The sequence below is a fragment of the Campylobacter sp. CH246 genome (assembly GCF_004378835.1).
GTDB classification, from domain to species: domain Bacteria; phylum Campylobacterota; class Campylobacteria; order Campylobacterales; family Campylobacteraceae; genus Campylobacter_D; species Campylobacter_D jejuni.
Genome location: NZ_RYYA01000004.1, coordinates 57,672 through 114,428, shown reverse-complemented (window position 1 = coordinate 114,428; position 56,757 = coordinate 57,672). Strand labels below are relative to the sequence as shown.

63 protein-coding genes (2 of these 63 running past the window's edge) are annotated in these 56,757 nt (G+C 30.3%); 31 read left to right on the top strand and 32 right to left on the bottom strand.

Annotated elements, in window-relative coordinates; all coding sequences use genetic code 11:
• Positions 1-172: the beginning of a ribosome biogenesis GTPase Der gene (gene der / locus ELQ06_RS04555; protein ID WP_052782155.1), read on the bottom strand. 1,211 nt of this gene lie to the left of the window's left edge; only the first 172 of its 1,383 coding nucleotides appear in the window; the start codon lies at positions 170-172; the stop codon falls past the left edge of the window.
• A gap of 100 nt (positions 173-272) precedes the next feature.
• Here der and ELQ06_RS04550 point away from each other — a divergent pair, with 100 nt between their 5' ends.
• From ELQ06_RS04550 to ELQ06_RS04515, 8 genes are read left to right on the top strand one after another with little or no spacing between them, the layout of a single operon-like run.
• Positions 273-1,205: a DMT family transporter gene (locus ELQ06_RS04550; protein ID WP_052776596.1), complete on the top strand. Its 933-nt coding sequence runs from the start codon at positions 273-275 to the stop codon at positions 1,203-1,205.
• Complete coding sequence (kdsA, locus tag ELQ06_RS04545; protein WP_052793934.1) at positions 1,202-2,017, top strand: 3-deoxy-8-phosphooctulonate synthase; 816 nt, start codon at positions 1,202-1,204, stop codon at positions 2,015-2,017. The genes ELQ06_RS04550 and kdsA overlap by 4 nt, the downstream gene beginning before the upstream one ends.
• Positions 2,014-2,478, top strand: a complete 465-nt coding sequence (gene ribE, locus ELQ06_RS04540; RefSeq protein ID WP_002854278.1) for a 6,7-dimethyl-8-ribityllumazine synthase — start codon at positions 2,014-2,016, stop codon at positions 2,476-2,478. The genes kdsA and ribE overlap by 4 nt, the downstream gene beginning before the upstream one ends.
• Complete coding sequence (gene nusB / locus ELQ06_RS04535) at positions 2,478-2,876, top strand: transcription antitermination factor NusB (protein WP_044261028.1); 399 nt, start codon at positions 2,478-2,480, stop codon at positions 2,874-2,876. The genes ribE and nusB overlap by 1 nt, the downstream gene beginning before the upstream one ends.
• Positions 2,873-3,712, top strand: coding sequence for an orotidine-5'-phosphate decarboxylase (gene pyrF, locus ELQ06_RS04530; protein ID WP_044261030.1), 840 nt, complete (start codon positions 2,873-2,875; stop codon positions 3,710-3,712). The genes nusB and pyrF overlap by 4 nt, the downstream gene beginning before the upstream one ends.
• Positions 3,709-4,494: a hypothetical protein gene (locus tag ELQ06_RS04525; protein ID WP_052797834.1), complete on the top strand. Its 786-nt coding sequence runs from the start codon at positions 3,709-3,711 to the stop codon at positions 4,492-4,494. The genes pyrF and ELQ06_RS04525 overlap by 4 nt, the downstream gene beginning before the upstream one ends.
• 55 nt (positions 4,495-4,549) lie before the next feature.
• On the top strand, positions 4,550-5,443 hold the full coding sequence (gene msrP, locus ELQ06_RS04520; RefSeq protein ID WP_052797835.1) for a protein-methionine-sulfoxide reductase catalytic subunit MsrP: 894 nt from the start codon (positions 4,550-4,552) through the stop codon (positions 5,441-5,443).
• The gene (locus ELQ06_RS04515) at positions 5,443-5,982 is read left to right on the top strand and encodes a sulfite oxidase heme-binding subunit YedZ (RefSeq protein WP_052797836.1); all 540 of its coding nucleotides are present in this window, start codon (positions 5,443-5,445) and stop codon (positions 5,980-5,982) included. The genes msrP and ELQ06_RS04515 overlap by 1 nt, the downstream gene beginning before the upstream one ends.
• On the opposite strand, the gene ELQ06_RS04510 is transcribed toward ELQ06_RS04515, so the two are convergent.
• From ELQ06_RS04510 to rpsU, 8 genes are all read right to left on the bottom strand, one after another.
• The gene (locus tag ELQ06_RS04510) at positions 5,979-7,691 is read right to left on the bottom strand and encodes an ATP-binding protein (protein WP_052797884.1); all 1,713 of its coding nucleotides are present in this window, start codon (positions 7,689-7,691) and stop codon (positions 5,979-5,981) included. The two genes, ELQ06_RS04515 and ELQ06_RS04510, sit on opposite strands and share 4 nt — an antisense overlap.
• Positions 7,691-8,515, bottom strand: coding sequence for a hypothetical protein (locus ELQ06_RS04505; protein ID WP_052797837.1), 825 nt, complete (start codon positions 8,513-8,515; stop codon positions 7,691-7,693). Before ELQ06_RS04505 ends, ELQ06_RS04510 begins: the two co-directional genes overlap by 1 nt.
• 10 nt (positions 8,516-8,525) lie before the next feature.
• Positions 8,526-9,002, bottom strand: coding sequence for a hypothetical protein (locus tag ELQ06_RS04500; protein WP_052793938.1), 477 nt, complete (start codon positions 9,000-9,002; stop codon positions 8,526-8,528).
• A gap of 8 nt (positions 9,003-9,010) precedes the next feature.
• Positions 9,011-9,502, bottom strand: coding sequence for a YajQ family cyclic di-GMP-binding protein (locus tag ELQ06_RS04495; protein WP_002854188.1), 492 nt, complete (start codon positions 9,500-9,502; stop codon positions 9,011-9,013).
• Positions 9,492-10,427, bottom strand: coding sequence for a D-2-hydroxyacid dehydrogenase (locus tag ELQ06_RS04490; protein ID WP_052793939.1), 936 nt, complete (start codon positions 10,425-10,427; stop codon positions 9,492-9,494). The genes ELQ06_RS04495 and ELQ06_RS04490 overlap by 11 nt, the downstream gene beginning before the upstream one ends.
• 2 nt (positions 10,428-10,429) lie before the next feature.
• On the bottom strand, positions 10,430-11,599 hold the full coding sequence (locus ELQ06_RS04485) for a glutathionylspermidine synthase family protein (RefSeq protein ID WP_052805816.1): 1,170 nt from the start codon (positions 11,597-11,599) through the stop codon (positions 10,430-10,432).
• A 9-nt stretch (positions 11,600-11,608) separates the two neighbouring features.
• Positions 11,609-12,214 (bottom strand): UPF0323 family lipoprotein, encoded by a 606-nt coding sequence (locus ELQ06_RS04480; RefSeq protein ID WP_052805817.1) that lies wholly within the window; start codon positions 12,212-12,214, stop codon positions 11,609-11,611.
• 120 nt (positions 12,215-12,334) lie between these two features.
• Entirely contained in the window at positions 12,335-12,547 is a 213-nt protein-coding gene (gene rpsU, locus ELQ06_RS04470) for a 30S ribosomal protein S21 (RefSeq protein WP_002780697.1), read from the bottom strand.
• A gap of 158 nt (positions 12,548-12,705) precedes the next feature.
• On the opposite strand from rpsU, the gene ccoG reads away from it, so the two are divergent.
• The 5 genes from ccoG (at position 12,706) to cmeC (ending at position 20,492) form a co-directional block, all read left to right on the top strand.
• The gene (gene ccoG / locus ELQ06_RS04465) at positions 12,706-14,082 is read left to right on the top strand and encodes a cytochrome c oxidase accessory protein CcoG (protein ID WP_002858753.1); all 1,377 of its coding nucleotides are present in this window, start codon (positions 12,706-12,708) and stop codon (positions 14,080-14,082) included.
• Positions 14,069-14,701: a multidrug efflux system transcriptional regulator CmeR gene (gene cmeR, locus ELQ06_RS04460; RefSeq protein WP_002843095.1), complete on the top strand. Its 633-nt coding sequence runs from the start codon at positions 14,069-14,071 to the stop codon at positions 14,699-14,701. Before ccoG ends, cmeR begins: the two co-directional genes overlap by 14 nt.
• Positions 14,702-14,795: 94 nt before the next feature.
• Positions 14,796-15,899, top strand: a complete 1,104-nt coding sequence (gene cmeA / locus ELQ06_RS04455; protein ID WP_002859458.1) for a multidrug efflux RND transporter periplasmic adaptor subunit CmeA — start codon at positions 14,796-14,798, stop codon at positions 15,897-15,899.
• Entirely contained in the window at positions 15,899-19,021 is a 3,123-nt protein-coding gene (gene cmeB, locus ELQ06_RS04450) for a multidrug efflux RND transporter permease subunit CmeB (protein ID WP_052821003.1), read from the top strand. The genes cmeA and cmeB overlap by 1 nt, the downstream gene beginning before the upstream one ends.
• On the top strand, positions 19,014-20,492 hold the full coding sequence (gene cmeC / locus ELQ06_RS04445; RefSeq protein WP_052821000.1) for a multidrug efflux transporter outer membrane subunit CmeC: 1,479 nt from the start codon (positions 19,014-19,016) through the stop codon (positions 20,490-20,492). The genes cmeB and cmeC overlap by 8 nt, the downstream gene beginning before the upstream one ends.
• Positions 20,493-20,514: 22 nt before the next feature.
• Here cmeC and cmeU read toward each other — a convergent pair whose 3' ends face one another.
• Positions 20,515-20,766 (bottom strand): CmeU family protein, encoded by a 252-nt coding sequence (gene cmeU / locus ELQ06_RS04440; RefSeq protein ID WP_002857293.1) that lies wholly within the window; start codon positions 20,764-20,766, stop codon positions 20,515-20,517.
• A gap of 127 nt (positions 20,767-20,893) precedes the next feature.
• On the opposite strand from cmeU, the gene ELQ06_RS04435 reads away from it, so the two are divergent.
• Positions 20,894-22,240 carry a coproporphyrinogen III oxidase family protein gene (locus ELQ06_RS04435; RefSeq protein WP_052820999.1) on the top strand — a complete coding sequence of 449 codons (1,347 nt, stop codon included), beginning with the start codon at positions 20,894-20,896 and terminating at the stop codon, positions 22,238-22,240.
• Here the strand turns inward: ELQ06_RS04435 and hemJ are convergent.
• The 4 genes from hemJ to ELQ06_RS04415 form a co-directional block, all read right to left on the bottom strand.
• A complete protein-coding gene (gene hemJ / locus ELQ06_RS04430) occupies positions 22,237-22,689 on the bottom strand; it encodes a protoporphyrinogen oxidase HemJ (RefSeq protein ID WP_052793943.1) in 453 nt (150 codons plus the stop codon). The genes ELQ06_RS04435 and hemJ overlap by 4 nt on opposite strands.
• Positions 22,673-23,143 carry a signal peptidase II gene (gene lspA, locus ELQ06_RS04425; RefSeq protein WP_052782139.1) on the bottom strand — a complete coding sequence of 157 codons (471 nt, stop codon included), beginning with the start codon at positions 23,141-23,143 and terminating at the stop codon, positions 22,673-22,675. The genes hemJ and lspA overlap by 17 nt, the downstream gene beginning before the upstream one ends.
• On the bottom strand, positions 23,136-24,473 hold the full coding sequence (gene glmM, locus ELQ06_RS04420; protein ID WP_052797843.1) for a phosphoglucosamine mutase: 1,338 nt from the start codon (positions 24,471-24,473) through the stop codon (positions 23,136-23,138). Before glmM ends, lspA begins: the two co-directional genes overlap by 8 nt.
• Positions 24,474-24,566: 93 nt before the next feature.
• Entirely contained in the window at positions 24,567-25,592 is a 1,026-nt protein-coding gene (locus ELQ06_RS04415) for a cytochrome-c peroxidase (protein WP_002854298.1), read from the bottom strand.
• Between the two features lie 200 nt (positions 25,593-25,792).
• Here ELQ06_RS04415 and plsY point away from each other — a divergent pair, with 200 nt between their 5' ends.
• The 5 genes from plsY to ELQ06_RS04390 all read left to right on the top strand — a co-directional run bounded on the left by plsY (position 25,793) and on the right by ELQ06_RS04390 (position 29,272).
• A complete protein-coding gene (gene plsY, locus ELQ06_RS04410) occupies positions 25,793-26,401 on the top strand; it encodes a glycerol-3-phosphate 1-O-acyltransferase PlsY (protein ID WP_052782137.1) in 609 nt (202 codons plus the stop codon).
• Positions 26,386-26,703: a dihydroneopterin aldolase gene (locus ELQ06_RS04405; protein WP_052797844.1), complete on the top strand. Its 318-nt coding sequence runs from the start codon at positions 26,386-26,388 to the stop codon at positions 26,701-26,703. The genes plsY and ELQ06_RS04405 overlap by 16 nt, the downstream gene beginning before the upstream one ends.
• A gap of 79 nt (positions 26,704-26,782) precedes the next feature.
• Entirely contained in the window at positions 26,783-27,454 is a 672-nt protein-coding gene (gene hsrA, locus ELQ06_RS04400; RefSeq protein ID WP_002872433.1) for a homeostatic response regulator transcription factor HsrA, read from the top strand.
• Between the two features lie 112 nt (positions 27,455-27,566).
• Positions 27,567-27,812, top strand: coding sequence for a YfhL family 4Fe-4S dicluster ferredoxin (locus ELQ06_RS04395; RefSeq protein ID WP_002854647.1), 246 nt, complete (start codon positions 27,567-27,569; stop codon positions 27,810-27,812).
• Complete coding sequence (locus ELQ06_RS04390) at positions 27,812-29,272, top strand: Ppx/GppA phosphatase family protein (RefSeq protein ID WP_052793945.1); 1,461 nt, start codon at positions 27,812-27,814, stop codon at positions 29,270-29,272. Before ELQ06_RS04395 ends, ELQ06_RS04390 begins: the two co-directional genes overlap by 1 nt.
• Here the strand turns inward: ELQ06_RS04390 and ELQ06_RS04385 are convergent.
• The 9 genes from ELQ06_RS04385 to ELQ06_RS04345 form a co-directional block, all read right to left on the bottom strand.
• A complete protein-coding gene (locus tag ELQ06_RS04385) occupies positions 29,269-30,072 on the bottom strand; it encodes a hypothetical protein (RefSeq protein ID WP_052797845.1) in 804 nt (267 codons plus the stop codon). The two genes, ELQ06_RS04390 and ELQ06_RS04385, sit on opposite strands and share 4 nt — an antisense overlap.
• Positions 30,073-30,381 (bottom strand): flagellar motor switch protein FliN, encoded by a 309-nt coding sequence (gene fliN / locus ELQ06_RS04380; protein ID WP_002824739.1) that lies wholly within the window; start codon positions 30,379-30,381, stop codon positions 30,073-30,075.
• Positions 30,381-30,803, bottom strand: coding sequence for a chemotaxis protein CheX (locus ELQ06_RS04375; protein WP_052797846.1), 423 nt, complete (start codon positions 30,801-30,803; stop codon positions 30,381-30,383). The genes fliN and ELQ06_RS04375 overlap by 1 nt, the downstream gene beginning before the upstream one ends.
• 70 nt (positions 30,804-30,873) lie before the next feature.
• Complete coding sequence (gene trpA, locus ELQ06_RS04370) at positions 30,874-31,623, bottom strand: tryptophan synthase subunit alpha (RefSeq protein ID WP_052797847.1); 750 nt, start codon at positions 31,621-31,623, stop codon at positions 30,874-30,876.
• Positions 31,616-32,794 (bottom strand): tryptophan synthase subunit beta, encoded by a 1,179-nt coding sequence (trpB, locus tag ELQ06_RS04365; protein ID WP_002854204.1) that lies wholly within the window; start codon positions 32,792-32,794, stop codon positions 31,616-31,618. Before trpB ends, trpA begins: the two co-directional genes overlap by 8 nt.
• Positions 32,791-33,390, bottom strand: a complete 600-nt coding sequence (locus ELQ06_RS04360; RefSeq protein WP_002873373.1) for an N-(5'-phosphoribosyl)anthranilate isomerase — start codon at positions 33,388-33,390, stop codon at positions 32,791-32,793. The genes trpB and ELQ06_RS04360 overlap by 4 nt, the downstream gene beginning before the upstream one ends.
• Positions 33,377-34,978 (bottom strand): anthranilate phosphoribosyltransferase, encoded by a 1,602-nt coding sequence (gene trpD / locus ELQ06_RS04355; protein WP_052797848.1) that lies wholly within the window; start codon positions 34,976-34,978, stop codon positions 33,377-33,379. Before trpD ends, ELQ06_RS04360 begins: the two co-directional genes overlap by 14 nt.
• Positions 34,978-36,225: an anthranilate synthase component I family protein gene (locus tag ELQ06_RS04350; RefSeq protein WP_052793948.1), complete on the bottom strand. Its 1,248-nt coding sequence runs from the start codon at positions 36,223-36,225 to the stop codon at positions 34,978-34,980. The genes trpD and ELQ06_RS04350 overlap by 1 nt, the downstream gene beginning before the upstream one ends.
• 201 nt (positions 36,226-36,426) lie before the next feature.
• Positions 36,427-36,516: a hypothetical protein gene (locus ELQ06_RS04345; protein WP_042635777.1), complete on the bottom strand. Its 90-nt coding sequence runs from the start codon at positions 36,514-36,516 to the stop codon at positions 36,427-36,429.
• Positions 36,517-36,638: 122 nt separating this feature from the next.
• Here ELQ06_RS04345 and ELQ06_RS04340 point away from each other — a divergent pair, with 122 nt between their 5' ends.
• The 3 genes from ELQ06_RS04340 (at position 36,639) to ELQ06_RS04330 (ending at position 40,770) form a co-directional block, all read left to right on the top strand.
• Positions 36,639-37,424, top strand: a complete 786-nt coding sequence (locus ELQ06_RS04340) for a sulfite exporter TauE/SafE family protein (RefSeq protein WP_002854334.1) — start codon at positions 36,639-36,641, stop codon at positions 37,422-37,424.
• A gap of 72 nt (positions 37,425-37,496) precedes the next feature.
• Entirely contained in the window at positions 37,497-40,322 is a 2,826-nt protein-coding gene (gene uvrA / locus ELQ06_RS04335) for an excinuclease ABC subunit UvrA (RefSeq protein ID WP_052797849.1), read from the top strand.
• Between the two features lie 4 nt (positions 40,323-40,326).
• Positions 40,327-40,770, top strand: coding sequence for a YqaA family protein (locus ELQ06_RS04330; protein ID WP_052797850.1), 444 nt, complete (start codon positions 40,327-40,329; stop codon positions 40,768-40,770).
• Here the strand turns inward: ELQ06_RS04330 and ELQ06_RS04325 are convergent.
• Together ELQ06_RS04325 and ELQ06_RS04320 are read right to left on the bottom strand one after the other, a co-directional pair.
• Positions 40,726-41,733 carry a nucleoside hydrolase gene (locus tag ELQ06_RS04325; RefSeq protein WP_052797851.1) on the bottom strand — a complete coding sequence of 336 codons (1,008 nt, stop codon included), beginning with the start codon at positions 41,731-41,733 and terminating at the stop codon, positions 40,726-40,728. The two genes, ELQ06_RS04330 and ELQ06_RS04325, sit on opposite strands and share 45 nt — an antisense overlap.
• Positions 41,730-43,091: an MFS transporter gene (locus ELQ06_RS04320; RefSeq protein ID WP_052797852.1), complete on the bottom strand. Its 1,362-nt coding sequence runs from the start codon at positions 43,089-43,091 to the stop codon at positions 41,730-41,732. The genes ELQ06_RS04325 and ELQ06_RS04320 overlap by 4 nt, the downstream gene beginning before the upstream one ends.
• Positions 43,092-43,254: 163 nt before the next feature.
• Between ELQ06_RS04320 and polA the strand changes: the two genes are divergently transcribed.
• From polA to motB, 3 genes are read left to right on the top strand one after another with little or no spacing between them, the layout of a single operon-like run.
• Positions 43,255-45,894, top strand: coding sequence for a DNA polymerase I (gene polA, locus ELQ06_RS04315; RefSeq protein WP_052797853.1), 2,640 nt, complete (start codon positions 43,255-43,257; stop codon positions 45,892-45,894).
• 16 nt (positions 45,895-45,910) lie between these two features.
• A complete protein-coding gene (motA, locus tag ELQ06_RS04310; protein WP_002936959.1) occupies positions 45,911-46,687 on the top strand; it encodes a flagellar motor stator protein MotA in 777 nt (258 codons plus the stop codon).
• Positions 46,688-46,689: 2 nt separating this feature from the next.
• The gene (motB, locus tag ELQ06_RS04305; protein ID WP_002861111.1) at positions 46,690-47,433 is read left to right on the top strand and encodes a flagellar motor protein MotB; all 744 of its coding nucleotides are present in this window, start codon (positions 46,690-46,692) and stop codon (positions 47,431-47,433) included.
• 5 nt (positions 47,434-47,438) lie between these two features.
• Here the strand turns inward: motB and flhB are convergent, their stop codons facing one another.
• Together flhB and ELQ06_RS04295 are read right to left on the bottom strand one after the other, a co-directional pair.
• Positions 47,439-48,527: a flagellar biosynthesis protein FlhB gene (gene flhB, locus ELQ06_RS04300; protein WP_014516692.1), complete on the bottom strand. Its 1,089-nt coding sequence runs from the start codon at positions 48,525-48,527 to the stop codon at positions 47,439-47,441.
• A 118-nt stretch (positions 48,528-48,645) separates the two neighbouring features.
• Positions 48,646-49,242: a peroxiredoxin gene (locus tag ELQ06_RS04295; RefSeq protein WP_002854219.1), complete on the bottom strand. Its 597-nt coding sequence runs from the start codon at positions 49,240-49,242 to the stop codon at positions 48,646-48,648.
• A gap of 204 nt (positions 49,243-49,446) precedes the next feature.
• On the opposite strand from ELQ06_RS04295, the gene ELQ06_RS04290 reads away from it, so the two are divergent.
• From ELQ06_RS04290 to ELQ06_RS04265, 6 genes are all read left to right on the top strand, one after another.
• Positions 49,447-49,731, top strand: a complete 285-nt coding sequence (locus ELQ06_RS04290) for a 4Fe-4S dicluster domain-containing protein (RefSeq protein ID WP_002854354.1) — start codon at positions 49,447-49,449, stop codon at positions 49,729-49,731.
• A gap of 112 nt (positions 49,732-49,843) precedes the next feature.
• A complete protein-coding gene (gene ndk, locus ELQ06_RS04285; RefSeq protein WP_002858685.1) occupies positions 49,844-50,257 on the top strand; it encodes a nucleoside-diphosphate kinase in 414 nt (137 codons plus the stop codon).
• A complete protein-coding gene (locus tag ELQ06_RS04280; RefSeq protein WP_052782122.1) occupies positions 50,258-50,608 on the top strand; it encodes a hypothetical protein in 351 nt (116 codons plus the stop codon). It abuts the gene before it with no gap.
• A 27-nt stretch (positions 50,609-50,635) separates the two neighbouring features.
• Positions 50,636-50,782: a 50S ribosomal protein L32 gene (gene rpmF, locus ELQ06_RS04275; RefSeq protein ID WP_002858674.1), complete on the top strand. Its 147-nt coding sequence runs from the start codon at positions 50,636-50,638 to the stop codon at positions 50,780-50,782.
• 5 nt (positions 50,783-50,787) lie between these two features.
• Entirely contained in the window at positions 50,788-51,774 is a 987-nt protein-coding gene (gene plsX / locus ELQ06_RS04270; protein ID WP_052797854.1) for a phosphate acyltransferase PlsX, read from the top strand.
• Positions 51,767-52,741 (top strand): beta-ketoacyl-ACP synthase III, encoded by a 975-nt coding sequence (locus ELQ06_RS04265; protein ID WP_052797855.1) that lies wholly within the window; start codon positions 51,767-51,769, stop codon positions 52,739-52,741. The genes plsX and ELQ06_RS04265 overlap by 8 nt, the downstream gene beginning before the upstream one ends.
• Here the strand turns inward: ELQ06_RS04265 and ELQ06_RS04260 are convergent.
• The 5 genes in view from ELQ06_RS04260 to ELQ06_RS04240 are tightly spaced (at most 9 nt apart) and all read right to left on the bottom strand, a layout consistent with a single transcriptional unit that may run on beyond the window.
• Entirely contained in the window at positions 52,738-53,088 is a 351-nt protein-coding gene (locus ELQ06_RS04260; protein ID WP_002868753.1) for a RidA family protein, read from the bottom strand. The genes ELQ06_RS04265 and ELQ06_RS04260 overlap by 4 nt on opposite strands.
• Positions 53,085-54,161 carry a phosphoserine transaminase gene (gene serC, locus ELQ06_RS04255; RefSeq protein ID WP_052793955.1) on the bottom strand — a complete coding sequence of 359 codons (1,077 nt, stop codon included), beginning with the start codon at positions 54,159-54,161 and terminating at the stop codon, positions 53,085-53,087. Before serC ends, ELQ06_RS04260 begins: the two co-directional genes overlap by 4 nt.
• 9 nt (positions 54,162-54,170) lie before the next feature.
• On the bottom strand, positions 54,171-55,334 hold the full coding sequence (gene xseA / locus ELQ06_RS04250; RefSeq protein WP_052793956.1) for an exodeoxyribonuclease VII large subunit: 1,164 nt from the start codon (positions 55,332-55,334) through the stop codon (positions 54,171-54,173).
• Positions 55,331-56,038, bottom strand: coding sequence for a bifunctional demethylmenaquinone methyltransferase/2-methoxy-6-polyprenyl-1,4-benzoquinol methylase UbiE (gene ubiE / locus ELQ06_RS04245; protein ID WP_002872421.1), 708 nt, complete (start codon positions 56,036-56,038; stop codon positions 55,331-55,333). The genes xseA and ubiE overlap by 4 nt, the downstream gene beginning before the upstream one ends.
• A gap of 2 nt (positions 56,039-56,040) precedes the next feature.
• Positions 56,041-56,757 carry the 3' portion of a hypothetical protein gene (locus ELQ06_RS04240; protein WP_052793957.1) on the bottom strand. 480 nt of this gene lie beyond the right edge of the window, so the window shows 717 of its 1,197 coding nt (coding positions 481-1,197); the start codon falls outside the window, past its right edge; its stop codon occupies positions 56,041-56,043.

Below are 56,757 nucleotides of genomic sequence, written 5' to 3'. Positions count from 1 at the left end.
CTCCACTATCAATAAGCATGGCTTTTTTTGAATGAATATGAATTTCTATTTTATTTGTATCTCTAGTTGTACCTGAAATATCACTTGTAATAGCTATTCTTTGTCTTGCCATTCTATTAAAAAGACTTGATTTTCCAACATTTGGCTTACCTATAAGTATAATGCTTTGCATTTTTTTCCTAGAAAATTATATTTTTAAAATTATATAAAATTTGGCTTAATATTAAGCAAAAAAAGACTAGAATTAGCTCAGATTTTAGTCAAGGAAAAAAATGCTAAAAGTAATCAAACATAATTTAGGAATTTATTTCATGATTTTAGCATGTTTGGATTTTGCACTTATGGGAGCTTGTGCAAAAATTCTTAGCAAGGAAATGAGTTCTATAGAAATTATGTTTTTTAGAAATATCATAGGAATTTTTTTCATAGTCTATCTTTTAAAACGATCTAAGGCACATAAAGAAGGGGGACATTTTTGGCTCTTGGTATTTCGTGGAATAGTAGGCACGCTTTCACTATATATGTTTTTCTATAATGTTTCAAATATTACACTAGGTGGAGCTTTTGCTTTTCAAAAAACCGCTCCAATTTTTATTACTTTAATAGCTTTTGTTGTTTTTAAAGAAAATATTGGCATCAAAGGCTGGATAGGAATTTTAATAGCATTTGGTGGAGTACTTTTAATCGCTCAGCCTTGGGCTCATAATTTAAATCATTCAGGCTTTGATTTAAAAAATTCAGTTATAGGTATCACGAGTGGATTTTTAGCCGCTTTAGCTCTTACAAGTGTAAGAGAACTTAGAAAATCTTACACTACAGAACAAATTGCCTTTTCTTTTATCCTTTTAGGAACCTTAATGCCTTTAATTTCTATGATCAGTGCTGAATTTTTTGAACCACAGCATCTTGATTCTTTACATTTAGATTTCATTCTAGCGCCTTTTGTGATGCCAAGTCTTACAGCTTGGCTTATCATTGCCATTATGGGAACTTTAGGTACCATTTATCAAATTCATGTTACCAAAGCTTATGGTATCGCTAAACAAGCAGGAGTGGTTGCCGGAGTTAGTTATCTTGATGTAATATTTAGTATGGTAGTTGGAATAATTTTAGGAGATAATTTACCAAGTACTATGGTTTTTTTAGGTATAATAGGCATTATTTTTGGTGGATTAATTTTAGTTAAGAACAAAGGAAAAAAATGAAAAAAATGATACTCATTGCTGGTCCTTGTGTGATAGAAAGCAAAGATTTGATTTTTAAAGTTGCTGAACAGTTAAAAAATTTTAATGAAAATCCAAATATAGAATTTTATTTCAAATCAAGTTTTGATAAGGCCAATCGCACAAGTATTAATTCTTTTAGAGGTCCTGGTCTTGAAGAAGGATTAAAAATTTTACAAAGCGTAAAAGATGAATTTAGTATGAAAATCTTAACCGATATACACGAAAGCAATCAAGCAGCAGCCGTAAGCGAAGTAGCTGATGTCTTGCAAATTCCTGCTTTTTTATGTCGTCAAACCGATTTACTTGTAGCTGCAGCAAAAACTAAGGCAAAAGTTAATATCAAAAAAGGACAATTTTTAAACCCAAGCGATATCAAATACAGCGTTAAAAAAGTTCTACAAACCCGTGGCATAGAAGATGAAGGCTATGAAGCTGCTCAAAAAAATGGTGTTTTTGTAGCTGAAAGAGGAGCTAGCTTTGGCTATGGAAATTTAGTAGTAGATATGCGTTCTTTAGTTATCATGCGTGAATTTGCTCCAGTTATTTTTGATGCTACCCATAGTGTACAAATGCCAGGAGCTGCAGGCGGAAGTAGTGGAGGAAAAAGTGAATTTGTAGAACCTTTAGCAAGAGCGGCAGCAGCCGTAGGCATAGATGGCTTTTTCTTTGAAACACATATTAATCCTTGCGAGGCTTTATGCGATGGACCCAATATGCTTAATCTTACACGCCTTAAAAATTGCGTTAATACATTACTAAAAATACAAAATATCATAAAGGAGAACAAATGAATATTATTGAAGGAAAATTAAATTTAGACTCAAATACAAAAATCGCTATCATTAATGCAAGATTTAATCATATCATCACAGATCGCCTTGTAGAAGGAGCAAAAGATGCTTTTTTAAGACACGGAGGCAAAGAGGAAAATCTAAGCCTTATACTTGTTCCTGGTGCTTTTGAACTTCCGTATGCATTAAAAAAAGCTATAGAAAGCAAAAAATTTGATGCAATTTGTTGCGTAGGTGCAGTAATTCGTGGCTCAACTCCGCATTTTGACTATGTTTCAGCAGAAACCACCAAAGGCATAGCCAATGTGAGTTTAAATCATAATATCCCTGTAAGCTTTGGTGTTTTAACTACAGATACAATAGAACAAGCCATAGAAAGAGCTGGAAGCAAGGCAGGCAATAAAGGCTTTGAAGCTATGACAACTGTAATCGAGATGTTAAATTTGAGCAAGGAGCTTTAATGGCAACGCGTCATCAAGTTCGCCAAAGCGTCATCTCCTTACTTTATGCTCTTGAATTAAATTCTCAAAACAACGTTTTTGTAGATGAAATTTTAGATGAAAAAAAAATACGCAATGAACAAAAAAATTTTACTTTAAATTTGTATCATGGAATTTTAGATAATTTAAACAATATTGATGAAACCTTAAATTCATTTCTAAATGATAATCAAATTACAGCTTTAGGACATGTAGAAAGAGCTATACTAAGACTTGGAGCTTATGAGTTACTTTTTACCGATACTCCTAGTGCCATTGTCATCAATGAGGCTATAGAACTTGCTAAAGAACTTGCTAATGACAATTCTCCAAAATTTATAAATGGAGTTTTAGATGCCTTGATAAAGGCTAAAAAATGAAGCTTTGTGTCGCACTTGATCTTTCTACAAAAGAAGAATGCTTACAACTTGCCAAAGAATTAAAAAATTTAGACATATGGTTAAAAGTAGGTTTAAGGGCATATTTAAGAGATGGTTTTAAATTCATAGAAGAACTTAAAAAAGTTGATGATTTTAAAATATTTCTTGATCTTAAAATTCATGATATTCCCAACACTATGGCAGATGCTTGCGAAGAAATATCAAAACTTGGTGTTGATATGATCAATATCCACGCAAGTGCTGGAAAAATAGCCATACAAGAAGTTATGACACGGCTTAGCAAATTTTCAAAAAGACCTTTAGTTTTAGCAGTTTCTGCTCTTACGAGTTTTGATGAAGAAAATTTCTTTAGTATTTATAGACAAAAAATTGAAGAAGCTGTAATTAATTTTTCAAAAATATCCTATGAAAATGGACTTGATGGTATGGTATGCTCTGTTTTTGAAAGCAAAAAAATTAAAGAGCATACAAGTTCAAATTTCTTAACCCTTACTCCTGGAATTCGTCCTTTTGGAGAAACAAGTGATGATCAAAAACGTGTTGCTAATCTTGCAATGGCTAGAGAAAATTTGAGTGATTATATCGTTGTAGGAAGGCCTATATATAAAAATGAAAATCCTAGGGCTGTATGTGAAAAAATTTTAAACAAAATACACAGAAAAAATATAAGTGAAAACGATATAGAGCAAAATTATGAAGCAATTCAGCAAAAAGAATGGGATATGTGTAATCACTTTGAAGAATGGATTAAAACTCAGCCTGATAAAGAACATGCTTTAAAAGAATTTTATGCTAAGTGCGGGATAAAATATTGAATTATCAACAATTAGAATGCGATTACTTTAATCTTTACAATCAGTTTCTTAGCGTGGATTTTCAAATTTCATTATTTGAAAAAGATCATAAAGGTTTAATTAAAGATTTTATATTTTTTTATTATCAAATTTTAAAACAAAAAGACTTGAGCTACTTGCTTGAGGTAAGAAATAAAATTTCCCTGAAAGTTTATAATTATATGCAAGAGCACTCCACTTCTCCAAAAGATTTAAGTCTTATTTGCCTAAGAGAAAATAAACATATTGAATTTTTTCAAATATTTTACAAGGCTCTCGCTTATTTTGTAGCCTTTAGAAAAAAACTTAATGAAGAACAAAAAATTAAAAATTTGATTTCAAATATCAATGACTGTTTTGGCTATCATTTCTTGAATTCTGACTTTAACAATCTTCAAAATTTTCAAAAAAGCGATTTGTTCACCTTACCTGAAAAACATCTTAAATATTTTCACTTCGCCATGATTCATCTTTGTTTCATGGTTTTAAATCCTTTAAATTTTAAAGTCTCTAATCGGCATCTTGATAAAGCGATTAATTATCTTGTCGATGGAACTTTTGAAATTTATGAGCTCATCTTTAAAGAATATTTTTTATTGTTTTCAAAAGATAAAGAGCTTAAAGATGAACTTAGAAAATTAAAAAAATTAGAATTTAAAATTCTAATGCAAGAAACTTCAAAAATTAAACTACTTAATCATTATAAGGAATTTTGCGAAGAAATATTCTACAATATACAACTTGAAAAAATCACACAAAATTAATCCTGTATTAACATTGTTATAGTTTAATAATAAAAATTTTTAATAAGGAAAAATTATGCTTATAACACCTGAAAAACTTTATAAACAAAGGAGAAATTTTTTAAAACTTGGAGCGGGTGCTTTAATAAGTTCAAGCATGCTTGCTTCTAAACTATCTGCTTTAAATTTCACAAGCGATACTAATCCAAACAAACTTGAAATCAGCGATGAAGAACTGGCTACAAATTATGTCAATTTTTATGAATTTTCAACAGATAAAAAAAAGGCTGTATCATTGGCACAAAATTTCAATACTCAAAATTGGAAAATCGATATCAGTGGAGAAATAGAAAAACCTTTAACTTTAAGCATGGAAGATATTTTAAATTTCCCACTAGAAGAAAGAATTTATCGTTTTCGCTGTGTTGAAACTTGGTCTATGGTGGTACCTTGGGTAGGCTTTGAATTGCGTCGTTTGATTGAAATGGCAAAACCTACAAGCGAGGCAAAATTTGTTAAATTCACCACTCTTTTAGATAAGAGTCAATTTCCCGATCAAGACGCTTTATTTCCAACTATAGACTATCCTTATGTAGAAGGACTTCGCATGGATGAAGCTATGCATCCTCTTACCTTGCTTGCAGTAGGAATGTATAAAAAAGCCTTAAAGCCTCAAAATGGCGCTCCAATACGTCTTGTTGTTCCTTGGAAATATGGCTTTAAAAGTATTAAATCTATAGTTAAAATAGAATTTACTAAAGAACAGCCTAAATCCACTTGGGAAAGTTACGCTCCAAGTGAATATGGTTTTTATGCCAATGTCAATCCTAATGTTTCTCATCCTAGATGGTCTCAAGCTAACGAAAGGGCTTTAGGAGACTTCTTTACCAAGCCTACTTTAATGTTTAATGGTTATGAAAAAGAAGTGGCAAGTTTATATAAAAACATGGACTTGAAAGTGAATTTTTAATGCAGACAAAATACTTTAAATTTCTTGCTTATTTTAGCTTTATCATAAGTTTAATCTATGGCTTTTATCATATCATAAAAGCCTTTGATTTTGTAAAAGAAGCCTATATTTACACCGGAATATTTGCTTTAATCTTTTTAAATTTAAGTCTTTTATTTTCTTTACTTAAATTTAAAAAAACAAAAAATTATCCTAAAATTTTAGGTATTTTTGCAGCTTTTTGGGCGATTTTGCACTTTTTAAATTATTTTATTTTTGATAGAAATGCTCAAATTTTAAGGCTTTTTGATGATATTTCACATCGTTTATTAGAAGCAAGTGGATTTATCGCATTTTTAATCATATTTTTAATGCTTTTAAGTTCTTTTAAAATCTTTAAAAAACTTAGTAAAATCAGAAAACTGGGATATTTATGCTTAGTTTTGGCAAGTTATCATTATTTTTTAACCCCAAAAATTCCTATGTTTTGGGAATGGAGTGCTTTAATTATAGCTTTGTTTTATTTTATAGTTCGCTATACAAAAACATTAAAAAGTTAAAATCCAACAATCTTACTTTTATCAAAACTTGAATTTAATTCTTTTTGTATACTTTCTATAAAATCTTGCATTTTAAAAACCCCATCTTGTGATACAGCTACTTTCAAAGCTGTATTCTTCACCACCATTAAAATTTGTGCTCCGCTTAATTCATAATTTGATAAAATATTTATATTAAAATCTTTTTCAAATAATGCTTTTTTAGGTAGAAATTTTTCCCAAATTTTAAGCCTATCTTTAAAATCAGGTTTTTTAAATTCTATCTTATAATCAAATCTTCTTGAAAATGCACTATCTAAGCTTTCTAAAAAATTTGTCGTAGCGATAATCACACCGCTAAAACGCTCAATTTGCTCTAAGAATATATTTTGCATTTGATTATGCATTTTATCACTACCACTACTTCCATCTACACGCGTACTTAAAAACTGATCGGCTTCATTGAGAAGTAAAATAGGACTTTGTTTGCAAGTTTGCACGATATTTTTATAAGTATCAAAAATTTTTCTTACATTTTGCTCACTCTCTCCAACCCATTTGCTCAAAATTTTAGAACAGTCAAAACTAAGAACAGATTTTTTCATTGATTTAGCCATAGCTAAAGCTGACATAGTTTTTCCAGTACCAGCAGGACCATAAAAAATAATTTTAGCTTCTATATTTTTATTACTCTTTATACCCCAAGAATGAAGTCTTTCTAGGACTTTTTTATCTTGTTGTTTTAAAATATTTTCTAAAAGCTCTTTTGTATTTTCAGGCATAATAATATCATTGATGTCAGTGCTTGGTTCTATAAGCTCGAAAATATCTTGATCTTTTAAAACACTTTCAATTTTGATTTTTTTACTTTGTTTTGGTTCAAAATTTATAATTCTTTGTAAGATTTCATCAATAATAAAAAAACTTTTAGAAATATCTCCAAAAGCATTTAAATATTCATCATACTCGATTAAGTTTAAAAGGGGAGCATTTTCTTGTAATAGTTTTTTGTTTTTATGTCTTTCTAAATCATTTTCACTGATTAAAGAAAGTAAAGAATTCATTTCTCTAGAAATCGAACTTTCATTACTTAAGGCATATTCTTCTTTTAAAAGTGCTAGAAAAATAATTTGTTCTTTATGTTCAAGATTATATTCTTTAAAAATATCAGCCAATACATTATAAAATTTACTTTTTTTTAGTCTTTCTTTGATATGTTTTTCATAAAGTTTAATTTGGTTTTTTATTTCGCTATTATAAGCACTTTTTTGTATAAAACTTAATCTTTCGTATAATTGAATACGCACAAATTCATCTTTTAAATATTCTAAATAATCTGTATAAGCCTCTTGTTTCTCAAAGTTTAAACGAGGTTTTGCTTCTAAAAATTCTAAAAAATATTCACTTAGACTAAGCTCACTTTGCAATAAAGCAAGAGTTAATGTTTGAGTTTTATTATTTTCTAAACTTTTAAAAAAACTCGAATTTTGATTTACAAAACCTCTTTCGATAAGTTTTTTTAAATCCTCCAAAGCATCAAGATAAAGATACTTATCATTTTCAAAAATTGTCGATAATAAAGTAAAGGCATTGATAGAAGAAATAGAAACGACATAATTTCTACAAAGCTCTCTAAGAATCAAAGCCTCATTTTTAGCACACTTAAGCTCTTTATAAATTTGAGTATCTTCTATATTTTTCAAACTTAAAAAATTTTTTAATTTTTCCATCATTTTTTAAATTCCTTGAGCTCATCTTCGTTAAATTCTACGCAAATATTTTCATCTAAAAAATGACCTTCAAAAGGTAGATAACAAATTTTTAATTTTCCATTATTAAGCAAAAAATTATTATTAAATTGTAAATTTTGCAGATCTTCAAAACACTCATCACATGTATTTTTAAGCTTCTCATGTAAAAGATTTTGAAATTTTTGATTTTCAGTATTATACAAATCATTTAGTTTTACAAACGCGTGAGCATTAATATCATAAACAAAATTATTCAACTCTAAAATAGCACGACTCATACCATCTTCATAAAAATAATACCATTCTTCAAAACTAATTTTTCCATCTTGTAAAAAAATAGGTTTTTGGCGAATTTGTTCAAAACTAAATACACCCTTATGAACAGGATGAAATTCTTTAAAATCATCATTAAAACCTATAAAATCAAGACTACGCTTTATACGAATGCCATCTTGCGTTTCGACAAGTTCTAAAGTAGTTGTTCCTAAATTTTCTCCTTGAAAATTTTTATTATCATATGTAAGCATTTTAGAAGAATTGATTTTATATTTTTTACGCTCATCCTGCCAAAAATCATTTATCTTAACGAGCGGAATTTCTAAATTTCCATTTATATCATCAACAATTAAAAAACTAGAACTTGTTTGATTTTTATCCCTGTCAAAAAGTGGAGTCATAGGTGCATAATCATAAACTATGGCAAAAATTTCTTTATCCTGTAAATGATAAAAATGCAATTCACCTTTATAAACTTTCGCTAAAGCTAGATTTACAAAGCAAAATACCAGTAAAAAAAATTTCAAACTCTATCCTTCAATTTTGAATATGCGTTAAGATAATTTTAGTATGTGAAATTTTATCAAAAAAACTTACTTTATTATCACAAACTTGATAAAAAATTTCATAATTTTTTGCTTTTAAATTTTGTTCAAAACCACAATCAGTTTTTTCTAAATTTTTACCCTGCCATAAAGCATTTGCCTTTAAAATATCACTTAAAATATCATCATAATATACATTTTTAAAAAATTTTTGATTAAACACTTTTTTATCATAACACACTGCATTGATACAAATTTTATCTTTGATTTTGAGTTCAAAAAAAGCTTGCCCTAGTTTATAAACTTCTAAATTTAAAGCATTATTTTCTTTTTTTAAAAAAGCTGCGTCATTGATTTTTATCATAGGAGAAGCAATCAAAACCATCAAGCTTTGACTCGAAAAATTTTGATTTTTCACACTACAAGAACAAAGAAAAAAAATAAAACACAGAGCTAAACAATGCTTCAAATTTGACCTTATTTAAGATTTTTAAAACTGATATTTAACTCTAAATCAAGCTCTTTTACAAGCTTCATCACAGCTTGTAAATCATCAATTTGTTTTGCTACAACACGAATTTCTTCACCACGAATCGAAGAATTAACTTTAAGTTTGCTATCTTTGATAGCTTTATTGATTTTTTTGGCATTTTCACTATCAATAGCATCGTTTGCTTTCAAATTTAAACGAAACATTGCTCCACTTTCACGAGAAAGCTCTTTAATAGCATTAGGATTAATTCCTCTTTTGATAAGTTTAGAAATCACTATATCTTTTAAAACATCAAGCTTTCCTTCACTAGAAGAACTGAGTTTAAAAATACTCTCTTTTTCGCTTAAATCAATCTCACACTTAATTCCTTTTAAGTCATAACGACTATCAAGTTCTTTTTTAGCTTGTTCAAAAGCATTTTTTAACTCTTGTTTATCTAAAGCTGCTGAAATATCAAAACTATGTTCACTTGCCATTTTCTATCCATTCTTTTAAATTATTATAAACTATATCCATTAAAGCATTTAAAGCCTCCTTGCTCGCCCACGCAACATGAGGAGTGATAATAAGATTTTCTTTATTTTTAATGCTTAAAAGTGGATGATTTTTCATCATAGGTTCAATTTCTAAAACATCAAGCCCTACACGAATATTTTTTTCATCTATGATTTTAGCTAAATCATTTTCATTGACAATCCCACCTCTTCCTACATTAATCAAAATCGCATTATCTTTTAAAAGCTTTAATTCTTCAAAGGCGAGTAAATTTTTAGTTTTTTCATTTAAAGGTGCGTGGATACTTATGATATCGCAAGTTTTCAATAAATCTTTTAATTCCAAATGTACAAAATCTGCGTTTTTATTAGCTCCACTCGTAGAATAATAATAAATTTCAGCTCCAAAAGCCTTTGAAATTTTTGCCACTTCTTTACCTATAGTTCCTAAGCCTATAATACCATGTTTTTTACCACTTAAGGTATTTAAAACTCTACTATAATCTGTAAAAATAGGACTTTCACACCATTTACCCTCTTTACTCCATTTGTCATAATAAAGCACTTGATTTAAAAAAGTAAACATAAACGCAAAAGTATGTTGTACAACACTCATGGTAGAATACCCAGCAGCATTTTTTACAATAATACCTTTTTCTTTAGCATACTCAATATCGATATTATTAACCCCTGTGGCAGTTTCTAAAATGAGTTTTAAATTTTTACAAGCATCAATCACATCTTTATCAATTACAACCTTGTTTGTCATAGCGACATTAGCATCTTTTAAACGCTCTATGGTTTGCTCTTTATTTGTTGTAGTATAAATTTGCAAAGAACCAAATTTCTCAAAAACACTTAAATCATAATCTCCTAAAGTTGCCGCATCCAAACAAACAATTTTCATTTCTAATCCTTTATAATATGTCCTACAAATTTAGAATAATTATCAAGCACAAGTCCTCCTTTTCTAAATCCTAAGCCACACCCTTCATAAGCAAAGAAAACACCTGCTTGATAGTATTCGTTTTCACATGAATTAAACTCTACATATTCTTGATAAATAGCCTTATTATTCCCGTAAGGACCTATATTTTCATGCAAAGTTTTTCCATCTTTAATTATACTGATATTTGCACCTTCTCTACCAAAAACAGGTTTTTTAACATAGTTTTTACCTTCCAAAGGAGTATCTTTTGTTTCTAAAAGTAAAGGATGATTTGGATAAAGTTCCCATAGAATTTTTAAAATTCCCTTAGATTGAAATAAAAGCGTATAAGCAGGATTTAAAATAATTGCTCTTTGATTACGCATGATTTGAGTTAAAAGCATGGCAAGTTCACCCTCTTCTATGGCTATATCTTCCCAAGGAATAAGCTTAAACCAATACTCATAATTTTCGCCCTCTTTAAAAACACCTTCTTCGCTAAATTCCACCTCATCTACAAAGGAAAAATTAGTTTGAAAACCTGCTTCATTTGCAATATGTGCAAGCAATTTTGTAGTAATTTCCTCTTCTTTACTTCCTGCAACACTTGAAAAAAGAATTTTCCATCCTTGATAATGCTCTTCAAACCCTTCAACACTTTCATCAAGGGTAATAAGTCTTTTAAAATTATCCATCAAACTTTCATAAATACTGTTAAATTGTGCGCTTTCATCCATTCCATTTTGTTTTAAAAGCGCCCATTGTAAAATCGCACTTTCAAAAAGAGCAGTAGGAGTATCAGCATTAAATTCTATAAGTTTTATAGGCTTACCATCAAGCCCACCCGCTAAATCAAAACGCCCATATAAATGCCAATGAACCTCATTTTCCCAACTCATCTTAATCGCATCAATAAGATTAAAAGGAATTCCAAGCTCATCAAAACGATCATTATCAATCACTTCTTGTGCTGCAGCAATAAACATATCATAAAGCTCATTCACCGCTTCATAATAAGCATTAGCTTCACTTTCCTTAACACAAACTAACTTATTGCTAATATAATCACTTCCATCTTCATCTGTATGCCAAGAAAAACCTATATTTTCTAAATAATCTTTTTGAAGTTTATCCACTTGTAGTAATTGCATTATTTATCCTTAAGAGCCAAAAGAGGAACTAGAACTTGCAGCTTTAGAGCCTCCACTAAAAAAACCTGATTTTTTAGCACTTGAAGCAGAGCTTGTTGTGCCTGCTTTATTAAAACTATTAACACTCCTTTGATAAGCACTTTGATTTGAAAAAGCACCGCGTTGTTGGTTAGCAAAATTTTGATTATTGAAAAGTTTTGAACCTATCCAACTTCCTAAAATAGCACCTGCAGCACTTGCGAGTAAAGTTTCTCCTAAACTCAATCCTCCACTGCTAATTTGTCCATTGTCTTTAGTTAAATTTGAAGTTCCATTATCAATTTTAGCTGCTTCTTCTTTAATCAAAGCATCCATTTCTTCTTTGGATAAAATTCTTTCTGTGCCATTAAGATCTTTTAAAACTACCCTTGTTTCATCACTTGGATATTGATCTTTGATTTTATACTGCCCTGGAGCTGTTTCTTCGATAATTACAAAAGCTCCTTGAACATTAGCTGCTTGATTTAAAGTATCTGCATTGTCATTATTACTTCCGCAACCTGCTAAAGCACCTCCAGCAACAGCTGCTAAACCACCTATCATACCAATTTGAATGATTTTTTTGATTTTTTTCATAAGTTTATCCTAAAAACAGAAAATTTAAATTAGAAATTTTAACAAAAAATAATAAATACTTTTTAATTTAATACCAAATGAAGTTTGTAGATATAAAAAAAGCCCTTTCGGGCTTTTGGGTTAGAGTCTTGACTCGTAGCGTCTAAGCATATAAAGTCTTTTAAGCATTTTTTTGCGTGCTGAAATTTTTTGTTTTTTGCGAATTTCAGTCATAGGCTCAAAAAATCTTCTTGCTCTTACTTCAGTCACAACTAGATTTCTATCTACTTGTTTTTTGAATTTACGATACGCTTCATCAAAAGACTCGTTAGGATGCACCTTGATTCCTGGCACAGTCCTCACCACCTTTCTGTGTAAATTTTTGTTGTGAAATATAATTATAAAACACTTCTTATTAATTCTAACTTAGAAAGCATTTAAAAATTGTTTTAGTTTTTATCGGTTATAATCCTTAATTATAAAGTGCTAAAAATTATAATTAAGGTCTAAAAATGCAAGGACACATTACAAACTATACAAAAAAACGATATTTTGTATATTTAATTGCAAGTATTATCATATTTTCCCTACCTTTCATAAGAATTAATGAGAATCATTTTTTTCTTTTAAGTTTTGATCATTCTAAATTAAACCTATTTTTTATTTCTTTTTCAACACAAGAATTTTATCTCATGCCTTTTGTTCTTATATTTCTTTTTTTATTTATTTTTTTTATTACAACTTTAGGTGGAAGAATTTGGTGTGCTTGGAGTTGTCCACAAACGATTTTTAGAGTTATATATAGAGATATCATACAAACTAAATTTCTTAAAATTCGCAAAAATATCAATAACAAACAAAAAGAATATGAGAGGCAATATTTTAAAAAATTTCTTGGAGTGATAATTTTTTATTTTATATCTTTAGTTGCTGTTAGTAATTTACTTTGGTACTTTATTCCTCCTGAAGATTTTTTCAATTATATTCAAAATCCTGGCGAGCATCTACTTTTACTTGGAATTTTATTTTGTGCTAGCTTACTTTTTACTTTGGATATTACCTATTTACAAGAAAAGTTTTGTGTTTATGTCTGTCCTTATGCAAGAATACAATCTGTAATGTTTGATCATGATACAATGCAAGTGATTTACGATGAAAAACGCGGGGGCTTGATCTATGATGGACATACCAAACTTCATAAAAAACCACCTGAGGGAGAATGCATAGGTTGCGAAGCCTGTGTTAGCATCTGTCCAACTCATATTGACATACGCAAAGGAATGCAACTTGAATGTATCAATTGTCTTGAATGCGCCGATGCTTGCTCTAAGGTGCAAAGCAAATTTAATCGTCCAAGTTTGATCAATTGGACAAGTGCAAAAGCTATTGAAACGCGTTCTAAAGTTCATTATTTAAGATTTAGAACGATAGCATATTTTATAGTTCTTCTAATTGCTTTACTGGCTTTAATCATCATGGGAAGCAAAAAAGAAAGCATGCTTTTAAATATCAATCGTAGTAGTGAATTATATAATATTTCAAATGTTAAAGGTGAATTAGTCATTTCAAATGCTTATACCTTTTTGTTTCAAAATACAGATTCTAAACCTCATGAATATTATTTTACAGCAAATTTAGAAGGAATAAATGATGGAATTGAAATCATAAGACCAAACAAACCTTTTAAATTAAAAGCAGGAGAACAAGTCAAAAAAATAGTTGTTATCAGGGCTACAAAAAATTTAGCAAATAATGATAAAAAAGACGTAATCTTTCCTTTACATATAAAAGCTTACGCAAAGGATAATGAAAAAATTTCGGTTTTTAGAAAAAGTATATTTGTATACCCTAAAAGCACTCTTATAAAGGATAAAAATGAACTCAAATAGAACACCATCACAAAAAGTTTTAGCCAGACAAGAAAAAATCAAAGCAGTGGCCTTAGAGCTTTTTTTAACAAAAGGATACCAAGAAACAAGTTTGAGTGATATTATTAAATTATCTGGAGGATCTTATTCTAATATTTATGATGGTTTTAAAAGTAAAGAAGGGCTATTCTTTGAAATTTTAGATGACATATGTAAAAAACACTTTCATCTTATTTATTCCAAAACACAAGAAATTGAAAATGGCACTTTAAAAGAAATTTTAACTTCTTTTGGTTTAGCTTTTATAGAAATTTTCAATCAACCAGAAGCTGTAGCTTTTGGTAAAATTATCTATTCTCAAGTTTATGACAAAGATAGACATCTTGCCAATTGGATAGAAAACAATCAACAAAATTTTTCCTATAACATACTTATGGGTTTTTTCAAACAACAAAATAATTCTTATATGAAAAAAAATGCAGAAAAACTTGCTGTTCTTTTTTGCACTATGTTAAAAGAACCTTATCATCATCTTAATGTTTTAATTAACGCTCCTTTGAAAAATAAAAAAGAACAAAAAGAACATGTTGAATTTGTTGTAAATGTTTTTCTAAATGGAATCAATAGCTCCAAAGCTTAAAAAATAATTTTATTAACCAAAATTAAGATATAATTAGCCAAAAATTTTTGTAATAAAAATTACAATTTTTAATTTAATTTTTCAAGGCAAAACCATGAAATTATTTCAAAAAAATACTATTTTAGCTTTAGGTGTTGTGCTTTTACTCACTGCTTGCAGCAAAGAAGAAGCACCAAAAATACAAATGCCGCCTCAACCTGTAACAACCATGAGTGCTAAATCTGAAGATTTACCACTTAGTTTTACCTATCCTGCTAAACTTGTCAGTGATTATGATGTCATTATAAAACCTCAAGTTAGTGGCGTAATAGAAAATAAACTTTTTAAAGCTGGAGATAAAGTAAAAAAAGGACAAACATTATTTATTATAGAACAAGATAAATTTAAAGCTAGTGTTGATTCGGCTTACGGACAAGCTTTGATGGCTAAGGCAACTTTCGAAAATGCAAGCAAGGATTTTAATCGTTCTAAAGCTCTTTTTAGTAAAAGTGCAATCTCTCAAAAGGAATACGACTCTTCTCTTGCTACATTTAACAATTCAAAAGCTAGTCTAGCAAGTGCTAGAGCACAGCTTGCAAATGCAAGAATTGATCTAGATCATACCGAAATAAAAGCTCCTTTTGATGGTACTATAGGAGATGCTTTAGTTAATATAGGAGATTATGTAAGTGCTTCAACAACTGAACTAGTTAGAGTTACAAATTTAAATCCTATTTACGCAGATTTCTTTATTTCAGATACAGATAAACTAAATTTAGTCCGCAATACTCAAAGTGGAAAATGGGATTTAGACAGCATTCATGCAAATTTAAATCTTAATGGAGAAACCGTTCAAGGCAAACTTTATTTTATTGATTCTGTTATAGATGCTAATAGTGGAACAGTAAAAGCCAAAGCTATATTTGACAACAACAACTCAACACTTTTACCAGGTGCTTTTGCAACAATTACTTCAGAAGGTTTTATACAAAAAAATGGCTTTAAAGTGCCTCAAATAGCTGTTAAACAAAATCAAAATGATGTTTATGTTCTTCTTGTTAAAAATGGAAAAGTAGAAAAATCTTCTGTACATATAAGCTACCAAAACAATGAATATGCCATTATTGACAAAGGATTACAAAATGGCGATAAAATCATTTTAGATAACTTTAAAAAAATTCAAGTTGGTAGCGAAGTTAAAGAAATTGGAGCACAATAATGTTTTCTAAATTTTTTATCGAAAGACCTGTTTTTGCTTCAGTTGTTGCAATTATCATTTCTTTAGCTGGAGCTATAGGTCTTACAAATTTACCTATAGAACAATATCCTTCTTTAACCCCTCCTACAGTTAAAGTAAGTGCAACTTACACAGGAGCTGATGCACAAACCATTGCTTCGACAGTTGCAAGTCCTATCGAAGATGCAATCAATGGCGCAGATAATATGATTTACATGGATTCAACTTCAAGTTCTTCGGGAACTATGAGTTTGACTGTTTATTTTGATATCGGTACAGATCCTGATCAAGCCACCATAGATGTTAATAATAGAATTTCAGCCGCAACTGCAAAAATGCCAGATGCAGTTAAAAAACTTGGAGTAACAGTTAGAAAAACTTCCTCAACAACACTTGCTGCAATTTCTATGTATTCAAGTGATGGCTCAATGAGTGCAGTAGATGTATATAACTATATCACTTTAAATGTTTTAGATGAGTTAAAAAGGATTCCAGGAGTTGGAGATGCAAACGCTATAGGAAATCGTAATTATTCTTTAAGAATTTGGCTCAAGCCTGATTTATTAAATAAATTTGGAATCACAGCTACTGATGTAATTTCTGCGGTTAATGACCAAAATGCCCAATACGCAACTGGTAAAATTGGCGAAGAACCTGTAACCCAAAAATCCCCTTATGTTTATTCAATCACTATGCAAGGAAGACTACAAAATCCTAGTGAATTTGAAAACATTATTTTAAGAACAAATAATGATGGATCATTTTTAAGACTTAAAGATGTAGCTGATGTGGAAATAGGATCACAACAATACAGCTCACAAGGACGATTAAATGGCAATGATGCAGTTCCAATTATGATCAATCTTCAATCAGGGGCAAACGCATTGCATACAGCAGAACTTGTTCAAGCTAAAATGCAAGAACTTTCAAAAAATTTTCCAAAAGGTTTAACATATAAAATTCCTTACGATACAACAAAATTTGTAATAGAATCAATCAAAGAAGTTGTTAAAACTTTTGTTGAAGCTCTAATTTTAGTTATCATTGTTATGTATATGTTCTTAAAGAATTTCCGTGCAACACTTATTCCTATGATAGCTGTACCTGTTTCATTGTTAGGAACTTTTGCTGGACTTTATGTTTTAGGTTTTAGTATTAACTTGCTTACGCTTTTTGCTTTAATTTTAGCCATAGGGATCGTTGTAGATGATGCGATTATAGTTGTAGAAAATATTGATAGGATTTTACATGAAAATGAGCAAATAAGCGTAAAAGATGCTGCTATCCAAGCGATGCAAGAAGTTAGCTCTCCGGTTATTTCAATTGTTCTTGTGCTTTGTGCTGTTTTTGTACCAGTTTCTTTTATATCAGGTTTTGTTGGAGAAATTCAAAGACAATTTGCTCTTACCTTAGCTATATCTGTAACCATATCAGGTTTTGTTGCTCTTACCTTAACACCTTCTTTATGTGCACTCTTTTTGCGACGCAATGAAGGAGAGCCATTTAAATTTGTAAAGAAATTTAATGATTTTTTTGATTGGAGTACCTCTGTATTTAGCGCAGGAGTAGCATATATCCTAAAAAGAACCATTCGTTTTGTTTTAATTTTTTGTATTATGCTTGGAGCAATTTTTTATCTCTATAAAGCAGTACCAAATTCTTTAGTTCCTGAAGAAGATCAAGGTTTGATGATTAGCATTATTAATCTTCCTTCAGCTTCAGCACTCCATAGAACAATTTCAGAGGTTGATCACATAAGCCAAGAAGTTTTAAAAACTAATGGAGTTAAAGATGCAATGGCTATGATAGGATTTGATCTTTTTACAAGTTCACTCAAAGAAAATGCCGCTGCAATGTTTATAGGTTTGCAAGATTGGAAAGATAGAAATGTAAGCGCTGATCAAATTATAGCCGAACTTAATAAAAAATTTGCTTTTGATCGCAATGCTTCAAGTGTATTTATAGGCTTACCTCCTATACCTGGATTAAGTATCACAGGCGGTTTTGAAATGTATGTTCAAAACAAAAGCGGAAAAAGCTATGATGAAATACAAAAAGATGTAAATAAACTTGTTGCTGTGGCCAACCAAAGAAAAGAGCTATCAAGAGTAAGAACAACCCTTGATACAACTTTCCCTCAATACAAGCTTATAATTGATAGAGATAAATTAAAACACTACAATCTTAACATGCAAGATGTTTTTAACACGATGAATGCAACTATAGGCACTTATTATGTTAATGATTTTTCTATGCTAGGTAAAAATTTCCAAGTAAATATCCGTGCAAAAGGTGATTTTAGAAATACACAAGATGCGTTAAAAAATATTTTTGTAAGATCAAATGATGGAAAAATGATACCACTTGATTCTTTCTTAACTTTACAAAGAAGTTCAGGGCCTGATGATGTAAAACGATTCAACCTTTTCCCAGCAGCACAAGTTCAAGGTCAACCCGCACCAGGTTATACTTCAGGCCAAGCTATAGAAGCGATTGCTCAAGTAGCAAAAGAAACTTTAGGAGATGATTATTCGATAGCTTGGAGTGGATCAGCTTATCAAGAAGTTTCTAGTAAAGGAACAGCAAGCTATGCTTTTGCTTTAGGCATGGTATTTGTCTTTTTAATCCTAGCTGCCCAATATGAAAGATGGCTTATACCTTTAGCAGTTGTAACAGCTGTGCCTTTTGCGGTATTTGGATCATTTTTATTGGTATATTTAAGAGGATTTAGCAATGATATATATTTTCAAACAGGACTTTTGCTCTTGATTGGACTTTCAGCTAAAAATGCTATCTTAATCGTAGAATTTGCAATGGAAGAGCGCTTTAAAAAAGGCAAAGGAGTTTTTGAAGCAGCTGTTGCAGCAGCGAAACTTCGTTTTCGTCCTATCATAATGACTTCTTTGGCATTTACTTTTGGGGTATTGCCAATGATTTTCGCAACAGGAGCAGGAAGTGCTTCAAGACACTCTTTAGGAACAGGGCTTATTGGTGGAATGATCGCAGCATCAACTTTAGCGATATTCTTTGTGCCTTTATTTTTCTATCTTTTAGAAAATTTTAATGAATGGCTAGATAAAAAAAGAGGTAAGGTTCATGAATAAAATAATTTCAATTAGCGCTATAGCAAGTTTTACTCTTTTGATTTCAGCTTGCTCTTTAAGTCCAAATTTAAATATTCCCGAAGCAAACTATAGCATTGATAATAAGCTTGGAGCCTTATCTTGGGAAAAAGAAAACAATAGCTCTATCACAAAAAATTGGTGGAAAAACTTTGATGATGAAAATTTAAATAAAGTGGTTGATTTAGCACTTAAAAATAATAATGATTTAAAACTTGCCTTCATACACATGGAACAAGCTGCTGCTCAATTAGGTATAGATTTTAGCAGTTTGTTGCCAAAATTTGATGGGAGCGCAAGCGGAAGTCGTGCAAAAACAGCTATAAATGCTCCAAGCAATCGAACTGGGGAAGTAAGTTACGGTAATGATTTTAAAATGGGACTTAATTTAAGCTATGAAATCGATCTTTGGGGAAAATATCGCGATACATATCGCGCCTCAAAATCAGGCTTTAAAGCAAGTGAGTATGATTATGAAGCTGCAAGACTTTCTGTTATTTCAAATACAGTTCAAACTTATTTTAATCTTGCAAATGCTTATGAAAATGAAAATGCTCTTAAAGAAGCCTATGAATCTGCAAAAGAAATTTATAGGATTAATGATGAAAAATTTCAAGTTGGTGCTGTAGGTGAATATGAACTTGCTCAAGCAAGAGCCAACTTAGAAAGTATGGCTTTGCAATATAATGAAGCAAAATTAAATAAAGAAAATTACCTTAAAGCTTTAAAAATTTTAACTTCAAATAATTTAAATGACATACTTTACAAAAATCAAAGCTATCAAGTTTTTAATCTTAAAGAATTTGACATTCCAACTGGAATTTCAAGCACCATCTTACTTCAACGTCCAGATATTGGCTCTTCTTTAGAAAAATTAACTCAGCAAAATTATCTTGTTGGAGTAGCTCGCACGGCTTTCTTACCTAGCCTTTCTTTAACAGGATTATTGGGATTTGAAAGCGGGGATTTAGATACCTTGGTTAAAGGAGGTTCTAAGACTTGGAACATAGGTGGAAACTTTACTCTGCCTATTTTTCATTGGGGTGAAATTTACCAAAATGTAAATTTAGCCAAGCTTAATAAAGATGAAGCTTTTGTAAATTATCAAAATACTTTGATTACTGCTTTTGGAGAAATTCGCTATGCTTTAGTAGCTAGAAAAACTATACGCTTACAATACGATAATGCACAAGCAAGCGAACAATCTTACAAAAGAATCTATGAAATTGCTAAAGAACGCTATGATATAGGAGAAATGTCTTTGCAAGATTATTTAGAGGCGCGTCAAAATTGGCTTAATGCTGCGGTTGCTTTTAATAACACTAAATATTCTTATGCCAATTCCATAGTAGATGTAATCAAAGCATTTGGTGGAGGATTTGAACAAAATGAAGATACGAGTAAAAATATAAAAGAAGAATCAAAAAATTTAGATATGTCTTTTAGAGAATAGTTCGTTCTATTCTCTAAATAAATTAAAAATCTTTGTCTAAATCTGCATCTGTAATTTCATAAGCCTTGTAAATAGCAGGCAATAATTTTCTTATAGCATAATCAAAATGATAAAATTGCTTATATACCTCTTCTGGATTTAAATTTTTAGCATTCTTAAAATCAAATACTTCAGTATTATTGATTTTGGCAATATTTTCATCAAAATAAGAGTAAAACTCTGCTCTTTGTTTAAACAAAGCATTTAAATTTTGAACAATTTTGGCTTTATCCATTTTATATCCTTTTTAAATAATTTAAAAACTTAATCCCATTTTTTATTTAAGAAATAAAAAATTTACTCCTATTTTAGCTAAAAATTGATAAAGTTATATCTTAAATATTTTAATATATAGGCCACTTATGAATTTATTTCAAAATTTAGCTTTAAAATACTCTCATACTATGATGGAAAAATCCCTCCAAAAAGGTTTCAATGTCGAACTTTTAAAACAACCCGAAGAAAAAATTCCAAAACAAGACAAAAACTATATGCTTTATGCCCATGTACCTTTTTGCCATACTTTTTGTCCTTATTGTAGCTTTCATAAATATTATTATGATGAAAATTTAGCCAAAGTATATTTTCAAAATCTTAGAGAAGAAATTAAAATCATGAAAGATAAAGGTTTTGATTTTACCTCCATGTATGTGGGTGGTGGTACAACACTGATTAATGAAGAGGAATTATTAAAAACCTTGGAACTTTGTAAAAAGTTATTTAATATAAAAGAAATTTCATGCGAAAGCGATCCAAATCATATTGATCCAAATAAGCTTTCTATGTTTAAAGGTATAATTGATCGTTTAAGTTGCGGGATTCAAAGTTTTGATGATGAAACTTTGAAAAAAGTGGCAAGATATAATAAATTTGGTTCATCTAAAGAACTTCAAGAAAAAATTTCAAAAGCTTTAGGAATTTTACCTATTTTTAGTATAGATCTTATTTTCAATCTTCCAGGACAAAACGAAAAACAACTTTTAAATGACTTAGAAATTGCTAAAAATTTAGCCCCGCAACAAATCACAACCTATCCTTTAATGAAATCAAATCTTACCAAAGATAATATCGCTAAAAGTCTAGGAGTGAGCATTAAAGATAATGAATTTACTTATTATCAAATCATACGAGAATTTTTTAAAGACTATACCCAAAACAATGGTTGGAGTTTTTCTTTAGAAAAAAACAAGCTTAATGACGAATATGTCAGTTCTCATCATGAATACCTAGGAGTAGGCAGTGGAGCTTTTAGCTTTTTAGATGGGGAGCTTTTAATCAATGCATTTAATCTAAATGATTATGCTAAATTTATACAAGAAAAACAAAATGCTAATATAGCCAAAGCTTGTTTTGATAAAAAAGAAATTATCAAATATGTCTTTTTAACTGAAATTTTTTCAGGGAAAATAGAAATTGATAAATTTAATAAAACTCTAAATTGCAATCTCGAAAAAGAACTTTTCATAGAACTTTTAGGACTTAAAACAAGTGGTGCCATCATAAAAGATCAAAATGCTTTAATCGCAACTGAATTTGGTCAATATCTTTTTGTGGTTTTAATGAAAGATTTTTACACAGGAATGGATCTTGTGCGCGCAGTATTTAGAGATGATAAGCGTCTTAAAAATAAAGATTATATCGATATCATGAAAGAAAATATTGATCCGCTTAACTCCGCTAGTATGGAATTTAAAGCGGAGACAAACTAAAAGGGACGAACAACCATCATTAAAGCGATGATAATAAACATTATAGTTGGAAATTCATTATAAATTCTAAAATATTTTCCACTTTTAATAGAAGTATCATTTGCTAAAGCTTTTAAACAATAATAATTATGTATATGAAAAATAATCAAAAGTGTAACACAGGTAAGTTTAACATGCATAAAACCCGCACCTACCATTAAAACTTCCTTATGAGCATGCAACATTAAACTTCCTGTGATTAAAGTCACAATCATTGCAGGAGTTTGTATATAAAAATAAAGTTTTCTTTCTTGAATTTTTACAACCTCGACAAAACCTTTATTATCTTTATGTTCAGCATGATACACAAAAAGACGAGGTAAATAAAAAAGACCTGCCATCCAAGAAACAAATGCCAAATAATGCACCCATTTAATCCAAAAATAATAATCATTAATCCATTCTGTCATCTTTTTTCCTTTTTTTAAATATTTCTTGTATTAAAATCAAAGCCACGCTTATATTTATCATAACATCTGCAACATTAAAAATGGCAAAATTAAACCATTTATGCCAAAAAAACATATCCACTACACCTCCATGTATAAAACGATCCAATAAATTTGAAACGCCAGCACCAAGCATCATTCCAAAAGCTATGCTATGAGTTTTTAAAAGTGTTTTTTGCCAAAAAAGATAAATAAAAAGCACGCCAATTAAAGCAAGATGTAAATATTTTAAATTATGTTCTAAAAAACTCAACATTGAAAAAGCTACGCCTGTATTTAGAGCATAAGTTAAATCTAAGTATTCACTCTGCCATCTAAGTCCTGCTAAAGTTAAGGATTTTACCCATTGATCAAGGGCAAAAACCAAAACAAAGGCACCCCAAAAATAAAAAATAAATTTAAAAGTTTTAGCCATTTAAAGCTTTCTTAAAAAATTCTACAACATTTTTCATTTCTTTTTCTAAGAGCTTAATATCTTTAGCTTCTAGTAAAAGTCTTATCAAATTTTCTGTTCCAGAATAGCGAAATAAGGTATTAATATTTTTATTTTCTAAATCTTTTTTTAATTCTTTTAAACCTTTAATTTTATCTAAATCTTTTTTTTCTGCAATTTTAAGATTGGTTAAAAGCTGAGGATAAGGTTTAACTTGACCCAAAATAGAACTTGCAGATTTTTTCTTAAAAAGCATTAAAGCACTAAATTGCAAGGCAGCTATCAAACCATCTCCAGTTTTTGCATAATCGCTAAAAATAATATGCCCACTTTGTTCTCCACCAAAATTTCCACCATTGGATTTTAGTTTTTCAAGCACATATTTATCACCAACATTACAAGTATCAAGTTCTATACCATGTTTATTTAAAAACTCTTTTAAAGCACCATTACTCATTATAGTAGCCACAACACTTGATTGTAATTTGCCTTGTTCTTTAAGATAAAGTGCCAATACGCCCAATAAACTATCCCCATTAGCCACTTCGCCTTTTTCATCTACAACCACCAAACGATCTGCATCACCATCAAAAGCAAAGCCCACATCTGCACGCAAACGCTTTACCTCGGCAGCTAAGTTTGCAGGATGCAAAGCTCCACAATTTTCATTGATATTAAGTCCATTAGGTTTATCACTCATTACTATAACTTCAGCGCCTAATTCCTTAAAAACAGTAGGTGCTACCTTATAAGCTGCCCCATGAGCCACATCTAAAACCACACGCAAAGACTTTAAAGTAAGATCTTTTGGAAAAGAATTTTTAATAGAAACAATATATCTTCCTATAACATCATCAATTCTTTTTGCTTGACCAATTTTTTCCATATCTACCTTAGAGGCTTGTATAAGCTTATCATCAAAATAAATTTCTTCTATTTTTTTCTCTATATCTTCACTGAGTTTATTTCCATGAGCATCAAAAAATTTAATACCGTTATCATAATAAGGATTGTGAGAAGCTGAAATCATAATCCCTGCGTCACAACGCATATCTTCAGTTAAGAATGCAATCGCAGGAGTTGGCATAGGACCAATTTGTATAACATTATATCCTATAGAAGTAAGCCCTGAAACAATAGCATTTTCTATCATATAGCCACTTCTTCTTGTATCTTTTCCTACTAAGATATTATTAGTAATACTTTTATCTTTAAAATAAATACCCGCAGCCATTGCTAAACGCATAGCCAAAAAACTATCTAAAAATTCACCCGCTTTTCCACGAACTCCATCAGTTCCAAAAAGTCTCATTGCAAACCTTTCTAGCAAAATTTAAAGACAATTATAACAAAGCTAAGATAAAGAAATTTAAACAAGCTCTAAAAATAGAGCTTGTTTGGAACCTTATAGTTCAGGTTTAGGGGTTTTTTCAGTAGAAATAGGAAGTTGTGGATAAACAATTGCTGGTTTTGTTCCTGTTAAGGATTTTAAGAAAGTTTCAATACTTTTTGCTTCTTTATCAGAAATTTTAATGCCAAGTTGCACACTACCCATTTCCTTAATAGCATCTTTTAGATTCCAAATAGCGCCATTATGAAAATATGGAGCAGTTTCAGCAACATTTCTTAAAGTTGGAGTTTTTACCATGCCATTTGCATCACCTTTAAAATCGCCTAAATTTGCAAATTTATATTTACCAGCAACTTCAAACGCTTGCATATTGCCACCTAAATTCACACCATTATGACAAGCTACACAACCCTTGTCTATAAAAAGCTTTAAGCCTTTTTGCTCTTCTTTTGTTAAAGCTTTTTCATCGCCTTCTAAAAATTTATCAAAACGAGATGGAGTGATCAAGGTTCTTTCAAAATTTGCAATTGCATCAGCAATATTGTCAAAATTTACACCACTTTTACCATAGATTTTTTTAAACTCACTCACATATTCAGGCAATGATGAAATTTTTTCTACTGCGAGTTTAGCAGGAGTTGCCATTTCAGGATCAGCTTGGATTGGACCTTTAGCTTGATCGGCTAATGTTCCTGCACGACCATCCCAAAATTGAGTATTATTTAAAACCGCATTATAAACTGTTGGTGAATTTAAATGATGGGGATTTGCTGTCCATTTATGACCTATTGCAGTACTAACCCCATCTGTTCCACCAAGTCCTACATTGTGACAGGTATTACAAGAAATGATACCACTTTTTGAAAGGCGTGGTTCAAAATAAAGCTTTTTGCCAAGCTCTGCTTTTTCAAGAGTAAATTCACTAGCCTTTACTCCATTTTGTTTTAAAATTTCATCAACACCTTTTTGATCTTTTGGCAAGGCAACAAGACCTGAATTTTTAGCTTCATCTATAAGACTTGCAGCATTTAAGCTTGAAAAAGCAACTAAGGATGCGATTAGCAATGCTTTTACTTTCATTTATAAACTCCTATTAAAGATAAATTAAAATAAAATAATAATCATTTAGAGCTTAAATAAAGATAAATATTATTAAAAAATATTTACAATTAATTAATACTATTTTTATCTTAAAAATTATTTTTTTGTTTATTTATTTTCATAAGATATAATTTTTGGTTATAAATCTTAAAATTTTAAGATGATTTGAAAAGGATATTATGGAAAATTTAATAATTTACGCTTTTATATATCTTTTAAGTTCAATCCCTTTTGGACTGATTCTAGCTAAATTTTTTGCTAAAACTGATATCAAAAAAGAAGGTTCAAAAAGTATAGGAGCAACCAATGTTTTAAGAGTAGTAAAAGAAAAAAATCCCAAACTAGCAAAAAAACTTGCCATTGCTACAATAATTTTAGATTTTGCAAAAGCAGCTATTCCTTTATTAACCTTGAAATTTCTTCATTATGATCAAGCTTTGCTTTGGAGCGTGGCAGTTTTGGCTATTTTTGGACACTGTTTTTCAATTTACTTGTTATTTGAAGGAGGGAAAGGCATAGCAACAGGAGCAGGTGCTATGATAGTTTTGCTTCCATTGGAGGTGCTTACAGCATTTATTGTATGGGTAGTTATAGGAAAAATTTTTAAAATATCTTCGTTAGCTTCTTTAGCAGCATTACTTGCTTTTGTTGTAAGTTCTTTTATATTTAATTATGACTTGGAAATTCATACACATGCACCCGTTTTCATTATCGCTTTTATTATAGTATATAAACATCTACCTAATATTAAAAGATTGATCTTTAAAGAAGAATGCAAAGTCATATAAAAATAAAATTTCACTTTAAGTGTATCATCGGTATATTAGATTTCGAAAGAAGGAAAAAACAAAAAGTTATTATCAAGCTTAAAGCTAAAGCAAATGAATTTTTAAATTATGCAGAGGTAATTACTAAAATTAAAAAATGGTATAAAAAAGAAGAATTTTACACCCTTGAAGAGTCTTTAGACTTTGTAAGCTTAAATTTAAAAAAAGATTTTCCTAATTTAACCAATCTTAACATAAAAATTTTCAAACCCCATGTAATAAAAAATGCTACAGTTGGGGTTAAATTGAAAAAAAAATATTAATTTTTTTTTAAAGATATCTAAACATTTACTTAAGCTATGATATAATTCTTTAAATTTTTCTTATATAAGGATAGAACAAATGAGAATTTTAGTTATAGAAGATGAGATTAGCCTAAATAAAACAATTATAGACAATCTTAATGAATTTGGTTATCAAACCGATTCTTCTGAAAATTTTAAAGATGGAGAATACTTTATCGGCATTAGACATTATGATTTAGTTTTAGCAAACTGGACTTTACCTGATGGAGATGGAGCAGAACTTGTCAACACCATTAAACATAAATCCCCAAGAACTTCAGTTATGATTATGTCTTCAAAAACAGACAAAGAAACAGAAATCAAAGCTTTGAAATCTGGAGCTGATGATTTTGTTAAAAAACCTTTAGATTTTGATATTCTACTCGCAAGAATTGAAGCAAGACTGAGACTTGGTGGAACCAATGTTATTAAAATTGAAGACTTAGTTATTGATCCAGATGAGGAAAAAATTACTTATAAAGGTCAAGATATAGAACTTAAAGGAAAACCTTTTGAAGTTTTAACGCACTTAGCAAGACATTCAGATCAAATTGTATCCAAAGAACAACTTTTAGATGCCATATGGGAAGAACCTGAGCTAGTAACTCCAAATGTTATAGAAGTAGCTATCAATCAAATTCGTCAAAAAATGGATAAACCATTAAATATATCTACCATAGAAACAGTTCGTCGTAGAGGATACCGTTTCTGCTTCCCTAAAAAATCTTAACAATTTTGCACCTTCGGTGCAAAAAATTTATCTTTATTTCTATTTTTATATTTTATTTAAGTTTGGTTATTGTATAAACTAAAATTATTTTTTAAATTTTTGAAAGGTTATGATGTCTCTTTTAATTACAAAAGACTGCGTATGTTGTGATGCTTGCAGAGAAGAATGTCCTGATGAAGCTATTTATGAAAATAGTCCAATTTATGTAATAGACCCTGATCTTTGTTCAGAGTGCGTTAATGATTTTTCAGAGCCTGCCTGTATTGTTGCTTGCCCATATGAATGTATCATTCCTGATCCTGATAATGTAGAAACTATAGAAGAATTAAAACTCAAACATAGAGATAGAGAATTTTAATGGCAAAAAAAACAGCCGTTGTTGATCTTGGCTCAAACTCCATTAGAATGGTGATTTTTGAAAAAACTTCTAGATATGGTTTTTATACAACTTGCGAATACAAACGCAAAGTAAGACTTGGAGAAAATGCTTATAATAATGGCAAAATTCTCCAAGAAGAAGCCATGCAAAGAGCCGAAGATGCCTTAGCTTTTTTTAAACAATGCGCTTTAAAGCATAAGTGCAAAAAAATATTTATAGTAGGCACATCAGCCTTAAGAGATGCCCCAAATTCAAAAAATTTCATTAAAAGAATCAAAGATAATCTGTCTTTAAATATACGCTGTATAGATGGAAAAAGCGAAAGTTACTTAGGTGGTCTTGCGGCTTTAAATTTATTAAGTCCTTTTAAGGATGGAACCACTTTAGACATAGGTGGTGGTTCTAGTGAATTATGTTTAATAAAAAATAATAGAATTATTTCTTGCATATCTCTTGATATTGGCACTGTTAGGCTAAAAGAATTGTTCTATGATACTGGAAAAATGGATTCTTTAGAAGAATTTGTAAAACCAATTTTAGAACAAATTCCTAAAGAATTTTGTAATCAAAACCTTATTGCAATAGGTGGAAGCTTAAGAGCAATATCTAATTCCATCATGCAAAAGAATTCTTATCCACTGAAAAATTTACATGATTTTCGCTATATGCTAGATGAAGAAAAAGGGCATATTTTAAAAATTTTTAATTCAAACTTAGACTCTTTAATCAATTTTGGCATAAAAAAGGATCGTTTTGATACCATTAAAGAGGGTATATTTATTTTTTTAAAGATTGCGGAAAAAATAAAAGCCAAACAAGTTATCACGAGTGGGGTTGGAATCAGAGAAGGAGTTTATTTGCAAGATTTACTTCGTCCTAAAATCACTTTTCCACCAAATTTTAATCCTAGTTTAAAATGTTTACAAGATAAATTTTTACAATCAAAACAAAAAAATAAAACTCCACATTTTGCTCTGCAAATTTTTACAACCCTTAAAAATCTTCATAAACTTAACGATAACTATAAGCATACTTTACTAAATGCTGCTAAATTATGCCATATTGGAGAATATTTAAATTTCTATTTTGCTAATGAACACTCTGCTCATTTTGTACTAGGTGGATTAAATTATGGATTTTCACATAAAGAAAAAGCTTTAATTGCTAGCATTATTAAGCTTAATGGAAAAAAAGTTAACCCTTATAATCTTGAACCCTATAAACAACTTTTACCCAATATTCATACCATTTCATGGCTTAATTTTATTTTGTGCCTAGCTAAAACTTTAAGCACAAATGCAGATAAGATTGATTTTGCTTTTACAAACAATACTCTTTATATATATCAAGAAAACAAAATTCTTAATTTACCCAAAGATGAGCTCAAAAAAATTGCAAAACCAGCTACCATAGCATTAGCAATCAATCAAAAAATTTAAGATTTTTTACCTTTTTGACGCTGCTCTATAAGATTTTGAATTCTTTTTTTATTCTCTTCAAAAAAAGAATCAAAATTTTTCTCTGTTTTTTCTGTATGTTTTATTGTTTGTTCCTCTGGAATTTCAACACTTTCTAAAAGCACATTGGAATTACCTATTATCATTGTATAACGTTTATTAGCGTGATCAAAAACAACAAGTTGATTATTTTTATCTAAAAATCTTTGGAAAATCATGGTAAAATCTCTAGAAACATTGTTATTTTTATAAACCATAGTCTTTTTAAACCACCAAAGCACTATTAACAAAATAACTAAAATCAGCATTACTAAGATATAATTTGTATAATCATACCCTTCTAAACTTGTACTTTTTGGTTTAGGCATTAATTCTTGAGAATTATTCGCAGTAGTTGTAGGTGATACTACAGATTCGATATTTGCTTTCCCTTGCTCTATAGCTCGTATCCTTACTCCAAATTTACCATTGATAGAGCTAAGTTCTAAATTAATATTTTGTTTGTTTTGTAGCATAATATAGGTATTATTATTTTTAGAACTAATACTAATTTTATCTACAAGTTGAGAGTTAAGTTCTTTTAATTCATCTTTAGAATACGTTAAATCACTAAAAGTTAAAAGAGTTAAATTTTTTTCTTTTTTTTGAGAAATCTTGCCATTATAAGCATTATCAAAAGAAAGCATTAAATCCACTCGGTCATTTCTATCGTAGATATTATAACTAATCAACTCAACACTATATAAAGGTAAAATTAAAAAAAATAATACTAGCAATCTCATTTAAATTTCTTTTTTAAAGTATTGAAGCACAGTCTTAGAATCCAAAATTTCATTAATTCTTATAGCGAGATTTTTTTCATAAACCATAACCTCGCCTTTGCCAAAAATTCTTTTATTGATATAAAGCTCAACGCTTTCTCCAGCAGGCTTTTCAAGATCAATAACCGAGCCTACTTCAAGTTTTAAAAGCTCCGCTACACTCATATTTGTAGTTCCAAGCTCGCTTACAAAATCTACTGTAATATCTAAGATATCTTCATAAGATTGTAAAAGCCCATGATGAATATTAAACTCTATATCATCGCTCATTATTTGCAATATCCTATTCTAAAATAACAATTTTCAAATTTATAAGTTAAAGCTTCATCTAGAACTATTTCAGAAAAATCAACTTTTCCTAAATATTCCGGAATTCCGAGTTTATACTCGTCATCACCCTTAGCATCATTTAACAAATTTTTAGCATAACCTATAATCTGATTAGCACATTCTTTAATTAAATCACACCAGTCATCTTCTTTAAATTTTTCATCATTAATTAAAATTTCTGCAATTTTTTTTAAAAAATCTTTTGGAAAAAATAAATAAAAATTACATTCTCCTTCGCTTTTCCCTATGATAGGAATACTCGCTCCATAAAGTTCACCGCTTATATCTTGAGCTGCTTCAATGTGAAGTCTTAAGATATGATCACAAAAATGAGTGATGGAATATTCAAGAATCTTTAACATAGCTACCACCTTTATAAAAAACTTAATTTAAAATTATAGTAAATATAAAATAAAAATATGTTTTAAAATTTTATTTTTTGAAAATTTCTTCAATATCTTTCATTATTATATCCAAATTTCCTTTTTTAAAACACTTTACTATGCTAGTTCCCACAATCACTCCATCAGCAACTTTTCTCATTCTTTTTACATCTTGATTATTTTGAATACCAAAACCTACAAAAATAGGCAAATTCGTAAAAGATCTGATTTCTTTTACTTTATCTTGCAAGATTGCTTCTTCGACACTTTTTGTACCTGTAATACCTATACTTGCTAATAAATAAATAAAGCCCTTAGCATGTTTTACTAACTTTTTAACCCTTTCTTTAGGGGTTGCAACACTTACAAGAGTGATTAAAGCTATATCATATTTTTCACACTCTTTAACTAAATCACCACTTTCTTCAAAACTTAATTCAGGTACAATCAAAGCACAAATCCCTAAAGATTTTGCTTTTTTCACAAATTTTTCCAAACCATAAGAAAAAATTAAATTATAATAAACCATAAAAACCAAAGCTTTTTTAGTTTTTACCCTAGCTAAAAGCTCAAAAACATTATGAATATCCGCGCCTTCATCAAGAGCTATTTTTGCCGCATCTGCAATAATCTCACCATCGGCAATAGGATCACTATAAGCAACACCAAGTTCTAAAATATCAATAGGGCTTTGATCTAATCTTTTCAAAAAAGCTTCACTTGTTTGAAGATTTGGATAACCTAAAACCGTATAAGCCACATTTGCATTTTCTTTATAAAATTTTCTAAAATCAACCATAAATCACCCCTTTTTTATAATCTCTAATCATTTGCATATCTTTATCTCCCCTGCCTGAAAGATTTACTACTATCACGCTTTTCTTTTTTAAAGTTGGACAAAGTTTTTCTAAAAATGCCAAAGCATGCGAACTTTCAATCGCTGCAATAATACCTTCTTCTTTACAAAGTAATTTTAAAGCCTGCATACATTCTTCATCACTTATAGCATGATATTGCGCTCTTTTGCTTTCAAATAAAAAAGCATGCAAAGGACCAATTCCTGGATAATCAAGCCCTGCAGAAACACTATGTACAGGCAAGATATTGCCTAAATCATCTTGTAAAACCTTGGTTTTCATACCGTGAATAATGCCTGTTTTTCCCTTATTTAAAGTCGCTGCATGATAAGGCGTATCAATGCCAAGCCCCCCTGCTTCAATACCTATAAGTTTAACATTTTCATCTTTGATAAAATCATAAAAAATCCCAGCTGCATTGCTTCCACCCCCAACAGCTGCGATAATATAATCTACTTTTTTATTGAGTTTTTGAAGTTGCATTTTGCATTCTTTTCCTATAATACTTTGAAAATGCATTACCATTTTAGGATAAGGATAAGGACCTACCGCACTTCCAACCACATAAAAAATATTTTTAATATCTCCAACCCAAGCTTGAATAGCCGCAGTAGTAGCTTCTTTTAGAGTTTTAAGCCCACTTTGTACTGCATGAATTTTAGCACCCAAAAGCTCCATTTTATAAACATTTAAAGCCTGTCTTTGCACATCGGTTGCCCCCATATAAATTTCACATTCAAGTCCTAAAAGTGCTGCTGCAGTGGCTGTTGCAAGCCCGTGTTGACCTGCTCCTGTTTCTGCTATGATTTTTTTCTTTCCCATTTTTTTTGCTAAAAGGGCTTGAGCGATGGCATTATTGATTTTATGTGCTCCGGTATGATTTAAATCCTCGCGTTTTAAATAAATTTCATGCTGATATTTTTTGCTTAAATTTCTAGCAAAATAAAGTGGAGTAGGACGCCCTACATAAGTTTTTAAAAGTTCGTTTAATTCTTTTTTAAAGAGTTTATCTTTAGAAAATTTCAAAAAAGCACCTTCTAGCTCATTTAAAGCAAACATTGCACTTTCAGGCAAAAACTGCCCACCAAAATCCCCATAATACGCTTTTTTCATTTTTTCAACTCCTTTAAAATTTGTTTTATTTTGTTGATATCTTTTAAGCCTTTTTCATCTTCAAGTTTTGAATTAAGATCTAAAATTTTAGCTCCCGTTTTTACAGCCTTATGAACATTATCCAAACCTATGCCTCCAGCTAATGCAAAATCTTTAGTATAAGAACTTAATAAAGTCCAATCAAAACTTATTCCATTACCGCCCTTTAAAATTCCCTTAGCATCAAAAAGTACTAAATTAGCAAAAATTTCACTTTTTAAATCTAAACTATTTTCCACACTAATCACCTGCCAAACAAAAACATTTTGCACCTTTAAAATTTCAAATTCTTCTTTGGTAATAGTGCGATAAATTTGTATCCCATCAAGCTTAGCTTCTTTAATACATCTTAAAATTTGTTCCAAATTTTCATCTACAAAAACACCGACAACTTTTTTATCTTTTTCATGAAAAATTGCACTTAAATTTCTTGCTTGTTCTAAACTCACTCTTCTTGGACTTTTAGCAAAAATAAGTCCAAAAAAATCAATATTTAAAAAAGCTAAATCTTTGGCATTTTTTTCATCTTTAATACCACAAATTTTAAGCTTTAGCATAAGCTTGATACTCCTTAAAATATTCTATAACCTTACCTGAATAAATGGCTTCTAAAATCATATCTTTAGCCACTAAAGGCGAACTTGCTTTATTGGCTGTATAAAGTGCAAACATAGCATTTAAAACTACCAAATCAAATTTTGCCCCTTGCATTTTACCGCTTAAAATATCTTTTAAATCCTTAGCGTTGTCATATGCACTAGATCCTATGATTTCACTATGAAAAGCTCTTTTAAAACCAAATTGTTCAGGACAGATAGAATACTCTAAAATTTCTCCTTCACAAAGCTCATAAATTTTACTTTCATCGCAAATACTAAGCTCATCCATACCATCATTTCCTCTTACCACTAAAGCTTTTTTGCGTCCTAAATTTTTTAAAACCTCTATCAAAAGCCTATGCACAGGTGCGTGATAATTTCCCATAAGTTGATATTTTAACTTTAAATTAGGGTGCAATAAAGGACCTAAAACATTAAAAACCGTTCTTACTCCAAGTCTTGATCTAATCTCTTTAAGTTCTCCTACTAAAGGATGGAAAAATGGAGCATGCAAAAAACTAAGCCCTTGATTGTTTAGTTGTTTTAAAGCCGATTCTAAAGTATTTGGAGTAGCTATATTTAAAGCTTCTAACACATCTGTACTTCCGCTAGAACTTGAAATGGCGCGATTTCCGTGTTTGGCTACTTTTACTCCTAAAGCTGCTAAAATAAAAGCACTAGTCGTAGAAACATTGATACTTTTAAAACCATCTCCACCTGTTCCACAAATATCAATCATCTCACTCTCATCGCTAAAAGTTTGAGAATATCTTAAAATTTGTCTTACAAAAGCACTTAAAGATTTTTCATTTAAGGACTTTTCAGTGATTAAAATCAACAAAGCCGCCACTTGCAAAATTTCATAATCTTTAGACATAACAATCTTACAAATTTGCTCAAAATCATCGCTTTGTAAAAAATGATTTTCACTCATTTTTTGCAAATAAAAACTTAAAGGATTTTCTTGTTTTTGTGGTTTTTTTATATCTTGTTTTAAAAAATTAGAAAAAAGTTGTAAGCCATATTCACTAAAATAGCTTTCAGGGTGAAATTGCACACCATAATAAGGTAAATTTTTATGCCCCAAAGCCATAATCACACCCTTTTCATCAAGGGCTAAAATTTCAAGCTCATCACCAAGCTGTTTAACCTCCAAAGAATGATAACGCATTACACTAAAATTTGAAGGCAAATTAGAAAATAATTCATTTTCCTTGCATTGTTTTATCAAAGAATTTTTTGCATGCATAGGCTCTTGCATTTTAACCACTAAAGAATCAAAAGCTAAAGCTAAAGCTTGATGTCCTAAACAAATGCCCAAAACAGGGATATTAAGCCTTGCTTTAAAAATTTCAAGACAAATCCCACTTTGACTTGGATGCTTTGGACCAGGACTTAAAATAATATGAGTAGGATTTAAATTTTTAATTTCACTCAGAGAAATTTCATCATTTCTTCTTACTAAAATTTCATCATTGCTGAGTTGCTCCAACATGCTTTTAACATTAAAAACAAAAGAATCATAATTATCAATTAAAAGTATCATTAATTTTCCTTTTTTAAATTTTCAAAAGCTACCAAAAGTGCCTTGCGTTTAGCACAAATTTCTGCATATTCTTTTTGACTCTCACTTTGCAAAACAATACCTGCCCCACTTGCCAAATAAGCCTTATCTTGAGTAAAAAAAGCGCAACGGATTAAAATCGCTAAAGTTATATCTTCATTGAAATTTAAAAATCCTACCGCACCACCATAAACTCCACGATCGCAATCTTCAAGCTCACTAACGATCTCTAAAGCTCTTATTTTAGGAGCTCCGCTTAAAGTTCCCGCTGGAAAAACTGCTTCAATCACATCGAAAATACCCGCATCTTCTTTCATATTGGCATACACTTCACTCACTATGTGCATTACAAATTTATTTTTAATAATAGAAAAAAGATTTTCCACTCTTGTTTGAGTGCCAAATTTAGAAGCATCATTTCTTGCTAAATCTACAAGCATCTTATGTTCACTAAGTTCTTTTTCATCACTTAAAAGATCTTTTTCTAAAGCCAAAAGATCGCCGTTATTTTCCAAATTTCTAGTTCCAGCAATAGGGGCTAAATAAATCTCTCTTTTTTTAATTTTTAATAAAAACTCTGGAGAAGAACCCAAAACAACACCATATTTACTTGGAAAATAAAACATATAAGCGCTTGGATTTAAAGTACTTAAACTCTCATAATAGTCAAAAGCATTTACTTGATGCTTGATGCAAAGTTGCTTACTTAAGACCACTTGAAAAATATCTCCACTTAAAAGATATTCTTTGGCTTTTTCGCACATTTTTAAAAAATCATTTTCTTCATCTTCTAAAGAGTTTAAAATTTCAAAAGCATTTTTTTGCTTTGTTTTTATTGGCTCAATATCATCTTTTAAATATTCAAAATATTTTGAAGCACCAAATTTAAAAAACATCTTACTATTTTTCTCATAAATCAAATAAGCTTTAGCATTGGCAAATAAAAATAAAGGAAAATCATAATTTTTCTTAGAAGAAAGTGGAATTTTTTCAAACAAAGATACAAAATTTGCACTAAAAACTCCAAAAAATCCAGCAAAGTCGCAAATTTTATTCTTGCTTAAAGCTTCATAATATTTTGCCTTAAACTCACTAAAGGATAATTCATTAGCATCTAAATAATCACAATCAATCCCTATAATTACCTTGGTCAAATCCTCTGCAAAATAAGAATTTTCAAATTTTTCAAGGATTTGTCTATAATAAAAATTTACATTTTTAACAAACATAATAAACCTTTTTTTAAAAAAATAAATTAAAATAATATTAAAGAAAAAATTTAGATAAAAAGAAGTTTAGAAACGCCAAGAGCGAAGAGTGTGTGTAAGTTTTAAAATCAAAGAATTACTAAAAAAATCATTTTCACTCATCTTTTACCTTTCTTATAAAATATTTCAAAAATTAAGACTTTTATGAAAATTTTTAAAGTCTTAATTAATTTTAATCAATAAATATAAATTTTGCTTTAAATTCAAAATAAATATTATAAAATCTTTATATTTTATAATATTTTGAAACATTTTTACGATGCTTAAAGTTATCAAAAAAATATTCTATTGTTATAAAAAACTAAGATAATACTTAGCTTAATAAGATAAAATTATTCCGTATTTGAAATATTTAGTATTTTTTAGGAAAAGCTATGGAAATCACAGATTTACCTTATCTAATCATAGGAATCATTTCAGGTATTGCTTCTGGACTTTTTGGCATTGGTGGAGGTATGATTATCGTTCCTTCTATGTTCGCACTTGGAGCAAGTGCTCACCATGCTATCGGAATTTCAGTATTACAAATGATTTTTGCAGCAGTTTTTGGCTCTTATATTAATTATAAGAAAAAAAATCTAAATCTTAAAGATGGTATTATGATAGGTTTTGGAGGGCTCATAGGGGCAAGCTTTAGCGGAATGCTTTTAAAAGCTTTAAGTGATGTAGCTCTTACTAGCGTATTTTTGGCGGTAAGTTGTATATTTTTTATCAAATATGCTTTTGGAATTAAAGAAAACATTGTGCAAAATCAAAGAAGCGTTTGGGTAAAGAATGTCATTTTATTTATTGCTGGAGCTTTTACTGGTATTTTTGCTATTTCTTTGGGAATTGGTGGCGGACTTTTAATTGCTCCGATTTTAGCTTATTTTTTAGGCTATGATAGCAAAAAAGTTGTTTCCTTATCCTTGTTTTTTGTTATTTTTGCTTCAGTCTCTGGTATTATATCTTTTTCAAATTCTGGAGTTATAGACTCTGAAGTTATTCATAAAGGAATACTAGTAGGTATAGCTTCTATGGTTGGAGTTTTTATAGGAATTAAAATCATAGAAAAAATGCATATTTCAGCTCATAGAAAAATTTTACTTTGCGTATATGCCTTATCAATACTTGGAACCACCCACTCTTTACTTAATAAGCTAAATCTTATAAATTTTTAATTTGGATTTATCCAAGTTCTTTTAATATTATTATGCTAAAATCTTAAATTTATTTAATGTTTAGGAAAGACTATGAACGATACCATAAAAATCATTGGCGCAAGAGAAAATAACCTAAAAAATATCCACCTTGAAATTCCCAAAAACAAACTCATTGTTTTTACAGGACTGAGTGGAAGTGGAAAATCAACCCTTGCTTTTGGAACTCTTTATGCTGAAGGACAACGCCGTTATATAGAAAGTTTAAGTGCTTACGCCAGACAATTTTTAGATAAGGTAGGCAAACCTGATGTCGATAAAATCGAAGGTTTAACTCCAGCCATTGCCATAGATCAAAAAACTACTTCTAAAAATCCACGCTCTACTGTAGGAACCATCACTGAAATTTATGATTATCTAAGACTTTTATACGCAAGAGTTGGCATTCAACATTGTCATCAATGCGGACAAAAAATTTCATCTATGAGTGTAAGTGATATAGTCAGTGAAATTTTAAAATTTCCAAAAGGTGCAAAAATCATCATCTACGCCCCACTCATACGAGAAAAAAAAGGAACTTATGCAGATTTGCTTGAAAATTTACGCAATAAAGGTTATGTAAGAGCTCAAATTGATGGAGTTTTGGTAAGACTGGATGAAGAAATTGAACTAGCCAAAACCAAAAAACACACCATTAAACTTGTCATAGATAGACTTGAAATTCAAGAAGATTTACTTTCTCGTCTTGCAAGCGATATAGAAAAAGGTTTACAGGAAAGCTTTGGAGAAATAGAAATAGAAGTTTTAAATCATGAGGAAATAAACCTTAATAAACACTATCATTTTAGCGAGCATTCAGCTTGTTTTGATTGTAAAATTTCTTTTGTTCCACTTGAACCTTTAAGCTTTTCTTTTAATTCTCCAAAAGGAGCATGTGAAGCTTGCGATGGACTTGGAATTCGTTATACTTTAGATATGAAAAAAATCATCGATGAAAATTTAAGTCTCGAAAACGGTGCTGTTAAAATCATGTATGGTTTTAATAAAAGTTATTATTATAAATTCCTAATCGCCTTTTGCGAACAAAATGAAATTCCTATCAAAATACCTTTTATGCAATTAAACGAAGAACAAAAACGTCTTGTATTGTATGGTAATGCCAAAACTATAGAATTTCTTTGGAAAAGAAATCGCCTAAAACGCACTTTTGAAGGCGTGGTTAAAATGGCTTATGAAATGCTAAAAGATGAAAAAGATTTAGCCGAATATATGAGTGAAAAAATTTGTAAAGACTGCGGTGGGCATCGTTTAAAACCTGAAAGTTTAGCCGTGAAAGTAGCCAAAAAAAGCTTGGGTGAAATTTTAGATATGAGCATAGAAGATAGTACGGCCTTTTTTGCAGATGAGAAAAATTTTTCTTATTTAAGCGAGCAACAAAAACTTATTTCTAAACCTATCCTAAAAGAAATCAACGAAAGATTGTTTTTCTTGTATGATGTGGGGCTAGGTTATCTTTCTTTAGGGCGCGATGCAAGAACGATTAGTGGGGGTGAAGCACAAAGAATCCGCATAGCTTCACAAATTGGCAGTGGTTTAAGCGGAGTGATGTATGTCTTAGATGAGCCTAGCATAGGACTTCATGAAAGAGATACTGCAAAACTGATTAAAACTTTAAGAAATTTACAACAAAAGGGCAATACCCTAATTGTCGTAGAGCATGATAAAATGACCATAGAAGAAGCAGATTTTATTGTAGATATTGGTCCAAAAGCAGGAAAATTTGGGGGTGAGGTTGTATTTAGTGGAACTTATAAAGAACTTTTAAAAAGCAAAAGCGAAACTGCACTTTATATGAATGGGAAAAAACAAATTTCACAACTTCAAAACAGAGCACAAAAAGAATGGCTTGAACTTAAAAATGTAAATATTAACAATATCCAAGATTTAAGCGTAAAATTTCCTTTACAAAATTTAGTCGCTATAACAGGAGTTTCAGGTTCTGGAAAAAGTTCTTTGATACTTCAAACCCTACTTCCTTTTGCACAAGAGGAATTAAACCGCGCTAAAAAAGTTAAAAAACTTGGTGGGGTGCAAATAGAAGGACTTGAAAAACTTGATAAAGTTATTTATCTTGATCAAAGCCCAATTGGACGCACACCACGTTCAAATCCTGCCACCTATACAGGCGCTATGGATGAAATCAGAAATCTTTTTGCCGCCACTAAAGAAGCTAAAATGCGTGGTTATAAAGCAGGACGCTTTTCTTTTAATGTAAAAGGGGGAAGATGTGAGAAGTGTAGCGGAGATGGAGAAATCAAAATAGAAATGCATTTTTTACCTGATGTTATGGTGGTTTGTGATACTTGCGGGGGCAAACGCTACAATGATGCCACGCTAGAAATCAAATATAAAGGCAAAAATATCAGTGAAATTTTAAATATGAGTGTTTTAGAAGCGAGTGAATTTTTTACAGCCGTTCCTAAAATCAAACAAAAATTAGACACTCTAGTAAAAGTGGGCTTAGATTATCTAACCCTAGGACAAAATGCCACCACCTTAAGTGGAGGTGAAGCACAAAGAATCAAACTTGCCAAAGAACTAAGTCGTAGCGATACAGGAAAAACGCTTTATATACTTGATGAGCCTACAACAGGACTGCATTTTGAAGATGTTAATAAACTCATCTTAGTTTTACAACATTTAGTTGATCTTAAAAATTCGGTTTTTGTGATAGAGCATAATTTAGATGTGATTAAAAATGCCGATTATATCATCGATATGGGGCCTGAAGGCGGAGTTAAAGGCGGCAAGGTTATTAGCACAGGAAGCGTGGAAAAAGTCGCTAAAGAACACAAAAAAACCCGTTCTTACACAGGATATTATCTAGACTTAGAGCTTAAAAATACACAAAAATCATAATTTTATGTTTGATTTTTTATATAGTGATATTAGCTATTTGGGGCTTTTCATGGTGTGTTTTCTTTCAAGCACACTATTACCCTTAGCAAGTGAAGCCTTTGTTTTAGGCTTTATAAAACTTGATTTTAATCCGAATTTGGTACTTATCGTAGCCACTTTGGGTAATACCTTAGGAAGTTTAAGTACTTATGCTTTAGCGTATTTTGGAAAAGAAAAAATTTTAGAAAAATACTTTAGCAAATCCTTGAAAAAATTAGAAAATTTCAATGCTAATTTTGCTAAATTTGGTAGCATCTTTGCTTTTTTTACTTTTTTACCTTTAGTGGGAGATCTTTTTGCCTTGGGACTTGGTTTTGCGAAATATTCTTTTTTAAAAACTATATTTTTTATCTTACTTGGAAAATTAAGTCGTTATACTTTCATAATTTTCATAGCAAACTCCTTTTAAAAGCCTCTCTTTTATAAGTTTTAAAAACCTTGCATTATCTACATTTTTTAAAATTTTAACACAATTTTTAGTGCTTAAATCCACCCCCATACTCATTTTTGGTTCTCTAAAACAACGCCAACTCATACCTCTTGCCAAAGAACTATCGCAAATAACATCAGCATAACACTCATCAAAATCTGCAATACTAGAATCTAATGCGTAAGCTATCGTTAAAGCGTCATGTATCCAAGTTCCCTTTGTACCACGTGTTTTAGAGGCATAATCAATCCAAACACCTAAAGTTTCAACGATAAAATCACATAAAATATTCTTACCTTGCAACTCTTTTAAATCCTCGTGTGTTAATAAAGTCTGCATGGTTGCATTATAAGGTACAAGTGTAATTTTAGCTCTTGAATTTAGCACTATACTAGCCGCCTCAGGATCGAAACCAAAATTTGTATCTTTAGTGTAATAAGGCATATCAAAACTGCCGCCCATAATAAAAAGCTCTTTAAGATTTATATCAAAATCTTTAAAAATTTTCATAGTCATAGCGATATTTGTCAAAGGTCCTATCGCACAAATAGAAATTTCTTTAGGATTTTTACTCACCAACTCACCCATTTTAAAAATCGCATCAGGATTTATATTTTCTAAAATTTCAGGACTTTTTATATTTTCCCAAAGATATTCAAGTTTAAAATTTTTAACACTTTCATCAAGTCTTTGACGCCAAGCTTTACTTGGTTCTTTTAGGGCTTCATTCGCTCCCAAATAAACGGGGATATTTAAATTTAAACGTTTAAATAAATCCTTAGCCACACTATAGGCAACAAGGCTTGGAACATTACCGCAAACTGTGCTTAGCATTTCAAGTTTGATTTCTTTAGATGCCAAAATCAAAGCAAGTGCTAAACCATCATCAGTATTTGCTCCTGCAATAGCATTGCCTATGTCCGTGTCTAAGATAAGTCTCATATCGCATCTTCTATTTTATTTAAATCTCTACCTCTAGTTTCTGGCGCAAAAAATGTAGTCACAAAACCTATACCTGCAGTTAATACAAAATATGTCGCAATAGGCCACCAAGTGCCATAATATGCAAGCAAAGCAGAAGCCACCATAGGCGCTGTTCCTCCTGAAAGAATAGAACCTAGCTCCTTAGCAAAAGCCATTTTTGTATAACGGTTTTTTACCCCAAAAAGCTCCACACCCCAAGCCGCTTGCACACCAAAAATCCCTAAAGATGCTAAAGACATACCTACAATAATAGTTAAAATCACAATAATTTCATTTTTACTATCTAAAAGCATAAAAGCAGGAAAAGCATAAATCATTAAAAGCAAACAAAACATTCTATAAGTAATACATCTACCAAATTTATCACTTAAATAACCCGCCAAAGGAATAACTAAAAACCCTACCAATGAAGCTATCATTACCGCTGTAGTAGCTACTGATTTGTCTAAAAGTAAAATTTTAGTCACATAACCTACAATAAAACCTTGCGCAAGATAAGAAGGTCCGTTTTCGCCTATTCTTAAGCCCACCATAGTCCAAAAAGCACGACTTCTTTGCCAAAAACTTCTTTCATCTTTTTTCATATGCTTTTCGTTATTAAGACGCAATTTCATCATTTCATTTTTTTGCTTTTCAAAAACAGGGGTTTCTTTGACATGAAAACGAATATATACAGCAAAAAGAGCGATTAAAATACTTCCCATAAAAGGAACTCTCCAGCCCCATTCTTTAAAACTTGCTTCATCTATTTGTACCATCAAAAGCCATACAAAAGATGCAAGCAAAGTTCCGCTATTTGATCCTAAAGCAATCACAGAAGAAACAAGCCCTCTTCTCTTGCTAGGAGCATATTCTCCTAGCATAACTGTTCCACCTGAAAGTTCAGCTCCTGCGCCAAAACCCTGCATAAAACGTAATGCAACCAAACAAATAGGCGCCCAAACACCAATCACTGCATAACTTGGGATAAAACCTATCAGAGTAGTTGAAATTCCCATTAAAGCTATTGTAGCCATCATAACATTTTTTCTTCCGTGTTTATCACCCAAATAACCAAAAAACAAAGCCCCAATAGGTCTTGCAATAAAACCTATGCCATAAGTTACAAAACTAAGCAAAAGTGCAATTACTGGAGTTTGCTCAGGAAAAAACACTTCTGAAAAAATTGTTGCAGCTGCTAAACCATAAAGTGCAAAATCTGCATATTCCATAGCAGTTCCCAACCAGCAAGAAAAAACTGCCTTTTTAAAAACTTTTCTACCTTCATGTGTGTTAAAATTCTTATCTGCAATTCCATCAATTTGCTGATTTGTCATTACATTTTCCTTACATTATTCATATAAAATTTTTACTCTACTCGATATTATGACTAAAAATTGAAGTATTTTCGCTTAAATATCTTTAAATTTCGAGACATTTTAAGCAAAATTTTGAAATAATATAACCAAAAAATATATTTTATCAAAAGAAGAAATTATTATGAAAACTTTAACTATTATTGATACTTTTGGATTTTTTTTCAGACTTTACTACGCATTAAAAGGTTTTAAAAATTCACAAGGACAAGCTAGTGGAATGATTAGCGGTTTTGCAAATTTTATTTATAGCTTAAAAAATGAATATAAAAGTGATTATATTGTTTTTGCATTAGATTCCAAAGGAAAAACTTTTCGTAGCGAAATTGATCCAAACTATAAACAAAATCGCACTCCACCGCCACCTGAACTTCTAGAACAAATTCCAATTTGCATAGAAATGATAGAAAAAATGGGTTTCATAAGCGTTTCTCAAGAAGGTTATGAAGCTGATGATATCATTGCTTCTTTTGTAAAAACTTGTGAAAATAGAGATATTTTTGTACGTATTATCACTCAAGATAAAGATCTTTATCAACTCATAAAAGATGGCAAAACGAGCATTTATAGCCCTATTTCTAAAAACGACTACGATGAAGCAGCGTGTTTGGAAAAATACGGAGTAAAACCTAATCAAATCAGAGATTTTTTAGCTCTTTGTGGGGATAATTCTGATAATATTCCAGGCGTTAAAGGTATAGGTGCAAAAGGAGCTAAAACCTTGCTTGATGAGTTTGGTAGCATAGAGGGAATTTATGAAAATTTAACCCTAGTACGTAACGAAAGAAGTCGTAACTTGCTTTTAGAGGGTAAGGAAAATGCATTTTTAAGCAAAAAATTAGCTTCTTTGTATGACAATTTAGAAGTACAAAATCTCATAGAAAAAGCCACTTATCCTGATGAAGAACCTCTTTTAAAAATACTTGAAATTTTAGAACATTACGAACTTAATACTTTGCTTAAAAAACTGCGTCAAAATCCTGATAATAAAGATAAAAATTTAGGTTTTAAAGCCACTTTAGTACAAGATGAAAACAAACTTTTTGAAATTTTAAACACTCTTGATAAAGAAAGTATTATTGCTTTTGATACCGAAACCACAGGACTTGATACTAAAGAAGCAAAAATTGTTGGTTTTAGTTTTTGCATGAATGAAAATGAAGCCTTTTACGTGCCTTTAACTCATAATTATCTTGGAGTAGGTGAGCAAATCTCATTGCAAAGTGCCAAAAAAGCTATAGAAGTAATCTTTAATCATTTTGTTATAGGGCACAATCTCAAATATGATTTTAAAATCATTCAAAACAATTTTGACTTAAATTTACCTCAAAAATACGCAGATACAATGATTTTGGCATGGCTTAAAAATCCTTCTTTAAGAGTAAATATGGATGATTTAGCCTTAAGACTTTTTAATTACGAAACCTTGCATTTTGAAAGCCTTGTTAAAAAAGGAGAAAATTTTGCAAGTGTAGAACTTGAAAAAGCTTGTAAATACGCTGCAGAAGATGCTTATATCACTTTAAGATTTTATCTTTATTTTTTAAAAAATCTTGAAACTCCTTTATTAGAACTTGCTAAAAACTGCGAATTTGATTTCATTAAAATCATTATGATGATGGAAGAAAATGGCATAAAGCTTGATACAAATGCACTTGAAATCCTTATGAAAAAATTTGAAAATGAAATCAAAAATTTAAGTGAAGAAATTTATACTCTTTGCGAGGATAGATTTAATCTAAATTCACCTAAACAAATGGGTGATATACTTTTTGAAAAACTCAAACTCCCAAGCGGAAAAAAAGGAAAAACAGGATATTCTACCGATGAAAAAGTTTTAAATATACTTTTAGATAAACATCCTGTAATTGCTAAAATTTTAGATTATAGAGAACTTGCCAAACTTTATTCCACTTATTGCGAACCTTTGTTAAAACTAGCGTTAAAAGATAAAAATTCACGCATTTATTCAAGTTTTTTACAAACTGGAACCGCTACAGGACGTCTTTCATCTAAGGATCCAAATTTGCAAAACATCCCTGCACACGGACAATATGCAAAAGATTATAAATCTTGCTTTGTAGCTAAAGATGGATTTAGTTTTATCTCTCTTGATTATTCTCAAATCGAACTTAGAATACTTGCACATTTTAGCGAAGATGAAAAACTTTTAAATGCTTTTGCCAATGATGAAGATATACACGCAAGAACAGCAATAATGATTTTTGGTGAAAGCAATTATGAAACCAGAAGTGTTGCAAAAAGTATAAATTTTGGACTTATTTATGGTATGGGCTATAAAACCTTAAGTCAAAATTTAAAAATAGAAGCTAATTTAGCCAAATCTTACATAGAAAAATATTTTGAAAATTTTACTAGTATTAAAAAATATTTTGAAACAGTTAAAAATGAAGCTAAACAAAATGGCTTTATCACTACTTTAAGCGGTCGCAAGCGTTATTTTGATTTTGAAAACGCAAAACCTATGCAAATTGCCATGTATGAAAGAGAAAGCATTAATTCAATCTTGCAAGGCTCAGCAGCAGATGTAATCAAGCTTGCAATGCTAGAAATCAATAAGGAATTAAATGAAGATAAAAAGCTTATTTTACAAATTCATGATGAATTAATTTTTGAAGTAAAAGACGATTTGTGTGAAAATTTTGTAAAAAAAACTAGAGATATTATGGAAAATATAGTAAAATTAAAAGTAAAATTAAAAACAAGTTCAAGTATCGCCAAAAATTGGGGCGATTTAAAATAATCAAGGAGATAAATTAATGGATCTTTCAACCATATTAGGAATGGTGCTTGCAGTTACTAGTATTTCGGTAGGAGATATACTAGAGGGAGGCAATCCTTTGCATGTTGTGCATCTTTCTTCCTTTCTCATAGTTATGCCAACAGCTGCATTTTGCGCAATGACTTCAACACATAAAAAAATTGTCAAAGCAGCCTACAAAGAACTCAAAGTTGTTTTTAAAGGTTCTGGGGTAAATTTACCTGAAAGGATAGCCCAGCTAGTCGAATTTGCTATTATTGCAAGACGAGATGGTCTTTTAGCGTTAGAATCAAGAACCAATGAGATTGAAAATGAATTTTTAAAAAATGCTATGATGATGCTTGTAGATGGTAAAAGCTTTGAAGAAATTCATGAAAGCATGGAAATACAAACTGAACAACTTGAAGAGCATTATAAAGAATGTGCAGAATATTGGATAGTATTTGGAGAAACTTGCCCTACTATGGGGCTTGTTGGAGCGGTTTTTGGACTTATTTTAGCTCTTAAATTACTAGACAATCCTCAAGCAATGGCAGCAGGTATTTCAGGTGCTTTCACAGCTACAGTTACAGGAATTTTTGGCGCTTATGCACTTTTTGCTCCTTGGGGGAAAAAATTAAAAGCTAATGGAATGGATCTTGTAAAAGAGCAAATTGTCATTACTGAAGCTATAAAAGGAATTGCAGAAGGTGCGAACCCTAGAGATTTGGAAGCTAAACTTTTTAACTTCTTAAGTCACGATGATCCAAGAATTTCACAATTTGACAAAGGTTAAAAATGGCTAAAAAACATAAATGCCCAGAATGTCCAGCAGGCGAAAAATGGGCTGTACCTTATGCGGACTTTCTAAGTTTGCTTTTGGCACTTTTTATTGCTCTTTGGGCAATTTCTAAAACAAATCCTGCTAAAGTAGAGGCTTTAAAAACTGAATTTGTTAAAATCTTTGATTACACCTCTACTCAAACAGTCAAAGAAGAGAGTAAAACCCAAGAAAAATATAAAGGCGCAGCAAAAGAAGAAAGCGATGAACTCAAATCGTTAAAACAAATGACTATGACACAGCAAGAAACTATCAAACGTCTTCAAGCAGCTCTAGATCAAAGCGATAATCAGGTTGCTCTTAACCTTCCATCTAAAGTTGAATTTGAAAGAGGTAGTGCTCAAATCGTTTCAGCTGATATACAGGATTATTTAAAACGTATGGCTGAGCTAACAACATATTTGCCACCTCAAGCAAAAATAGAAATTAGAGGCTATACAGACAATAGTGACTCTATTATAAGAAGTTATGAACTCGCCTACCAAAGAGCGGAAAATGTATTAAAATATTTTATAGAAGGTGGAGCAAATTTGAAAAATATTAGCATTAAAAGCTACGGGCTTAATAATCCTATCAATGGAAATCCGCAAGCCCTAGAAAATAATAGAGTAGAAATATATTTTAAAGTCGATACGGCAGATACAAGCACTCAAAAATCAGTTCTTGAACTTATCAATAAAATTGGAACTAAAACACCTTAAAAGTTTTAGTTTCCTTTTTTTACTTGACCAGCTAAACGACTCTTATTATTTGTATTATAAACAAATCCTAGCACCTCAGCTACAGCTTTAAACATTTCCCTAGGAATGAGATCATTAACATCGCAAGCTTTATAAAGCTCCCTTGCTAAAGGAGGATTTTCATAAACTACAACATTATTTTCATAGGCTACTTGTTTTATACGAAGTGCGAGAAAATCCACTCCTTTGGCAACAACTCTAGGAGCTTGTTCTTTACTTGTATCATAACGAATAGCTACGGCATAATGAGTTGGATTTGTAATCACTACATCCGCACCTGCAACATCTTGAACCATGCGGCGACGGGCAGCTTCCATTTGAAGTCTACGAATTCTACCTTTAACCTGAGGATCTCCTTCCATTTGTTTATATTCATCTTTTATTTCTTGTTTGCTCATACGCAAACCTTTAAAATACTGAAAACGCACCAAAAAAACATCTAAAACAGCAATAATTAAAAAAGCAACTATAACAATAGCTGCTAAAACAATAGCCCTATCTCTTAGCCAAGTAAGCTGTGCAACCATAGTATAAAGCTCAACTCTTGGAAGCTCTTGCATAAATTTAAGCAAAACTATAAAAGCTATAGTAAAAACAATACCCACTTTTAAAATAATTTTTATACTTTCAACAATTTTTTTCAATGAAAAAAGATTTTTTAAACCTTTTAGAGGATTGATTTTTCCTAAATTTGGCATAATAGGTTTGGTTGTAAAAATAAAACCAAATTGCATAATATTTCCCAAAACCCCAGCAATCATAATACTTAAAACAATAGGTGCAAGAATAATTAAAACCTCAAAAATGCTTTTAATCATAATGGCTTGAATAATACGCAAATCAAATTCAACACCAATAAAACTTTGATAGTATCTATATAAATTTACAATTCTCTCGCCCATAAAACTCAACATAAATAAAGTTATAGTTACTCCAATTATCAAAGTTACAATAGCTGCCGCATCTTGAGACTTTGGAACATTACCTTCTTTACGCGCATCTTCTATCTTTTTGGACGTGGGTTCTTCTGTTTTTTCTTGATCTTCGCCTGCCATATTTTAGCCTAAATAAAAATTTTAATATGTGTGTAAAATTATAGTAGAAAATTTATGAATTTCAATTAAAGAATAAAAATGAAGAAAAAGCCTCGTAAAGAGGCTTTATACTAAGAAATTAAAGTTTAGCTTCGTTTTTGCCAAGATATTCAGCCACGCCTTTAGGGTTAGCTTTCATACCTTCATCGCCCTTATTCCATCCTGCAGGACAAACTTCACCATGCTCATTTGTAAAAAGCATAGTATCAACCATTCTTAACATTTCATCTATATTTCTACCTAGTGGTAAATCATTAACCACAGCATGGCGAACTGTTCCATCAGCATCAAGCAAGAACGAACCACGAAGGGCAACTGCTTCTGCATAAAGTACATCAAAATTTCTAGCAATCTGCTTAGTTAAGTCAGCAACAAGCGGAAATTTAACCTGACCAATACCACCTTGATTTACTGGAGTATTTTTCCAAGCAAAATGTGAAAATTCATTATCTCCTGAAATTCCAATTACTTCAATGCCACGATTTTTAAATTCTTGATATCTTTTGTCAAAAGCTATAATTTCTGAAGGACAAACAAAAGTAAAATCTTTTGGATAAAAGAATACTACCGCTCCTTTTGGACCTATGTTTTTATAAAGATTAAAATCTTGAACAATTTCATTGTTTCCCAATACTGCTGGAGCAGTAAAATCTAAAGCTTTTTTAGTAACTATCATATTTTCTCCTAAATAATAAATTTTATTGATAACGAAATTATATCGTTTAAATCTTTATTTTTTTTTAAATATCTAAAATAATATTAAAAATTTAAGAAAGTTATAATTATTATCAAATAATGTAAATTTTTGATTATCAAAATTTACATTATTTAAGAATTTTATGCTAAAATCTTTTAAATCTTAATATTAAAAAGGAGAAAAATGGCTGTAAAAATTACAGATATATGTATTGCTTGTGGTTCTTGTATTGATGAGTGTCCAGTGAGTGCTATCGTTGATGATGCTAACAATCCAGAAGGTGAAGATAGATATTATGTTTATGCAAACAAATGCGTTGAATGCGTAGGACATAATGATCAACCAGCTTGTGCCAGTGCTTGCCCAACAGATGGATGTATAGTTTGGAGTGCTGTAGAATCAGGACAACCAAGTCGTGATAATATTGGCGCTGATATGAGAAGTGGGGACACTCCAGTTTTTGCATAATTTTAAAAAATTAAAAAGCTAGAGATTCCTAGCTTTTTCTTTTAATTTAACTTTCTTTAAACAAATTCAAGTATAATTTTAAGCTTTATTAAAATAAGGAGTTATTACAAAGATGGAAAAAACTTTATCTATAATTAAACCTGATGCTGTTAAAAAAGGTGTTATAGGAAAAATTTTAGATCGTTTTGAAAGCAATGGATTAAGAATCGCTGCAATGAAAAAAGTTCAACTTAGTAAAGAACAAGCTGAAAATTTTTATGCTGTTCATAAAGAAAGACCTTTTTTTAAAGACTTGGTTGAATTTATGATTAGCGGTCCTGTTGTTGTTTCTATACTAGAAGGAGAAGGTGCTGTATTGAAAAATAGAGATTTAATGGGAGCAACAAATCCTAAAGAAGCTAAAGCAGGAACAATTAGGGCTGATTTTGCTGAGAGTATTGACGCTAATGCTGTTCATGGAAGCGATAGCTTAGAAAATGCAAAAATAGAAATTGAATTTTTCTTTAAACCAAATGAAATTTGCTAAATGAAAATCCCTTTTTCTAAGATTAATACAAAGGAATATCCTTTTAAACTTAATCTTGAAAATATTATTTTTGAGGGAAATTTAGTAAAAATAAATCCTAAGCTTGTTAAAATAAATGCTATTATGCAAGGTTTTATCTATAGACCTTGTGATAGTTGTGGAACTGAGTTAGAACTTGAAATTAAAGAAAATTTAGAACTTTTTGCAAGTGATGGTATTTTTAAAGATGAAGCAAACGAATTGAGCAATACTATAGAATTTTTCGATGGACATATTGATTTAATAGAAGTTGCTATCAGCGAGCTTGAAGCTTATTTGAGTGATTATTTTTATTGCATAAATTGCAAATAATTAATTAAATTTTATAAAGGAGAAAAAATGGCAGTACCAAAGAGAAGAGTGAGCAAAACTCGTGCAGCTAAACGCAGAACTCACTATAAAGTTAGTCTTCCTATGCCTATAAAAGACAAAGATGGAAGCTACAAAATGCCTCACCGTGCGAATCCAACAACTAAGGAATATTAAAATCAATGATTAACATTGCCATTGATGCAATGGGTGGTGATTTTGGAGAAAAACCCATTATAGAAGGCGTTTTAAAGGCACTAGAAGCAAAACCTTTTAACGCTATCTTAGTGGGAAATTCTAAAATTCTAAAACCTTTAATACCAAAAAAATTAGAACAATATATACAATACGAAGAAGCTAGTGAAATTTTTTCGATGAATGGAAATGCCACAGATGCTTTAAAAAATAAAGAAACAACCATATACAAAGCTATTAATTTATTAAAAGAAAAAAAAGTAGATGCTGTAGTTTCAGCGGGTCATAGTGGAGCAAGTATGTCTTTGGCTACCTTAAGGCTTGGAAGACTTAAAGGTATTTCAAGACCTGCTATTGCCACTTTAATGCCAAATATCGTTAACAGAACTTTACTTTTGGATGTTGGAGCTAATACAGATTGTAAAGCTGAAAATTTATTTCAATTTGCCATAATGGGTGAAGTTTATGCTAGAGAAATCATGCAAATTCAAAAACCACGCCTTGCTTTACTTTCTAATGGTGAAGAAGAATGCAAAGGCAATGAACTTACCAAAGAAAGTCATCAGCTTATGAAAAAAATTCCAAATTTTATAGGTAATGCTGAAGGTAGAGATATTTTCAATGGCGAAATAGATGTTTTAGTCTGTGATGGTTTTGATGGAAATGTTATTTTAAAGGCTTGCGAAGGTGTAGCAACAGCTATTTTTCAACTTCTAAAAAACGAAGTAAAACAATCTTTTATTTCTAAAATAGGTGCTTTACTTATGAAACCATCTTTTAAAAAATTAAAAAAACACACAGATTGGCAAGAATATGGCGGAGCACCCCTTCTTGGAGTTAATGGCTGCGTGATCATAAGTCATGGAAAAAGCGATTCTAGAGCTATTAAAAATGCAATTTTTCAAGCTATAAATTTTAGCCAATCTCATATCAATGAACTTATAGAAAATGAACTTGGAAAATACAATGCTTAAAGCCGGTCTTAAAAGCATAGCTTCTTATATTCCAGAAAAAATTTTAAGCAATGCTGATCTTGAAAAAATGGTAGATACCACCGATGAATGGATCACTAGACGCACAGGTATTAAAGAAAGACGCATTGCCGATGAAAATGAAAATACCAGTGATTTGGGCACAAAAGCTGCATTAAAAGCCATAGAAAGAGCAAATTTAAAACCTGAAGATATTGATGCGATTCTTGTAGCCACTTTAAGTCCTGATTATTTTACTATGCCTTCAACGGCTTGTAAAATTGCTTCAAATTTAGGACTTATAAATATTAGTGCTTTTGATATTTCAGCAGCTTGTTCTGGTTTTATCTATTTGCTTGAACAAGCTAAAGCCTTAGTAGAAAGTGGCTTGAAAAAAAATGTTTTAATCATAGGAGCTGAAAAAACAAGTTCCATTATAGATTATAATGATAGAAGTATTTGCATACTCTTTGGAGATGGTGCAGGTGCTGGAATTGTAAGTTTAGATAATAAAAATCATATCCTTGATGTACATACTGCAAGCAATGGTAATTATGGAGATCTTTTAATGACTCAAAGATCACAAAAATCAAGCCTATGTCAAACACTTTCGATGCAAATGAAAGGCAATGAAGTTTTTAAAATAGCAGTAAACACACTTAGCAATGATGTTGTAGAAATTTTAGCCAAAAATAACATTTTAGCACAAGAAATTGATCTTTTCATTCCTCATCAAGCTAATCTACGCATCATTAAAGCCGTCCAAGAAAAACTCAATCTAAGCGATGAAAAATGTGTGATCACTGTACAAAAATACGGCAATACTTCAGCTGCTTCTATACCTATGGCAATGAATGATGCCTATGAAGAAGGTCGGCTTAAAAAAGGAGATCTAATCTTACTAGATGCTTTTGGCGGTGGTTTTACTTGGGGCTCTGCACTTTTAAAATTTGGAGGAGAGAATTTTTAATTCTCTCTTAGCTTTCCAAAAGCTTGAATTTCTACCAAATAACCCTCTGCTAAAGCACTTCCTACACAAGCTCTAACAGGTTTAGGGTAATTTTTAATCCAAGCATCATAAATTTCATTCATTGCATCAAAATCTTGCATATTAGCTAGCCAGATTTGAATTTGAATCAAATCTCCTTTGCTTGCGCCTATTTTTTCAAACAAAGCATCAAGTTCTGCAAGCGCTTCTTTGGTTTGTTTTTTAATATCTCCGCTAGGTTCAAAAGCCACTTGTCCTGCAGTTTTAAAATATTTATCAAAAACAATAATTTGCGACATTCTATCGCACTCATCAAAACGCTTTATCATGCATATTTTCCTTGAAATTCTTTCATAAATTCACACAAAGTTTTTACCTGATCCAAATTAAGTGCATTATAAATACTTGCACGAATTCCTCCTAAAATTCTATGTCCTTTAAGTCCTATCATTCCAGCTTCTTCGGCTTCTTTTACAAAAAGAGGCTCTAAATCTTTATTTTTGGTAATATTAAAACTCACATTCATTAAAGATCTATCCTTTTTATCTGCATGTCCTTTATAAAATCCATTGCTTAAATCAATACATTCATAAAACATAGCAGCTTTTTGAGAATTTTTCTCATGCACTTTATCAAGCCCACCTTGATTTAAAAGCCAATCCATTTCAAGATTAAACATATAAATGGCAAAGGTTGGAGGCGTGTTAAACAAGGAATGATTCTCAGCATGAGTCAAATAATTTAACATACTAGGAATTTGTTTATTTTTAGATCTTTCTAACATATCTTTACGGATAAAAATACAACTTAAACCCGAAATTCCAGCATTTTTTTGTACTCCGCCATAAAAAAGAGCAATATTTGAAAAATCTACTTTTCTAGAAAAAAAATCACTCGATGCATCCACAATCAAAGGAGCTTTAGTTTTAGGATAATTTTGATATTGAGTGCCGTAAATAGTATTATTAGAACAAATATAAGCATAATCAGCATTATCACTAAATTCCACTCTAGGAATATGATTAAAATTACTTTCCTCACTACTTGCTACGGTTTTAACATTGACACCTAAAATTTGTGCTTCTTTAATCGCTTTTTTTGTCCAAACTCCTGTATTTGCATATTCACAAACCCCATTTAAAGCTAAATTCATAGGAATCATAGCAAATTGCAAACTTGCTCCACCTTGTAAAAATAATATTTCATAATCATCATTTAATCCATAAAGTTTTTTAACTTTCTCTTGTGCTCCAAAATGCACTTCTTCAAATACTTTTGTACGGTGAGAAATTTCCATTATAGAATAACCTTTACCTTGATAATCACAGAGTTCTTTTTGAGCTTGCTCTAAAATTTCTAAAGGTAAAGTTGATGGCCCTGCGCTGAAATTAATTTTTCTCATAATTTATCCTTATAAAATTTTTGCTTCTTTTTGAGAAGTTTGAGAACTTAAAATAACGATATCATCACTCTTAAGATCTTCTAAGTTTGCTATTTTACCATTTTTTCTGATACAAATAAACTTTTTGCTTTTATTAAAAAAATTCTCATGTTGCAAATAAGCATTTTGCAATTTATCTAATTTTAATTCATTATAACGCATTTGATTTGCCAGTAGATGATTTAATTGCTTTTCTATATTATGGCTTTGTTTTATTTTTTCATCTATTATTTTTGGCAAAGAATTAAATTTGAAAAATTTGCTTAAATTTAAAAGCAAATTTTCATAATTTTGCATTTTATGATTCCAAAGTTGCATTAATTTTTCTTCCATTAAATCTAAACTTTGTTCTATATCTAACTTAGAATAAAACAAAGTATCTATTGCAGCTGAAGGCGTTGGAGCTCTAAAATCTGCAACAAAATCACTAATAACGTAATCAATCTCATGTCCTATGGCTGAAATAATAGGAGTTTTTGCTTTAAAAATCTCTCTTGCTAAATTTTCATCATTAAAACAAAAAAGATCTTCCCTGCTTCCTCCACCACGTGCTATAATAAGAACATCTAAATCCATATCATCAGCTTTTTTTAAAGCTTGCATAAGAGAAAAAGGAGCATTATTTCCTTGAGTTAAAGCATCAAAAATATAAATTTTTGCCAAAAAATATTCTTTTTGATGAATAAGTTTTAACATATCTTGCAAAGCAGCAGAAGTTTTTGAAGTGATAATGCCTACTTTTTTAGGAAATTTTGGCAAAGATTTTTTAAAGCGTGGATCAAAAAGTCCTTCTTTTTGCAAACGCTCTTTTAAAGCCAAAAACTGTGCTTCCAAATCCCCAAAACCTGCTTTTTTCATACTAGTAGCGATAAATTGATAACGACCGCTTTCAGGATATAAACTCACACTTCCACAAAGCTCTAAAAAATCTCCCACCGCTGGTTTAAATCCGACTTTTAAATTAGCTCCTTTAAACATAGCACAAGAAATACTTGATCTTTCATCTTTTAAATCAAAATACCAATGCCCTGAACCATGCAAAGTGATTTTTGAAATTTCTCCACTTAAAACTATATCATCAAAATGTGTTTCTAATAAAGCCTTTGCTTTAAGATTTAATTCTGTTGGCGTCATAGTTTTTTTGCTATAAACATTGAACTCACACCAAAGCTAAAACTTTTATAATCAAGCATTTCAAAACCAGCATTTTTAAGCTCTAAGATAAATTCTTCCTTGCTTAAAAATCCTTCAATAGAATTTGGCAAATACTCATAAGCACTTTTATTTTTACTGATTATCCCGCCTATACTTGGTAAAATATTTTTAAGATAAAAATCTCTACAAGCTGCTATAAATCCACCCTTTTCTCTTTTTGTAAATTCCAAAACTACCAAAATACCATCTTTTTGAAGTACTCTAGCAAATTCGCTTAAGGCTTTTTGTCTTTCTACAACATTGCGAATGCCATAACTAATACTTAAAATATCTAAACTTTGACTTTCTAAAGGTAAATTTTGCGCCCCTGCTTCTATAAATTCAACATTTGGAAATTTTTCTTTTGCAACATTTAGCATACCACTACTTGGATCAATGCCTTTAATATTTAAAATATTTTTTTCCATTTTTAAAGCACTCTCTTGCCAAATCTCTATCATATCCCCTGTGCCACAAGCAATATCAGCGATTTTTAAATCTTTTTTTAAATACAAACTCATCACTCTTTGGCAAGCTTTTTTACGCCACGCCACATCGGCTCCAAAGCTTAAAATTCTATTCGCCTTATCATAAGTAGGTGCAATTTGATTAAACATTTCTATAATTTTTTCTTGTTTTTGCATTTTTATCCTTTGTAAATTTTCAAATTTTTACTTGATTTTTTAAGCAATTTACAAAATTTATTTTTATTATTGATTATTTTGGAAAAAATATTTTTATCCCTATCTTTGCAATATTTTTCATAAAGTTTGTTTAAATTTTTTATCTCTAAAAAACGATAAAAATATTCTAAAAATATTGCCAATTCAAAAAAACTATTTTCAAAAAGCTCTAAATCAAAATTTTTTAGTATATTTTTTCTAAATAAAATAATTTTTTTTCTAAGTTCTAACGCAACAAGTTGTTTAAAAAACCTATCTTTGCAATCACCTTCATAAAAAGAATTTTCCTTTATGAAAAAATCAAAATCATTAAACAAATCTTGGATTTTTTCATCGCTTAAAAATAGTAATAAATCTTGATTTGAATTTTCACTTGCTAAAATATCTTGAGTTTTTTTCGTTATATCTTTAAACTTTAAAGCCAAAATATTACTCAAATTTTTATCTAAAATAGTATTCATACTTGATAAAACTATATACAAGCTTCTTGAATAAAATAAAAATTCGCATAAACTTTGCTTATCTTTTCTCTCTAAAGATAAAGTCCAATAAAATTTTAATTTTTTAAATAAATAAAATAAAAAAATTCTAAATCCATCATAAGCATTAATATAATTTGGAAAATCCAAGCTAAAATTCTGATTTTTTTCTATAATTTTAAAATATTTCTCTATATCAAA

Excerpts from the sequence above, each read along its gene's own strand:
- ELQ06_RS04550 (WP_052776596.1), top strand. The coding sequence starts at position 273 with ATGCTAAAAGTAATCAAACATAATTTAGGAATTTATTTCATGATTTTA.
- kdsA (WP_052793934.1), top strand. The coding sequence starts at position 1,202 with ATGAAAAAAATGATACTCATTGCTGGTCCTTGTGTGATAGAAAGCAAA.
- ribE (WP_002854278.1), top strand. The coding sequence starts at position 2,014 with ATGAATATTATTGAAGGAAAATTAAATTTAGACTCAAATACAAAAATC.
- nusB (WP_044261028.1), top strand. The coding sequence starts at position 2,478 with ATGGCAACGCGTCATCAAGTTCGCCAAAGCGTCATCTCCTTACTTTAT.
- pyrF (WP_044261030.1), top strand. The coding sequence starts at position 2,873 with ATGAAGCTTTGTGTCGCACTTGATCTTTCTACAAAAGAAGAATGCTTA.
- msrP (WP_052797835.1), top strand. The coding sequence starts at position 4,550 with ATGCTTATAACACCTGAAAAACTTTATAAACAAAGGAGAAATTTTTTA.
- ELQ06_RS04515 (WP_052797836.1), top strand. The coding sequence starts at position 5,443 with ATGCAGACAAAATACTTTAAATTTCTTGCTTATTTTAGCTTTATCATA.
- ELQ06_RS04510 (WP_052797884.1), bottom strand. The coding sequence starts at position 7,691 with ATGGAAAAATTAAAAAATTTTTTAAGTTTGAAAAATATAGAAGATACT.
- ELQ06_RS04495 (WP_002854188.1), bottom strand. The coding sequence starts at position 9,502 with ATGGCAAGTGAACATAGTTTTGATATTTCAGCAGCTTTAGATAAACAA.
- ELQ06_RS04490 (WP_052793939.1), bottom strand. The coding sequence starts at position 10,427 with ATGAAAATTGTTTGTTTGGATGCGGCAACTTTAGGAGATTATGATTTA.
- ELQ06_RS04485 (WP_052805816.1), bottom strand. The coding sequence starts at position 11,599 with ATGCAATTACTACAAGTGGATAAACTTCAAAAAGATTATTTAGAAAAT.
- ELQ06_RS04480 (WP_052805817.1), bottom strand. The coding sequence starts at position 12,214 with ATGAAAAAAATCAAAAAAATCATTCAAATTGGTATGATAGGTGGTTTA.
- ccoG (WP_002858753.1), top strand. The coding sequence starts at position 12,706 with ATGCAAGGACACATTACAAACTATACAAAAAAACGATATTTTGTATAT.
- cmeR (WP_002843095.1), top strand. The coding sequence starts at position 14,069 with ATGAACTCAAATAGAACACCATCACAAAAAGTTTTAGCCAGACAAGAA.
- cmeA (WP_002859458.1), top strand. The coding sequence starts at position 14,796 with ATGAAATTATTTCAAAAAAATACTATTTTAGCTTTAGGTGTTGTGCTT.
- cmeB (WP_052821003.1), top strand. The coding sequence starts at position 15,899 with ATGTTTTCTAAATTTTTTATCGAAAGACCTGTTTTTGCTTCAGTTGTT.
- cmeC (WP_052821000.1), top strand. The coding sequence starts at position 19,014 with ATGAATAAAATAATTTCAATTAGCGCTATAGCAAGTTTTACTCTTTTG.
- cmeU (WP_002857293.1), bottom strand. The coding sequence starts at position 20,766 with ATGGATAAAGCCAAAATTGTTCAAAATTTAAATGCTTTGTTTAAACAA.
- ELQ06_RS04435 (WP_052820999.1), top strand. The coding sequence starts at position 20,894 with ATGAATTTATTTCAAAATTTAGCTTTAAAATACTCTCATACTATGATG.
- hemJ (WP_052793943.1), bottom strand. The coding sequence starts at position 22,689 with ATGACAGAATGGATTAATGATTATTATTTTTGGATTAAATGGGTGCAT.
- lspA (WP_052782139.1), bottom strand. The coding sequence starts at position 23,143 with ATGGCTAAAACTTTTAAATTTATTTTTTATTTTTGGGGTGCCTTTGTT.
- glmM (WP_052797843.1), bottom strand. The coding sequence starts at position 24,473 with ATGAGACTTTTTGGAACTGATGGAGTTCGTGGAAAAGCGGGTGAATTT.
- ELQ06_RS04415 (WP_002854298.1), bottom strand. The coding sequence starts at position 25,592 with ATGAAAGTAAAAGCATTGCTAATCGCATCCTTAGTTGCTTTTTCAAGC.
- plsY (WP_052782137.1), top strand. The coding sequence starts at position 25,793 with ATGGAAAATTTAATAATTTACGCTTTTATATATCTTTTAAGTTCAATC.
- ELQ06_RS04405 (WP_052797844.1), top strand. The coding sequence starts at position 26,386 with ATGCAAAGTCATATAAAAATAAAATTTCACTTTAAGTGTATCATCGGT.
- hsrA (WP_002872433.1), top strand. The coding sequence starts at position 26,783 with ATGAGAATTTTAGTTATAGAAGATGAGATTAGCCTAAATAAAACAATT.
- ELQ06_RS04395 (WP_002854647.1), top strand. The coding sequence starts at position 27,567 with ATGTCTCTTTTAATTACAAAAGACTGCGTATGTTGTGATGCTTGCAGA.
- ELQ06_RS04390 (WP_052793945.1), top strand. The coding sequence starts at position 27,812 with ATGGCAAAAAAAACAGCCGTTGTTGATCTTGGCTCAAACTCCATTAGA.
- ELQ06_RS04385 (WP_052797845.1), bottom strand. The coding sequence starts at position 30,072 with ATGAGATTGCTAGTATTATTTTTTTTAATTTTACCTTTATATAGTGTT.
- fliN (WP_002824739.1), bottom strand. The coding sequence starts at position 30,381 with ATGAGCGATGATATAGAGTTTAATATTCATCATGGGCTTTTACAATCT.
- ELQ06_RS04375 (WP_052797846.1), bottom strand. The coding sequence starts at position 30,803 with ATGTTAAAGATTCTTGAATATTCCATCACTCATTTTTGTGATCATATC.
- trpA (WP_052797847.1), bottom strand. The coding sequence starts at position 31,623 with ATGGTTGATTTTAGAAAATTTTATAAAGAAAATGCAAATGTGGCTTAT.
- trpB (WP_002854204.1), bottom strand. The coding sequence starts at position 32,794 with ATGAAAAAAGCGTATTATGGGGATTTTGGTGGGCAGTTTTTGCCTGAA.
- ELQ06_RS04360 (WP_002873373.1), bottom strand. The coding sequence starts at position 33,390 with ATGCTAAAGCTTAAAATTTGTGGTATTAAAGATGAAAAAAATGCCAAA.
- trpD (WP_052797848.1), bottom strand. The coding sequence starts at position 34,978 with ATGATACTTTTAATTGATAATTATGATTCTTTTGTTTTTAATGTTAAA.
- ELQ06_RS04350 (WP_052793948.1), bottom strand. The coding sequence starts at position 36,225 with ATGTTTGTTAAAAATGTAAATTTTTATTATAGACAAATCCTTGAAAAA.
- ELQ06_RS04345 (WP_042635777.1), bottom strand. The coding sequence starts at position 36,516 with ATGTTTCAAAATATTATAAAATATAAAGATTTTATAATATTTATTTTG.
- ELQ06_RS04340 (WP_002854334.1), top strand. The coding sequence starts at position 36,639 with ATGGAAATCACAGATTTACCTTATCTAATCATAGGAATCATTTCAGGT.
- uvrA (WP_052797849.1), top strand. The coding sequence starts at position 37,497 with ATGAACGATACCATAAAAATCATTGGCGCAAGAGAAAATAACCTAAAA.
- ELQ06_RS04330 (WP_052797850.1), top strand. The coding sequence starts at position 40,327 with ATGTTTGATTTTTTATATAGTGATATTAGCTATTTGGGGCTTTTCATG.
- ELQ06_RS04325 (WP_052797851.1), bottom strand. The coding sequence starts at position 41,733 with ATGAGACTTATCTTAGACACGGACATAGGCAATGCTATTGCAGGAGCA.
- ELQ06_RS04320 (WP_052797852.1), bottom strand. The coding sequence starts at position 43,091 with ATGACAAATCAGCAAATTGATGGAATTGCAGATAAGAATTTTAACACA.
- polA (WP_052797853.1), top strand. The coding sequence starts at position 43,255 with ATGAAAACTTTAACTATTATTGATACTTTTGGATTTTTTTTCAGACTT.
- motA (WP_002936959.1), top strand. The coding sequence starts at position 45,911 with ATGGATCTTTCAACCATATTAGGAATGGTGCTTGCAGTTACTAGTATT.
- motB (WP_002861111.1), top strand. The coding sequence starts at position 46,690 with ATGGCTAAAAAACATAAATGCCCAGAATGTCCAGCAGGCGAAAAATGG.
- flhB (WP_014516692.1), bottom strand. The coding sequence starts at position 48,527 with ATGGCAGGCGAAGATCAAGAAAAAACAGAAGAACCCACGTCCAAAAAG.
- ELQ06_RS04295 (WP_002854219.1), bottom strand. The coding sequence starts at position 49,242 with ATGATAGTTACTAAAAAAGCTTTAGATTTTACTGCTCCAGCAGTATTG.
- ELQ06_RS04290 (WP_002854354.1), top strand. The coding sequence starts at position 49,447 with ATGGCTGTAAAAATTACAGATATATGTATTGCTTGTGGTTCTTGTATT.
- ndk (WP_002858685.1), top strand. The coding sequence starts at position 49,844 with ATGGAAAAAACTTTATCTATAATTAAACCTGATGCTGTTAAAAAAGGT.
- ELQ06_RS04280 (WP_052782122.1), top strand. The coding sequence starts at position 50,258 with ATGAAAATCCCTTTTTCTAAGATTAATACAAAGGAATATCCTTTTAAA.
- rpmF (WP_002858674.1), top strand. The coding sequence starts at position 50,636 with ATGGCAGTACCAAAGAGAAGAGTGAGCAAAACTCGTGCAGCTAAACGC.
- plsX (WP_052797854.1), top strand. The coding sequence starts at position 50,788 with ATGATTAACATTGCCATTGATGCAATGGGTGGTGATTTTGGAGAAAAA.
- ELQ06_RS04265 (WP_052797855.1), top strand. The coding sequence starts at position 51,767 with ATGCTTAAAGCCGGTCTTAAAAGCATAGCTTCTTATATTCCAGAAAAA.
- ELQ06_RS04260 (WP_002868753.1), bottom strand. The coding sequence starts at position 53,088 with ATGATAAAGCGTTTTGATGAGTGCGATAGAATGTCGCAAATTATTGTT.
- serC (WP_052793955.1), bottom strand. The coding sequence starts at position 54,161 with ATGAGAAAAATTAATTTCAGCGCAGGGCCATCAACTTTACCTTTAGAA.
- xseA (WP_052793956.1), bottom strand. The coding sequence starts at position 55,334 with ATGACGCCAACAGAATTAAATCTTAAAGCAAAGGCTTTATTAGAAACA.
- ubiE (WP_002872421.1), bottom strand. The coding sequence starts at position 56,038 with ATGCAAAAACAAGAAAAAATTATAGAAATGTTTAATCAAATTGCACCT.